Origin of the sequence: Chryseobacterium sp., assembly GCF_019236175.1 — a bacterium.
Taxonomy (GTDB): Bacteria; Bacteroidota; Bacteroidia; order Flavobacteriales; family Weeksellaceae; genus Chryseobacterium.
The window spans coordinates 1-57,671 of sequence record NZ_JAFAJM010000018.1 but is presented as its reverse complement, the minus strand read 5'-3'; the positions used below and the strand labels follow the sequence as shown (position 1 = coordinate 57,671).

The window sequence follows — 57,671 nt, the reverse complement described above, 5'->3', positions numbered from 1 at the left end:
ACTTCTTAGAACGCATCCCTGTGACATATCTCTGACAATATGAAACATATAACCATCCAAAGGATCACCATTTATGTCTACAGGAGTATTTTCACCAAAACCGATTCTGGCATAAATAACAGCACTTACGTCTCCGTTGGCATAAGCCTGATGCAGAATAACGGAATCAAAAATGTCTGCGGGATCATGGAATTTAATGGTAGCTGATACCGGAGGTATATTTCCTAATGATTCTGTTGCATGAATGGTAGCTCCTATATAGTTTTCATTTTTAATCCATTGGCTGTCCCATCCTCCGTGTGCAACGTGATCCAGCGGATGCCACAACTTTAAATCTGCTGTAGTTTCAAAATAGGTAAACCACCAGTCCAGCATTTTACCTTTACAGTCGTGCAGCACATTTCTCATCGCCACATGAAGCATTCCGTTTTCAAGTCTCTGGATACCTGCTTCCATACGTACAGGCTTCGGAGATAGAAGAGCATTAATATTCTCCCGTACTAATTTTTCTGTTTCTATTGTCAATTCCATAATGAATAAGTTTTATGTATATGATTATTTTTCGATTAAAAATTCATGATAGAAGAAGGGATAAAATGCTGCTAAAAAATACATTCTTCTTTTATTCATAGAAATCTTTTAACCGCCAGACAAAGTTAGGCCGGGGCTGAATCAGTTGAGCTGTACTATTTTCTAATCCATTGGTACAATCCGGAAATGTTTATCGGAACTTAATATACATTGAAAGAATTTCAGGTGAGATGATGTTTTTTAAAATCCTCAGGAGTTCTGCCGGTGTGCTTTTTATAAAACCGGGAAAAATAGGCAGGATCTTCAAAATTCAGATCAAATGCAATTTCTTTGATGGTAAACTCTCCGCCAATCAACATCCTGTTTGCCTCTACCACTAGTCTTTCATGAAGGAGCTGAGTTAAGGTTCTATTCATTTTTTCTTTCAGGATCTGATTAATTCTTTTTTCGCTGATTCCCATTTTAGAGGAATAAAAATCTGCCTTACGTTCTGTCTTGTAATTTTCATCCATCAGAAGGATAAACTGATAGACGCGTTTCTGATTTAATTCCTGATTTAAAAAGTAGTCTTGATTCATCCGGATAAGATTCAGCAGAAATACTTTTAATAATGCCTTTATGATCAGATATGTTCCCATCGGATGGGTATATTCCTTCTCCAGTAGTCTTCTGATATTTTGAAGTGTTTCTCTCATACCAGGGCTCACACGAAACCCTGTATACTGTCCGTTCATATTAAAAAGGTTGAAAACATCCAATGCATATTCCTTATCATCTTCTTCCAGGTAATCTCTTTTAAAGGCAATCAGACAGCCTTTTTTATTCTCAAGATTGAGCTTTGAAAGACGATACAGCGGGATCAGGTACATATAATCCTCAGTTTCCGCTTCAGTATTTATAAGCCAAACTATTTCGAAAAACCCAGCACGCATAGGGTTTTCCTGATAATCTTCTGGAATATTGCCCAGTTCAAAAAAAATAAACTGTAAGGGATCAATCGGGTGAACAGATTTCATAGGTACAGTCGAATTTAATACGACTATACAAATATCTGCAATACTGTTGAATAAAAGGACCTGAAAGTGTTTTCCGGAATCAGGATTTCAGGAAAAATAATTGTAAAGTCTCCGGAAATCACGTAAGGAACTCCAAAGAATGTTTTTAGTGACTTTATCAGTCCGCCACTCAAATTCTGTATCGGAAGGCCTGCGACAAATGTGATGCTCTTATTTATTCATCGGATGCTATGAATTCTAAGGCTTTCTCTAATTCCGTTTCTTCAAAATATTTCTCTTTCAGGGCCGGATTGAACAAGTGCAAAACTTCATTTTCAATAGTAACCACCAATTTCATGAAATCCGAATGTGATACCACAGCGCAGCGTCCTATTTTTCCAAAGTGTTTAATTCCCCATAGTTCACCCTCAAAAAAACCTTTTAGCTTCATCTCTTTAAGCACCGACATGTCTTTGACTTTAATAAGTATATTAACATGCTGATATCCATTATTCAGTTTTTCCTCAAAAAGCTGCTCTATAAGCAATGCGTCAGCTTCTGTAAATGCGCCCAATATCTCCAGCGCAATTGCGTTATTCTTAAATTCTTTTATCTGATTTAACATAGTCTACTTATTTTTAATTGTTTATTTTCCACAGTACTTCTATAACAAAATTAAACAAATATCTGCATCTTAAAAAATTACGACCAGTATGGTTTATCATTTCGGGTAAAAACCATAATAACTATAGTCCTGTTGTCTGAGATGCATAGAAAAGCTGTTAAAAACTGATCTCTGGTGATAAAACTTGTCCGGAAGAAGCTCATAAACTTTAGAAACCCGACTGATTTTAATAATTCAGTTTTCATTCAGATTTTAATCCTATTTTTGAATAAAACTATTGTATGAAAATACTCGTTATCGAAGATGAAGCTGCACTGAGTAAAAGTATTATCACCTATTTAAAACAGGAGAACTATCTCTGTGAAGTAGCCACTAATTTCAATACCGCCATTGAGAAAGTAGATTCTTATGATTACGACTGTATTCTTCTCGACATTTCCCTTCCGGATGGTAATGGGCTCAACATTTTGAAAGCTTTAAAAGAAAATAATAAAACAGACGGAGTCATCATTATTTCAGCCAAAGATTCCATAGATGATAAAATAACCGGATTGCAGCTGGGAGCAGATGATTATATTCCCAAACCTTTTCATTTATCAGAATTAAGTGCCCGTATCGCTGCTGTTATCCGCCGTCGTAGATTTAACGGGGGAAATGTGCTGGTCTTTCACGAAATCACCATTGATACCCTTGCCAAAACAGTTACGGTTCATAACCAATTTGTTGATCTTACCCGAAAAGAATATGATCTGCTGCTCTATTTTACCATCAATAAAAACAGAGTGCTTTCCAAAACAGCCATTGCAGAGCATCTGTCCGGGGAAAATGCAGAAGTCTATGATAACTACGATTTTATCTATGCACATATTAAAAACCTGAAGAAAAAACTTAGCGCTGCCCAATGCAATGATTATTTAAAATCTCAGTACGGAATGGGGTATAAATTTGAATATTAAATGAAATTAATCAATTACATATCACGCCGTTATATTGTTTATGCCATCCTTATTTTATTGATAGCAATTCCTGTTTTTTACTTTTCTCTGCAGTATCTGATGCTGAAGAGTCTGGATGAAAGCATGAATCACCAGAAAGTATGGATAGAAAAACAACTCAGAACGACAATTCCCGATAATTTTATTTCCTTTGAAAACAGTATCATTGTACGTCCTTCCAGCAATCCTAAGATTTTTGATTCTATTTATAATAAGCCTGTTTTTATTCCTGATGATAATGAAACGGTAATGCACCGGATTCTGCTTTCCAATACCTTTGTCAATGGGAAACCTTATGAAATAAGAATCCAAAAATCCATGATCGAGGATGAAGATCTGCTTAATAGCATATTAATATTACAATTCATATTGGTAGCTGCTCTGCTGATTGGTTTGATGATTATTAATTTCCAGCTTTCCAAAAAATTATGGAAACCCTTTAATGATATCGTGAACAAGCTGAACTTATATCGTGTAGACAACGATGACAGTTACCGTTTTATGCCTACCCATATTGAAGAGTTCAACAATTTAGGAAATTCCATAAAAGATCTTACCAAACGGAATCAGAGACTCTATAAAACACAAAAAGAATTTACAGAAAATGCTTCCCACGAACTGCAAACGCCTATTGCAGTAATGCAAAGCAAACTCGAGTTACTGATGCAAACCAACCCTATCTCAAAGGATCAGGCTGAACTCATAGAAGAAATTGCCATCGCCGGAAATAAAATGCAACGTCTCAACCGTACTTTACTGCTTCTTACTAAAATTGAAAACAACCAGTTTCCGGCTACCGAAAAAATAGGAATTCAAACAATTATACAAAAACTGCTGGACCAATATGAGGAACCGGCACAACAAAAAGAACTTCAATGGAATCTCTCACTGGATCACGAAATTGAAATCACTGCCAATCCCATTCTCATTGACATTCTCATTGGAAATATACTGTCAAATGCCATAAGACATTCGGAAAACGGGCAGACTCTTTCTGTAAAAACAGAACAACGAAACCTCATCATTTCCAATCCCGCAAAAAAGGAATTAAATCATGAGGAACTATTCCAACGATTTAAAAAGCAATCCGAAAATACCCATAGTATAGGGCTCGGGCTGGAAATGAGTAAGAAAATCTGTGATCTGTATCAGTATGAAATTCAATACCATTTCACCAATCAACAGCATATGTTCAGTATTCATTTTCATTAATTTTTACGGATACTAAAAAAATTCAGTATCTCTACAGAATGTCTGCTGAATTTTACATCACTGATTAAAAATAATGTAAAATGAGAATAATAATTTTAACAATGCTGTTCACCACAGGATTAAGCAGCCTGACATTCGCACAACAGAAAAAAGAAAATCTGAAAGTTCCGCCCGCCGTGGAAAAAGCTTTTCAGAAAAGCCACCCAAACGTTAAAGCTAAATGGGAGAAAGAAGCTGATAAATATGAAGCCGGGTTTAAACAAAACGGCCATAAAATGAGTGAATTATATACTCCGGCAGGTACTTTGGAAGAAACAGAAGTTGAAATTGCAGCAAAGCAGCTTCCTGCATCCGTTTCAAAATACATTGTACAGCAAAAGTTAGGTAATATCAAAGAAGCGGCTAAGATCACAAAAGCTGACGGTTCGGTTCTATACGAAGCTGAAGTAAAATCAGGAGATGCTCTTTTCGATGCTAAAGGTAATTTTATCAAACTACAAAAGGATTAGAAGCATAGAATATAAATATTGATAAGAAACCGATTTTTTAATCGGTTTTTTTTGTTGAAAATAATCGGATCTAAAAAATTCAGAATCTCAACAGAATTGTTTTTCATCTTTGAACTAAGAATTTGAAATAGTCTGTATGAACACTTTCTGTACATATCCGGCTCGATGGCTTTTAGTTCTCATGGCCTCAGCACTTTGTTTTTCCGTAACAGTAAAAGCACAAACGGAACATAACCTGTCCTATTTCATCCAAACTGCTCAAAATAACAGCCCGTTACTCAATGATTACAATAATCAGATAGCCTCCAGCAAAATTGACAGTTTAAAATTAAAAGCAGCCTATGGCTTTATTGTCACCGGAGAAGCCAATGCAGGATATTCACCCAATATTAAAGGATGGGGATATGATAATGCATTAACCAACGGGCAGTCGCTATTCGCGGGACTAAGAGTGGCTAAAGAATTTATCAGCCGAAATAATCTGAATACAAGACTAAAAGCCTATAATGTAAGTATTGCACAGATTCTTGCCCAGAAAAATCTTAATATCCAGACTTTAAATAAACAGATTACAGATCAGTATATTGCAACCTATGCCAGCCAGCAGCGTTATGAGCTGAGCAGGGAAATTATCGGTTTACTTAATCAGGAAGATGTCATCTTAAAAAAACTGACCCAATCTTCTGTTTTCAAACAAACAGACTACCTGACCTTCAAAGTTACTTTACAACAAAACGAACTCACATTAGAGCAGCAGCAGGCAGACTGGCAGAGTAATTATGCACTACTCAATTATCTATGCGGTATTGTAGACATCCGGTTTCCGCGTCTGGATGCACCCAATATAGATACAGAACCTTCTCCTGTGGATTTTAAAGAAAGTGTATATGCACAAGCCTATAAAGCAGACAGTCTTAAGATAGCCAATGACAGTGAAATTATAAAATACAATTATAAGCCCAAGGTGACTGCGTTTTCTGACGGCGGATATCAGTCTTCATTTGCGCAGACTCCTTATAAAAATTTCGGATTAGGTCTTGGCCTCGGAGTTTCTATTCCCATTTATGATGGCCATCAAAAGAAAATGATGCTGCAGCAAAATCAGCTGGCTTTACAAACCCGCCAAAAGTATTTGGAGCAAACTCAAAGACAGTATCAGCAGCAGATTTTTCAGATCCGGAATCAAATGGAGCAATACCATACCATGCTAAAAACGGCCAATCAACAAATTGACTACGCCAAAACTCTGGTAGAAGCCAATGCAAAACAATTGCCGACGGGAGATGTAAGAATGGTAGATTTCATTTTATCCATCAATAATCTGCTTAATCTCAAAGGCAATATTATACAGTACAATGCTACTCTATTCAATTTACGAAACCAAATGCAATATTTAATCCTCCAATAGCCATGCAAAAATTATTTTTTCTGATCGTAATAAGTATTTCCCTACTGAGTTGTAAAAAAAATAATACAGCGGGTACGGAAGAAGCTAAACCGGAGGCAAAGCCTAAAACGGAAGTCAGTATTGCTTATCCTTCTGACACTATTCAACTGAATAATGAGATTACCTTAAATGCTACAGCAAGTTATCTGCTGAAATCAGATGCAAAAGCCAATAGTACAGGTTATATTACCAATATGACCGTGCGGCTTGGAGACCGGGTAAACCGGGGCGCTGTCCTTTTCGGATTACAGACCAAAGAAGCACGGGCATTGGGTAATACCATTAATAAACTGGATCAATCCTTCAGATTTAGCGGAACAACATCTGTGGTAAGTCCGGCAACAGGATATGTTGTGATGCTGAATCACCAAATCGGAGATTATGTACAGGACGGAGAAATTTTGGCCACAATTACGGATGCTTCCAGTTTCGGTTTTGTGGTAGATGTTCCTTATGAATATCTACAGCTGATAAAAAGCCAAAGCTCATTAACCGTGAAACTGCCTGACGGAAACAACCTGGCCGCACGAATAGCCAAGATAATGCCTTCCGTAGACCCCGTATCACAAACCGTAAAAGTTTTGCTTCAGGTACCTAACAACAATATTCCTGAAAATCTAATCGGCACGGTTACGTTTTCAAAATCCACCGCTTATGGTCTGACAGTTCCTAAAATGGCCATCTTAAGTGATGAAACCCAATCGTCCTTTTGGGTGATGAAAATGACCAATGATACGACAGCAGTAAAAGTTCCCATTGTAAAAGGAGCCGAAACTGATCAATATATCCAAATAAAATCCGGTAATCTTACCACCAAAGACAAGGTAATTACGTCCGGAAACTTTGGACTGAGCGATACCGCATTCGTGAAAATTAAAAAATCCTGATCCGATGAAAAAGTCATTTTTTGTAACCTACAGAAGTCCTTTGCTGATTCTGGTTGTACTGATACTTACGGGGGGGATTTATTCTTATACGAAAATACAGTCTGCGCTGTTTCCTCAGGTCACTTTTCCGAAAATAAAAATCATTGCAGATGTAGGACAACAGCCTATCAGCCAAATGACTGTAGGTGTCACTAAAGTCCTGGAAAATGCAGTAAAGAAAGTACCCGACCTGCAGCTTCTCAGAAGTACCACCAACCGGGGAAGTTGTGAGATTTCGGCATTTATGTCCTGGAATGTGAATGTTGACTTAGCAAAACAGCAGGTAGAAAGCAGTATTAATGAAGTAAGAAATCAGCTTCCACCTGAAACCAATATCACGGTAGAAAAGATGAATCCTTCTATTCTTCCGGTCATAGGATATTCCTTAAATTCTGACAGTAAAGACCCTATAGCTCTTAAACAGCTTGCTCTGTATACCATTAAACCATTTCTCTCCCAGGTTCCGGGCGTCAGTGAAATAAGGGTCATCGGCGGACAGGATAAAGAGTTCCGGGTACTGATGAATCAACAGACGATGGCTCGTTTAGGCATTACTTCTACAAGTGTTGAACAGGCCATTAACAGTACCAATTTCATTAAATCGAACGGATATTCCTCTGATTTCAGATATCTGTATCTTACCCTTACCGATGCGCAAATCCGTAATGAAGAACAGCTGAAAAATCTGGTGGTAAGCAATAATGGTAAACGTATTGTTTTACTACGTGATATTGCCGAAATTACTATTCACAATGCCAAACAATACATTAAAGTAAATGCCAACGGAAAAGAAAGTATCCTGATAGCGATTATCCAGCAGCCTAATGCTAATGTGGTGGATCTTACCAAAGCAATGAATGCTAAGATTAATGATCTTCAGAAAACACTGACAAAAGATGTGGTCTTAAAACCTTACTATGTGCAGGCAGATTTTGTCAATGACTCTATAAAAAGTGTAACGGATGCACTATGGATAGGACTTTTATTAGCCATAATCGTTGCTGTGATCTTCCTCCGTTCATGGAAAGCAAGTGCCGTGATACTGATTACAATCCCTATCACATTAAGCCTTACCATGCTGGTTTTATATGCAATAGGCCAAACATTCAATATCATGACCCTTGGAGCAATAGCAGCTGCCATCGGATTAATTATAGATGACGCTATTGTTGTCGTAGAGCAAATACACCGTACCCATGAAGAACACCCTGAAGAATCATCCAGAACTTTAGTACAAAAAGCCATCAACTATCTGCTGAAAGCAATGGTAGGTTCTTCCCTCAGTACCATAGTTATCTTTTTACCCTTCATATTGATGAGCGGTGTTGCCGGGGCTTATTTTAAAGTAATGACCAACACGATGATCATTACTTTAGTCTGTTCATTTTTTGCGACCTGGGTCTTATTGCCTGTGGTATATTTACTTCTTTCTTCAGGAAAAACAAAAGAAAAAAACCTTCAGCATCATGACGTAAAGGAGAGAAAATGGGTAGGCTTTTTTATCAGAAAACCGATCTTCAGTTATCTCTTTATTGCATTCCTCATCATCATTACAGCAATTATTTTACCTAACATCAGCACAGGTTTTTTGCCGGAAATGGATGAAGGAAGTATTGTTCTGGATTATAAATCACCTCCGGGAACCTCTTTGGAAGAAACGGACCGGGAGCTAAAAATAGTGGAAAAGATCATTGTTGCAAATCCGAATGTTTCCGCATACAGCAGAAGAACAGGTACCCAAATGGGTTTCTTTATCACGGAACCCAACACAGGAGATTATCTGATCCAGCTTAAAAAGGACCGAAATAAAACGACCAATGAGGTAACTGATGAAATTCGCTCCAAAATAGAAATTTCAGGACTTCCTTTAACCGTTGACTTCGGACAAGTGATTTCAGATATGCTGGGAGACCTTATGAGCAGTGTACAGCCTATTGAAATTAAGATTTTCGGTACGGATCAGAAAATGATTCAAGGCTACTCTAAAAAAATAGCGGATATTGTAGGAAAAGTGAATGGTACCGCCGATGTATTCGATGGAATCGTTATTGCAGGCCCCTCCATCATCGTTACCCCAAAGCTTCCTGTTTTAGCTCAATATCAAATTCCTTTACCTGATTTTCAGAGCCAGCTTCAGGCTAACCTGGATGGGAATGTCGCCGGAAATATTTTTGATCAGGTTCAGTTTACTCCTATCAGATTGTTGTATAACAGCAGAACCAACCAGTCTTTAACTGATATCAACAACAGTATGATTTCTCTGCCCAACGGAACCTTGAAGCCTTTAAGTGAGTTTGCAACTGTTGACATCACCAGTGGCTCCGCAGAGGTCAACAGGGAAGATCTCCAAACGCTGGGCATTGTAACGGCAAGACTGGACAATGGTGACTTAGGAGGAACAATCAAAGAAATTCAAAAACAGATTGATCAAAAAGTCAAGCTTCCGGCAGGTTATTCTATTGTATACGGTGGCGCATATGCAGAACAGCAGAGATCTTTCAGAGAGCTTTTGATTATCCTTGGAATTTCCAGCTTACTGGTTTTTTCCGTTATGCTTTTTTTATTCCGAAATCTAACCGTGGCCTCTCTTATTTTAGGAATTTCTGTTTTGGGAATTTCAGGGGGAGTTCTCCTTCTGTATCTCACCCATACTCCCTTGAATGTAGGAAGTTATACCGGACTGATTATGATGGTAGGAATCATTGGAGAAAATGCCATTTTCACTTATTTACAATTTCACGAAAGCCTTAGTAACAAAACAAAAGAACAGGCTGTTATATATGCTATCAGCACAAGACTTCGTCCCAAACTGATGACTGCATTAGGAGCTATCATCGCTTTAATGCCTCTTGCATTGGGCATTGGTACGGGTGCGCAAATGCATCAGCCTTTAGCCATTGCTGTAATCGGAGGTTTTCTGGTTGCTCTGCCGCTCCTGCTTATCGTATTTCCAACTTTATTAAACAAAATTCAATTAAAATCTACTGAAGAATGAAGCTCTTAATCTTTCTGTTACTGCCTACAGTACTATTTGCTCAAAAAGACAGCATCAATATTATAAAAGGAGACAGCATCGCTGCCACTACCGCGGCTCATTATATCGCCAAAGACAGCATCTTGACACCAACTCCTTTTAAATTAAAGCCTAAACAATTTATCATCCCGGGTGCACTCATTACCTATGGCATACTGGCTACAACAACCCATTCATTTAAAAAGATCAATTTTGATACCCGCGACGAAATCATGGAAGACCACCCCACTTTCCGGACCACGATTGATAATTACTCCCAATTTGCTCCCGGAGCTGCTGTTTTCGCTCTTCAGGCTTTTGGAATAAAAGGGGAAAGTTCCATCAAAAAAGAACTGATTGTATACGCCATGTCGATAGGTATTTCCACTGCCATTGTAGTTCCTACCAAAAGATTAACCCGTCAGGAAAGACCGGACCTCAGCAATGATCAGTCTTTTCCTTCGGGACATACTGCTATTGCATTTGCTTCTGCCGAATTTCTTCGCAGAGAATATTGGAATACCTCTCCATGGATCGGGGTAGCCGGATATGCCGTAGCGGCAGGAACAGGAATTCTCAGAATGTATAATAATAAGCACTGGCTGGGAGATGTTGCTGCAGGTGCAGGTGTCGGAATTATATCCACCACTCTGTCATATTGGCTTTATGATAAGATTCACATAGGCAGAAAAAATAAAAATAATCAGGCTTTTCTGTTTCCGGGGTATGTCAATAAACAGTTTTCTATTGGTCTTGTTAAACAATTTTAACAGAGAATCTGCTTCAATTTTTTGAAGATATCTTACTTATAAACAATAATAAATCCAGTACAACCCTCAAAAATAAACAAATTTAACCACTGATTATTAATCATTTACGTACCTTTATAAAAAAACTGATCTATGATACCCCAAAGAATTCTGTGCTCATTTATTCTTGTAACTCTTTCATTATTCAGTTCAGGAATGTATTCTCAGCGTATAAAACATCTTGATGGTTCTTCTATTCAGCCTCATCAGCTGGATCTTGTCATCAAAAAATTAATGGATACGGCAAAAGTTACCGGATTATCCATAGCTGTCTTTAATCATAATAAACCTGTTTATATTCGTAGTTTCGGATATGCCGATCTCTCGAAACAGCAAAAAACGGACACGGCCACCATTTACTGGAGCTGCTCTTTAAGCAAGACCGTATTCTCCTATATTGTTTTAAAAATGAGGGATAAAGGAATGATCAATTTAGATACTCCCTTGGTTAAATATCTGAAAAAGCCTCTCTACGACTATACATTTACCAAAAAAACCCGTGGATATCAGGATATAAAAGGAGATAGAAGATTTGAGAAGATCACGGCAAGAATGTGTCTGGATCATACCACGGGATTTCCTAATTACCGCGGGTTTGAGCCTGATGGAAAATTGGTTATTAAATATGACCCGGGAACCCGGTACAGTTATTCGGGAGAAGGGATGTATCTTTTACAGTTTGTGCTGGAACAGATTACCGGAAAAGACTTTGAAACGATAGCCCAGGAAGAAGTTTTTCGCCCTTTACATATGAAAAACACCAGCTATGTATGGCAGGAAGCTTTTAACAAAAATCATAATATAGGCTATGATTCTTTACAAAAACCTTATGAATTTGATGAAAGAACTTCACCTCATGCAGCCGGATCCATGTATACCACCATTAATGACTTTTCAGCTTTTTATACTGCCTTATTGCAGAAAAAGGAAATTTCAAAAAAAAGCATCCGGGAAATGTTCACTCCGCAGATTCCTGTACTTTCCAGGCAACAGTTTGGTCCTAATGCGTTAATAGATGATAAAACACGATCTGACACGCCTCTCTTTTACGGTTTGGGAGTAGGTCTTTTAAAAACGCCCTATGGATATGCTTTTTTTAAGGAGGGACACAGCGAAGGATGGGGACATTATTCGATTGGATTTCCGGACAAAGGTATTGCCGCCATTGTCATGACCAACAGTGATAACGGAGAAAGTATTTTTAAATCTCTGCTTGAAAAAGCTATTGGCAACATCTATACTCCCTGGTATTGGGAAAATATTATACCGTTTGATCAAAAACAAAAACTTTACAAAAAGTAAGTTTACCCCTGTTTTTTATATGAATTGATAATAATTCTCTTTTATGACTCATCCCAGATAATACATGTGGTATTTTTTGATAAAAAAAATCAATAATTTGGTTTACTCTTTGCTGTCTCAGATTAAAATAAGCAAAAACTATCATTACTAACCTGTAAAATTTTGAGACATGATAATAAGTGAAGATTTATTATTAGCCTATGGAGCAAATTATGAAACCTTTAATACCCATGATACCATATTTTTAGAAGGAAATTTGCCCAAGTATTATTTTCAGATTACACATGGAATTGTTGAACTTAACAATTATCACGAAGACGGAAAAGAATTTATTCAGAACATTCTGTCAGACGGGCAAAGTTTTGGTGAATCTTTTTTATTTGATGACAAAGCATATCCTACAAATGCAACCGCTAAAACACCCTGTACGATCATTAAGTTAGCTAAATCAGATTTTTTTAATTTGCTCAACCAAAATTCAGAGGTTTCGTCCCGGATGTTTAAATGTCTTGCTGACCGGTTATATTATAAATATGTCATGTTGTTTAATGTTTCATCACCGGATCCCATGCTTAAAATTAAAACAGTAATGGACTGCCTTAAAGGAAATGATGACAACAGCAAATATTCATTTCAGGTACCGCTTACCAGACAACAATTGGCAAACCTGACAGGGTTACGCGTAGAGACCGTCATCAGAACCATCAAAAAAATGCATAACAGCAACCTGCTTAAACTTGAAAAAAGAAAGATATTTTATTGATAGAACTAAACAAAAATCAGGGAAGGAGTAGTTTATGAACCATTTTTATTTCCATTATGATTCAGATCATGATAACGATATCAGTGAATACATATATTTGAGAATACTAAAATTTCCATCTTTACTTTTTACCCGAGACTTTATAAACCTTCCATGATGTGGAAGGTTTATTGTTTCCATGCAGCAATATGAGCCAAATCATAAGAAGGTACTTGATCTTGGATTATTTTTGTAACACATGTAATCATGTAAGAGCGATTACAGACGTGTTTAAAAAGTTTATTTTGGAATGGCCTCTCCTATTAGCGGGAGGTTTTCTTTTTGATCCTGTGAAAAGGGCTTTCTCAGGAGATCAGACGATTCTACTTTGGGAACATCCTGTATTTGGAAAAAGCATCAGCCAGATTTGTGAAAACACCGTCCAATAGGGATTTATTTTCAACAGCTACCCAATATACACAGATCATATAAATTGTGACCTATTTTGATTTTTTTGTTTTAGTTTCTCAACTGGCGGAGGGAAAAATACCTTTTTTATTAAATAAACTGTATTTTTCGATTAAAAACACTATCCCTGCAAAGAATCTTTGCAGGGATAGTGTTTACTCACCCCAACGATTAAATCCGGGGTTTCCCGTATCTTCCAGGGGACAAGTATCGTTCGTTAACCTTGCTTTCCGGGCCACAACACAGCCACAGCTTTTGCAAGTCTGTTTATCTTCATTTTTCTTTAAACTGATTTTGTATACCAATTGATCGGGGGCTTCTTCTAATTGGTCGCACGAAGCACAAGCCGCCAGTCGTTTGTTATACACCTCTTCCGTTACGGTAGAAAAACCAACCAAACCCCATTTCCACATCGATTTTCCTAGCTTTTCAATCAATTGCAGGTTGGTATAGCCGCTTTGCTTTTTTTCTTGCGGTACAACTGTTTTCGGACGGTAATAGGCCCGTTGGGCTAATAGCATATTTATCAATTCAGGACTTCTACGAGCCAGTAATAAATTCCGTGCATAATCTTCATCTTCAAGTGCGGCATATAACACCCCTTCCGGAACAGGTTTCGACGATCCCAAAATTTCGCTAAAACGCATACAAGCCTCATTAATATCAGTCATTTCTTTTAGTTCATTCAGTTCCATAGATTCAATTTTTTAGTTAAAAATCGCGGTCGGCGAGATTACCGGCCGCGATAGTAATCGTCTCTTTTAGATTTTAAAAGAAATAGATCGTTGTTGTAAATCAATTGTTGATCCGTTATACGAACGAACATTCGTCGATGTGGTCAACGTATATTCAACACCACGTTTAATTTCGGCGGCAATTTCCACCACAGGAATATTGGTTTTGGCCACAACACTATCGATACGGGCATCCGGATCGAGTGTAAAATCGTGGTAGCTGGAAGCCGAAGCCGGATTAACAAGATCGTTAAATTCCAACTGAATAAGTCCCATCGCGTGAATCAGACTACTGCGAACCTGTTCGGTCATCATGTCTCGTTGATTTTTATCCGAAACATCAGGGAATAAAAAGTTCAGGTCGGTATTCACGGTAAAGTCCGGAGAAACCTCGCCATCAACAGTCACCTCTTTGTTTTGTATCAACAAACGGAATGCGTTTTCCGATGCTGCTTCGTCAATATCCTGACTCACAAAGCTAAATGCCCCTACCATTGGCGGGAATGCTTTAACATCTACAACTTTCAATCCACCGGCTGTTGGACCTCCTATTCCATCAGGTGGGAAATCCATTGCTTTACCCGCATCCAGTGCGTCGAAACGTGTATCTACTGTAGGCTTATACGGATCGTTTGTATACTCCTGATTTTCGGGCGAAATATATTTAAACAACGAAGTATCCAATTGTTTAATTCCAGGATTGTACATGGTTCCGAAATTTTTCCCGAAATAAATATCCATTAGGAAACCGATACTGTAATAATCGGCCATAGCCACTGAAGTCCAGCCATTAGCCCCGGTCGGATTCGATTTTTGAAGCGTCGAAATCATATGCGCCAATATAAACGATAATCCTTCCTGATCCATTCCTTTTAAACGCGTTAAACCACCCGTTAATACCACATATTGCATGTCCATCAGTACAAAAGCATATGCATTAGGCGTTACGTTTGACTGATCGTAATAGAAATTGATTTCCGGGAAAAACCCTTTAAACAAACGCAATACATATTTTATTAGCGAGCTGTTCATTCCAATATCTTCAAAACTCCAACGCGGTGCATTATTGTACACATCCGCTGCCTGAGCATCGTCCAGATATGCTGCTGCTGTATTCGGAACAGTAATCGAACGTTCGCCATGCAGATAGAATTTTTGTGGACGCTGTACTTTTTCTCTTCTTCCGTCGCTTAATGCCGTAATATGCATTACACCATAGTATTCTTTCGATAATTGCGAATACTTTTTCTCGTATTCTTCCGAACCGATTTTAGGCAGTTCTTTATGGTCTTCCATTGCCCCCATATCGATAAGTTGACCCGAATTGGCCTGTAAGGTAAAATCGCCCGAGACAACCCCTTCCGACAATAACAAGTGTCCGTCTATAACGCCATCGAAAGCAGCAGCAGTAGAAATATGATGCACTCCACCTATATATTCTCCGATACTGATTTCGTGAATCGGCACCGCGTCGCCCCACTCATTTACCAATTCGTCCACACCCGGAACCAACCGATCACTACGTTTTAATTTTCCGGTACTCATTAAAAACAACTGATCCGGAGTTACAATAATCTGACGATCGTCGTCGCCAAAGTGCATATATACCATGGCCGACTGATGTCCGTCTGGCCCGGTACCCATACTATATGCCACTTTTCCGGTATTCCATTTCAATGATCCTGTTGCCAGTGATGCCGTTAATACCTCATCTCCCGTTTGAAAATACTCAATCGTTTTGAATCCTGTCGGAATAGCAATTTTGGTACCGTTCGCATAACACGAACAACAACAGAAACACGTTAATGCATAATAGCTATCGCCTTGCTTAGTACAAGCCCGTCCCCGTTTGGTACTATAATCCGATGGATTGTCGATGTTCAAACAAACACCACTCGGATAAGGATATAATACATTTTTAGGAACACAATCCGGAATTGGGTTTCCATTCACGTCTTTACAGTTACATAAAGCGTGTGCCTGAGGCGAAAAATCGCCGTAATCCTGACAGTGACGGTCTGGACAAATCAAGGCAAACGGCTTACTCGCCGAAAAGCTATCGGTTTCCAGATTGTCTTCTGTAACCTGTTTGTTTGGCCCTGTCCAGATTACCTGATTTACTTCTTTTGCGTTAGGGTCAAGGTTCGCCCTAATTGATGTTACGCATTCTTCCCATGCCATAATTTAAAGTTTAAAGGTTAATATTTATTTGATGATGAATTTTATTGTTTTGCAAATACGTTGGACGTATAGTTAATAATAATGAGCAGTCCGCTTAATCTGTTCGGATCCAGTTGTTTCTTATCAGCCGTAAGCAATTCATCCGGTGTACTGGCGATCGTAAATAGAAGTTCTGCCGTTTCTGCCTCAAAAGGCCCGCTAAGAGCAACCGTTCCTACATTATTCATTATCGGAATACTCAGATCGCTTTTACCCGTTTGTTTTAAGGTTAAGAAGCTACCCGCTTGTTTATCGGAAACCGTTGTGTTATTTTGAGTTTGCACCACCACTGTTACCGATTGTAATGCTACCTTTTTAAGGTTTGGCAGCACAATAGCATCGGTTAAACTAAACACCATTGATTGCGTTACCGGATTCGGCTGCGGATGCATAAACTGATACCAGTTAGCACTAAAAGCCTGTTGCAATACAATTTGCTTGGCTACCTGATACGGATACGGTGGATTCTGGGATTGCAACTGATTTTTTACATCGGTGGCAAACTGCCCCATATCTTCGTAAGCCGTATAGCTGATTTTTACGATAATGTCTGATATTGAATTAAAATCGAAATGATTGGTTTCCGGCGGCAGGTTTAATTCCCATTCCGAAACAGCACCGGTTCCTTCAAACGGCAGGTACATGCTATCGTTAAAATTGAGCACAAACAAACCATTATCGTCCATACCTTTGGAAAGTGCGATTTTCTGGTTGGGAATCCAGTCTACGCGTACATTACCCGGATCGGGATTATTAACCGGATCCATAACATATTTAACTGCATTGATTTTAGGTTCCATCACGGTATAATTTTTGGTTTGCCGCAATACCGCATTAATATTCTGGTAAGGCCCTACCACGGCAGGAATCGACACCGAAATCGTTTTGATTTTACGCAGATACTGCCCTGGGAAATCAAAATCGAACAACTGTTCCGAAAGTTTAAAACGAAGCGTTCCTTTTACTCCCGAGTGAAGTCCTGTTTTAAATTCCATAAACTGTAACGGATCCAGTTGCAGCAAGGAAATTGTCTTTTCAATTTCGAAAGTACGCGTGTTTTTCAGCACATAACTGCGTTCCATTTGTTGTAACGATAATAATAAAGCTTCGCCCGACAATAATCCTTTGTGAAGCGTATCCCAGTAATCGAACTGAATAAACTGTTCGGTACTGTTCATCTCATTCTGATAAGCTGATTGTGCTACCAGCGCCATTCCCAGCGTAAGCTGATACGATTGGAAATAAATGGTCGATAATCGGCTGATCATCCACGAATAGAAATCCATATTCGTAAAACGGGTAGTCAGGAATTGTTCGTAGGCATTCTCCTGATCAATTGTTTTTTTATGAATCACCAGGTTTTGCTGGTTGATCAGTAATTGCGCATTAGCCGAATTAATCTGATCCTGAATTTGAGCCGCATCATAAGCCGCCGTTTGCTGTTGCAACTTCCAGTCGTCACGTCGTCTGTTATACTGAGCAGTCGTCGCAATAATTCCGGCACTCTGGTTTAAAATAGACGAAGTCGTTTGTGCCATCTGAGCGCCCGCAGTAATGGCATCTCCAAACTTCATCCCTCCATCGGCAAAACCAAAGATATTCGGCGCCAGATAACCGGCAACTGAAATTCCGTTAATTCCAATTGAAACCGATTCCGGATAAATGGCCGCGCCTTGTAACGACAGGCTGGCGATTTCCAGAGCACTCAGGTTTTCGTCGTACTGCTGTTGGTAAAACTGTTCACGATTTTGAGCACTTAACAGATTTTGTTGCAAACCGGCAATGTTTTGTTTGGCCTCTTCGATCTCCTGTTCTTTAATCATTGTGTTAAGATTAAGCAGCACATTTTGCTGTGTGGCCTGTAATTTGGCCAGTGCCGAATCGTCTTTACGTTCCAGTGCGTTTAATAAACCGGATCCCAACTGACTTAATGTAGCAGCGATATTTTTTACCCGATCGATAAGATACTCAAAGCGATAAGCCGGAATAGCCGCATTCTGCGTCATAATACTTAACGGATTACCACCGCTTGCCGCAGCACGTGCCAATAAACCAGGATCGATAGGCGGTTCGAATAATTGCAATGGTTGCGGTATCCCATTAATATTTAAGCTATTGTTTATTTTATAAAGTCGATCGATAACCGTGTCCCAGTATTGTTCGAGTTTGTCGTTTTCGGGTACACAGAAATAGGCATCAATATCGTTATACGGTTGGAAATTTAATCCGCTGGAACCACTTCCAACATGATCTTCGAGGGTAATTTTAAACTGCGGTATATTGTCGCCATATTGGGCTACAATGTCGTTAAAATTCGCAGGATCCTCGGCCTGACATGGTCCAAGGTCCTCCGGTTTTGGCCCCAGTAAACTATAAGCGTAGATGTACAACATATTCGCCGTGGTATTACTCTCCCAGGTGTACTGCGAAAAATACCAGTCGCCCCATTTAATCAGGTTATCGATATATTGCATTACCATCGCTTTTTCGTAGGCGCCAATACGCAAACGGGCAATAGCATGCGGATCGAACGGATACTGATTGTAAGCTGCAATTTGTTTGGCGTTCGTAATGTTTTCGAGCAACGAAGCTACCGTATGGTTCCGGAAAGGATTAAACTGCCATACGCGGCAAATATCACGCGCTACCTGATGGTTGAGCAATACATTTTTTACCGATTGAATTTGTACCGGCTGAAGGAAAGAAAGAATCGAATTCAGATTTGTTTTGGCTGTAAATTTACTGCTCACATAGCCTTCGCTATCAATCCATTTGTTGTCCAGTAAAACGCGGTAAATACGGCTCGAATCGGTAACTCCTATCGTGGCACACTCAAAAGAATCTGCCTCTACCAGATACGGAGCCGCCGTTGGATCGTACATATATTTGTACCATTTTTCGGCCTGATCAAATACCTGATTTGTCTTTAGTAAATTGGCAATATACATGGGCGCATGGAAAAACAATTCCCAATAATACAATTCATACGCCCCGTTAAAATCGACCTGTCCGCCATCGGGAGCTTCAGGAGCGATAACATACGGTTCTTCAAAACCAAATCTGTTAAAAGGCAATTCCGGATCCACCGGGATCAATTGACTTTCGAGCGACAACAGTTTGTCGACACCACCGGAAAAGATACGGGCACTAAGGTTATGAATTGCTCCTGTGGTAAGACGTATCGCTTTAAAATTATATTCGCACGCATAAGGAGTGGTGTTCAAACTTCGGAAGAATCCGATAGACGACGGGTATTCTGCCTGATATAACACCTGTACCACAAAACGTACTTTTTTATCAATATCCGGTTGCCCTTCCAGAATATCATAAAGCACACCAGTTAACTCGTTAAAATCAATATCCGTCATTAAACGGCCGTTTTTATCCAGATAGCCGGCCTGCATAAGCTGATCAAAAATATTTTTAGAACCATTGGCATTAATCCCGGCACTGTCAGAGATAAAATCAGAATTATAAAACAGCGGTTGATTGGTTAATATATCCAGAACCGAATCGACCTTATCGTTTTTATCCGGCTGTCCTTCCAGCATCTCATTGAGCGCCTTAGTCAAGTCGTCAATTGTTGTACCGCGTTCCAGTTGTCCGTCGGCTGTAAAATACCCGTAATCAATCAGATTATTATAAATCTGGCTGGATCCGGTGGCATCGATACCTGCGCCCGACGAAAGGAACGACGATTCCAAAAACATGGTGTCGGCATTAAACAACAAATCGGAAATAAATACCGGATCTTTATCCGGATCTTCCATTAAAAACGCTTCTTTGTCGCCATAAAAAACAAAGGTTCCTACGGCGTTTTTAATCGTAAACAATCCGTAATTTTTATTCCGAACGTTTTGGGATAACCAGCGGGAACCACTGGCCTTGTTTACGACTCCCATTACAAACTGCGTCTTTTTAAGCTGACCAGGATCGCCTTCAAAAATGCTCATCACGTCGGTGCGCATTTCCGCATAATCAGAACGTCCCAGCATACCGCTACTATCGATATAACCATAGTCTACCAACGTATTATAAACCGTTTTGGAACCTGCCGCATTAATACCGGCATCGTTCGAAATAAAAGAACTGTCCGTTAAGGAAGTTTGTGGTGTTGGAATGGCCGGAGTAATAATCTGTCCCGCAATATCATTATCGTAAATCGTACGGGAAGTACTAATCAGGTTCATTTGTCCCGATGTCGCGTCGATTTGCGGAGTAAACAGATCGTTACTCTTATCGCTGTCTTTTTCGAAAAACAGGATTTCGTCGGGGTTTACCAAATAACTGATATCCAGGCTATCGTTTAAAACAATCGGCTTAAACAACGGCAACTGCCCTTTATAACCCAGGTTATAGACATAATTATAGTTTTGTCCTGTTTCAAACAATTGATTTTCAAAAATCTGAACCGCCGGATTGGAGGCATTCGGTGGATTATTGGCAGGTTGCGGATATTGCACCGTAGTATCAATCATTGGACCAAAGGCAATCACTAATTGTTCAAATCGATTGCCGCCATTGGTAATTTCCCAGAAACTATCCTGTTGTATTTTGAGCGGATATACTTTATTCCACCAAAGACTATTGGGGTCGAAGAAATTGTCTGGAAAAAGTTTATTGTTCGCAGTTCTATAGGCACTTGGACTAACATCGATAATATAGTCTTTTACCAGTGATTGCGCCGGTACCCATTGATTCTGGAAATTATAAAACGTATAGTTTATCGAGGCCTTCACAATGTTTTCTGTAGTGGTATTCGGTGTTTTATCGATCGCGACACTTTGTTCTACCCAAAACAGGAACAACTTATTAAAGGCATAAACCGGTGTAATTTGTACGGCATTAATGGCCAGATCAATTTTAATCCATTGCGACCAGGTACCTTCGCTTTCCCTTGTGATATAGTAATAGGTATACGGATTGGTAGCGGTGCGTGCAAACAGAAACAAAGTCGGCTGATTATCGCGGGTATCGTCGGAAACTCTACAATAATAGGCATCTACATACACCAGTTTTGCCAGTTCTGCAAAGCCTTCCAGGTATTTCATATAGGCCGATGTTACATTGCCTTCGGTAATGTCGTTTTGTTTCAGGTCATTTTCCAGTTGTTTAAACAAATCGGTTTTGGAGCTACGGAAAGCCGGATCGAGATAATTTTCAGGATAGAGGAAAATTTCGCGGTTGGCTTCCCATATCCGATAATTCATCATCCATTCCCACCAAACTTCAGGGATCGGTAAAAGTACCACACCGGCTTCCAGTTTCGAACGACAGCGGTTCATATACAACTGAATCGCATTAAGCGCTTCTTTGATATAGGAAATTTGTGCTACATCCGACATATCCACATCAATAAGCAAATAGTCGTGTAAATCGCGTGTATTCTGGATGTAGGCAGTGGCATCGGCTGAGCGCAGGGCAAAGATAGTCGCTCCAATCAGAGCGTCTCTTTGGGCCGATGCGGTTTTACCGCCAATTTGTACGGCCAGCTGATTCCAGTCGCTTCCTACATTATATCGTGCCTGAATTGCGGTTAATAATTTGTTTTCCTCTGCTACCAATGTATCCCAGTCGGCAACACCTTTTCCGGCCAGGCTAAGTAGCCCCTGGAAAGCATCCAGATTTAAACCTGTTTTATTAAGCAACGTAATAACGGCCTGCATGCTGTACAGGCGGTCGACCTGATTGGTATATTTTAAAGCATATAATGCTGTGATTATCGATTTATCCCATCCGGTTGCTTCCGACAAAATGGCTGCGGCAACATCATTTTTATTACCGGTAATCGCCGTCATATAGTCTGAAAACCGATTGTTTACATCATTATAAATACCGGTAAAAAACTGGAACTGAAGTAATACAATGCTATTTGCAAACGTTAGTTTTGTGGTATCGGTAATGCCATAAGCCGCTTTACTGACAGCAATGTTATCGAGTAAATCCTGACTGACTCCCGTTTTTTGTACCCATACCAACCAACGTGAAATTAGACTTAATGTTTTTATAGCGTTGGTCGTATCGGGATTCAGGAATACCGAAAGTGGATTGGTAACAGTAAGTGTCAAAATCGATTGCGCCAATGACGACGGAATATCGAAGAACGCGCCGACCTGTCCGTAAAGTTTGATCAATTGATCGTCTTCAGAATCGGATGCCGGAATAAGTATCGGCAGTGTTTTAAGCCATGCTTCACTTTTATCGGGATAGTATAAAATGTTAACGGTTGGCGATACAACCGCATTTACCGTATAATTGAGATCCTCTAACGTTAATCGGGTCACTGTAGCCAGTGTTTCTTTGTAGTCAATGAGTGCCGTCAACTCATCAATTGTAAAAACCAGTTGTACTTTTCCGGATACACTCAAAAAGCTCAGATAATCTTTGATGCTTAATTTAAAATATCCTGCCAGGCGTACATGGCGCGACAAGGCCGAAATGGCAGGTACATTTAACACAATGGTTGGTGTACTCGTATATAAAGCCGAAACCAGCAACTGCAAATCGTTTTGCGAAACGCCCAAAGCCGAAGCGACACGAACCGCATTGGCCGGGTTGTTTCCGCTATTGGAAGCATATTCCCAACTTAGCGGCGTATCCAGATAGGTTTTATTAAGCGGATAGGCTACCGTTGCGCTATTTTTAGGGTGGTATAAAGTGGTTTGTCCGGTATTAAATACAACATCAAACGGTGCTGCCGACTGTGCCGGATCGTTCCCCATTCCGTAAGTTTTCAAATCAAACAAATAGGTACTTACCGTAGCGACATCGCTATTCATTCGGGTAACCAGTTGTTGTAATTTTGGTACCAGTTGTAATATGTTTTCATTAATTTCCGGTGTTCCGTTATTCAAAGCATGTAAAGCCCAGTCCAGATCATCAAACGACCATTCGCTAAGTAACGTAAGGCGTAAATAGCGATTCATCTGATCCAGAGCCGCCGGCGTCAGGTTATCGATGGTATTTACCGAATCGGTATTCCCAACTACAACCGGTTTGGTTAACCCCTTATTGATAAAGAACTGGGCATTCAGCCCGGCTGTAATTTCGGTCCCGGATAAATTTTGGTATAGTAAATCCTGGACTTGCGTTACCAGTAAATCGGTTTGTTTAGAAAAGACTTTAAAACTATTCAGATCGTCCAGTTTCGCCACCCCAAAATAGGTTTGTAATTTCGCGGTATCTACCGTTGCCGTTTTAAGTAAATTCCAACCTTCGAGGGTTGTTTGCAATTGTTCGGCAGCCAATTGCGGGCCGGTTAGCTGTTGGCAGGCAAATACCTCGGCCAGTGTTGTTTTTAGTTCCTCAAGATAAATCCGTATGCTGCTTAACGGTTGCAGGAATGGTAAGTTAAACGGATAATACGTTGCGGCAAGTTGCTTGTACAAATCGGTCGTACTCGCAATTTTCCAACTGGTCGACAGACTTTGTTCCAAACGTTCAATGATGATTTGTAAATACGGGACGATTGTATTTGTTTTTTCGCAGGTTAGCGGTATCGTTCCCAAATCGGGACGTCTTACAGCCAATGTACTTGCATGTGGTATGGTAGCGGTATTGGGCTCGGTAATATATTTTTGTACAATACGCATCAGATCAACAAAATAGGCTGCTGGTCCCAGTACCGATTTACATTCCGGGCAATCGCAATAATTGAGACTTCCAAACAGTTCCTGATAGCCTACCAATCCAGTAAAATACTCGGTTACCTCTTCACTGACAGATGAAGTCGATATCGCTTTAGAAAGCGGCGTCGACATATTTAAAATTGCATTGGTAAGATTCGCCACATTATTGGTTACTTCCGTCGCTCTCTTGTATACCTCTGATGCTACTTTGGGGCTGCCAAAAGCATCGGTATATTGTTTTACAAACACTTCTCCGCTTTGTCGGGTAATGTCGTGAGCAGAGTTTAATCCATCGAATTTCTCGTATAGAATACCAATCGCATCAGCCGTTAGTTTTTTGCCCGTTTGTGCTTCCGGATGTAACCGTACCACCCGAGCCACTTGTTTGAGCTGTTCCACCATGTTGGTTGCGGCGGCACGCGCCTTGGTTTTGGGTAGCTTTATAGAGGCTAAGGTATCTTCCAGGTGAAAATTGGTCGTTAGCAAATCTACGTCCGGATTTGCTTCATAAAAGTTATGAATCAGTTGTTTTGTTTCCATGAATAGTAGTTTTACTGTTTTTTAATATCATTATTCACTATCGGTATCGTAATCGTGTACATGACTGGCCGATACTCCGAAATTTTTATAAAATATCCCTGCATAGGTTGTCATACTGAGGTGTTCCTGATAAGGACTCAATGAAAGAAGTGCCGCTACAGAATCCCAATAACCACCAGGGTGCTGACCATAGGATGTGGTAGCAATACTATGAATTTGGAAAAACAAGCTACAAGCCAGACAAGGTCGGCGTGTACCGCCGATATAATTGAATTGTTTTCCGGCTTCCACAATTTTGGTTTCGGCATGTTGCTCTTCGTGTCCTTTAACAAATTCCAGTTTATAATCTTGATACGCTCCGCTGATCTCGGTTTCCAGTTTACCCAGATGCCGGGCTACACGTCCTGAATAGTTTTTTTTATCCGGAACGGTAAAATTTTTAAGGGTATCTGACAATAATGCACTGAGTTCATTTTGCTTTTTGTTACTGGCTACATAAATCGTTTTTTCAGTATGATTGATTGCTGCCTGTACTTCGGTAAACTCCTCGTTCTGAGCCAACAGAGCCGTCGATAAATGGCGAACGAGTAATCGTTCGGGACTCATGCCTTTATTAGGAGCCACAATCTCCTCGGTTACTCCGGTATATAACTTGGACTGATGGACACGTTTGGCTAATTTCATTTTGCTCCCATGCTGGGAAGCTATTTCTTCTTTCAGCATTTTACTTTTTTCTTTACGAATCTTTTTGGAGACATTCAGTAATTTGGCTTTTTTAGGTGACTTTTCACCATCCGATTCATCATCTGCATCGGTTCCCGAGGTGTCGCTTGATACAGGAGCCTTTTTTCTTTTTATTTTTTTTGCGGCTTCTCCCTTACCTCTCGCACTTAGTCCATCGGCATCTTTCATGCTAACCGGATTACCGATACAAAAAGCATATAAATTGAGTCCATCGACGCCACCGGCCGGATCGGGTTTATTCCAGCGCATCAGCCAGGGAACATAGTAGCGGTGCCCGTAGTAATATAATCCGGTAGTATCATCCCGTTCTTTTCCGGAATACCGGTAATTTTTAAGCCTCACTTCCTGCTGATTCGGACCTGCAATAATAGACGTTCCGCCATATGGGAAATATTCTTCGTAACTAATCAGCAGCGCCTGATCGTCGACTTCAACCGCCACAGAATCCAGTTTGGTACAAAGCTGCCATCGGAATGAGCGGTCGCCGGTTTGCTTTTCCTTTTTATTGTCATCGAGCTTCCAGTAATGCATAATCAATAAACAGGTTTCACCATCCATAATGCGTAAGGTTTCGCGTTCTAAGGTGGTGGTCGTTGTATTATCGGTAACCGTTTGCTGTTGTTTTAAGACGTAGTTGCCAAAGTACACCGTACTTTCCATCAAATTTACGGTACCGCCGTTTGCCATTCTTTCGCTCACTTTTCGGGTGCGTTGTTCTGCACTGTCGTATACATAATAATCGGCATCATCCTCTTCTTCCGGGCGGGTAATAATAGCGGCGCGCACCAGATTTTCGCAACAGTTATAATCCAGCGCCACGGGTTTATTGATCATAACCTGACGCAAATTCCCGGAGTCGTCGTACGTAATACCGGTTAAACGATTGGAATTCACCTCAACCGGTAAATCGCGGGTCCACGAGGCCGATTTGGCGCTATGTTGTAACTGAGTTAGGTTTCCGGAATTATCGTAGGTATAGCTTTCACGATAGTTTTCCAGTTTGTCATAATCAGAGGGTGCAACCGAAAATTTACTTTGTTTAAAATCGTTGTTCACCACATTATTCTGATAGGTGTTGGCTAATATTCCGGGATGCTGATAGCCGTTTGCCGCCAACAAACGGTATAAAATATCGTAGGTATAATCCGATAGCGGCACCACCTTCTGATTGTTATAAAAAATGGTATCCCTACTTAAATCCCGTAATCTTATAATATTACCCACCGGATCGTATACATAGGTTATGTTTTGCAACATTGGATTTTCGCCCGACGTTACCAATCGGGTATTTTTAAGGGTAATCAATCGCTGTGTGGTCGCTTCGTAAGTACAAACCGTCGATGAATTGTTGGCAAAAACAATCCGGTTTCGTTGATTTGAAGCGTTATATTCAATTCGGAGGATAACCGGTTTTGATTTTCCGTCCGGTAATTTCAGATCGATTGTTGCCAATAAGCCCGATTTTGAATAACTGCGTTGTGTTACAGTACCGTCGGCAGTTGTTTCGGTTAGTAAATCGCCTACAGCATTATAGATTTGTTCAAGTGATAAAGTGTTTGGATCTAACGGAACCTTTGCCGGATCGTTCCAATCGATGGCATCTTTGTAAACGGTAGTCATCTGGCGGCTTTTCGAAATCGATTGTCCGGTAAGTGCATACCTGTTAAACGTTACAATTCCTGATAAATCTTTTTGTTCGTACAATTTTCCCCGGAGGTTCAACGAAGCGGCATCCTGAATTTCTTCGCCATAAGTACATACCTCTACTAAAGGATATTGATCGACCGGAACAATCGGATCGCCATCAACATATCGCCTAACCCGTAGCGTTTTCTGGCGTTGTAAACGATCGTAAGTAATGCGCTGGTTATACATTCTTGGTGTCCATGACCAACATAACAACCCCATGATATTGTTAAAATGAAACTCCATTCCGGCATCTGCACTTTCGGTGATCAGCGCACTCGTTTCGTTCATCTGATAGGTATTGCGCTGATTAATATAACCGGTACCCGTAGTGGCATTCGTGTAATACAAACGTGGATCTATTTGCAGCAGCACCCGGCTTTGTATGTCGGTTTCCGAATAAGATGTTAATACGCCTTGCAACAAGATTAGGGTTATCTGTTCTTTTATACCGTCAAATTTCGGAGCCAGCTGCAATTCAAATCCGGGTTGATACGGCGTAAAAATCGGGGTAAGCCATCCTTCGGCAGTAATATAACCGGCGGTCACCAAAGCCTGTAAAATTTCGGCACCCGTACTGCCGGATCCGTTAGCAATAGCGTCGAATGTAGCCGCAGTAACTTTTCCCAGATTGTTTGTCTGAAGCAAAAACTGCGTTCCGGTATTGTCGAAAACCTCGGTTGTGGGTGTATTATAACATTTTGCCGCCTTATCTAAAGCATTTTTTTCATCCTGCTGCTCCTGAGTGGGATTGGCAGGATAATTAGCCATAAACGTTTTATAGTAATCCGAATCCAATACCGTATCGTTTGCATCGTAAGTTTTTTGTTCCCAGGCGGTAAAAGTGATTTGTGAAAAGAACCCTTTCGGATCGTCGGTACGGATTAACCTGCCGAGAGGGTCATAATGCATTACCGAAGGGGGCGGCATATTCCCTTCATCAATTAATGTCTGCTGATTTTCGTAATCGGATATTGCACTAAAAAAAGGCAGGTATTGTTGTGCTACCAGTCCTTTGTTATTGTATACGGTGCGTCCGGACGTATTCCAGCGTTCTTCGGCCTCCGTCAGTTTATTGTCGACATAAGCCAATCCCTGATCCACTAATTCTTTTTGTTCGATAATCCGGCCCAAACCATCTGAAAACTCAATCCGGATGCGGCACTCAGAATTTCCGGCGCCTTTATGAACAAAATTGGTTGCCGATAAAGATATAGCTGCCAACGGTTGTTTACGATCGGTCCAGTTATACTCGTCATAGAAAAAGTACGTCAAAGCACCTTGCATATAGTAGTCCTGTTGGTCTAAAACCGATTGTATCGTGATCGGTGTTCCATCCGGTGCTGTTGTTCGCGTTTGATATGCTGCCGGAAAACCACCATATGGATACAGGAGCATACTTCCTTCCAAATCTCCATTTTTAATTCCGAATAGAGATGACACACGCACCTGTCCTAACGGATCGTAAAGTACCTGCGACACATTACCATTAATATCCACCAACTGTTTGGGTGTACAGGTATGATAATCCAGGGTAAGTAGTTGTGTGTTTTTGATGTCTTTATCGGGATCAATATATTCTATTAATTCCACCACCTGAATGTTATACGGTGCATCGTAGCCCATCTTCCCGCAAACCGACAATTCTGAATCGGCCGCAACAAAAGGATTGATCACTTCATCAGGCAAGAAAAACAACTCCGGTGTATCGGCTTTAAAATAAGTTTGTACCGTTCCCTTGTTCCACCAGTAGCCCGTTTCTTTATCGAAAATAAATCCGGCATTGGTAACAACATCGTTTGTTAATTTCCCTTTATAGGCCGAATCGATATAATTTTGGGTAAACTGTGCTGTGGCGGTATACGCCTGTAATCCCCGTGAGGCAATTGTAAGTAATGGTAAAAAATTATCTTGAGTTTCATTCCAGAAATAATTGCGGGTCCAGGAAAACTGCAGGGCCGCGACCGTTTCTCCGGATGATATTCCATAAGGAATGATATTTTGCAGCGCCTCTTCTATGAGGTCATTACAGTAATCGAAATCCATGTATTCTTTACCCGCCTCCAGGGTAAAGCCTGACAATTGAAACGCCTGCTCCTGGCCTACGATTCCCTTCCAATATATTTCGTTTTCGTCGGTATTGATCACATCGGTTGTTGTAAAAGTCGCCAAAAGTTGTTGCTGTTCTGGATATAAGGAAACGTCGTTAGTTGATGGTACACGGCGCGGCAGATAAACGGTACAGGAGCGTTTTACTGTACCGCTTTCAGGATCTACTTCGAGTGTAAATTGTTGTTCTACCCGCGGATCGTTTGCGTTACGTTCGTAATGATAAGCAATATGTTCCCGTGGATCAACGCGGAAAACAGCATGCTCTTCATCGGATGCCGGCTGGATCAAAACCACGGCATAATTAGCTTGTTCTACCGCATAAGGCACACTCGATCCGGGTTGATCATCTAATCCGTAAACTTCCGTCCTGATACTGCTTCCGTTTAAGGCTACAAAAGCTTCCCGAAACGTTTTGCCGTTGGCGGTATAAATATCGGCAGCAAACACATTGTCCGGAAAATCGTAGGCATTAGTATCGCTCTTAAAGAAATCGGCCCGGTATTGCTCCTGTAATGCATCATAACTTTCAAACACTCCGGTATTAAACCATTTTTTGATGTATACCGGAGGGACGAACAATTCTTTATTGATCTCGTTTACCGGGAACTCCTGATTCTGGATGGTCGTGGTAAACGCTTCGTAGGTTTGTGTATCCCATGTTTCTACAAAACCAAATCCGCAGAAACTTCTTTCCACAGGATCATAGTATCCGTCGTGATAACCAAACTCCTGAACGTAGCACGATTGCGAAACAGCATCCGTCTGCGTAATGCGGTCAATAACCTGAACCGGGAAAAACAAACGGGTTTTCCAGGGTTTTCCGGCTTGTTCGTCTTCCAGATAAAAGCGCACCGAACTGGAATAATGCAAAGCCGTTCGGCTTCCGGTATTATTATTGGTTTCGGTAAGCAAATAGGGTTTTAGCGTTACCGTAGCGATGTCCTGCGGATCGACTCCCGAAAAATTCAGGTAATAATGCCTTGGCGTATCGGTTAGTTTCGAAAAAACCAGGCAGCTCGTTCCGGTTCCCAGTATATCGGCAAAATGAAGGCTATCTAACGGATCGAACGATTCCGGCAAAGTAATAGTAATGGCGTCCGAAAAACTATTTCCGCTTTTATTGAGAAATAGCTGAACCGTATTGTCTAATGCATATACAATATCCATAGTACCGGTTCCATTCAGATCGGCAAAATAGAATCGGGAAGCATCAAAACCGGCTTCAAAATATGGCGCATTTATTAATTGGATACGTTGTCCAAACCGGCCGTATCCTAAGTTAGGCCAACAATAAACCGTTCCGTTTGTCACGGCAACCCGATGCTGTAATCCGTCACCAAACAAATCGGCAAAAGAGACCGATGTTTTTCCGGAATTCTGACTTTGTAACGGGAAATTTTCCGGCGCCGGTACTTGTTGCGGCTCGCCATATCCAAAGTTTCCCAATCCGGGATAAACCGTCAGATAATCGTCCGAAGCCACTAATAAATCCGATTTACCATTCCCATTCAAATCCACCGATTCCGTTCCGGCCAATACACTTGGATATTGTTCAAACGGTTGGAACGGTTCCCAGCCTTGTCCGGTATTGGTATAATATCCGGGGGGACTGCTTAGCATCAGGTCTTTAATTCCATTACCCTGTAAATCGGCAATGACACCTGAATCTCCCACGGCAAAATCCGGTACGGTTTCCGGTTCGGCATAATGGCCGCTTCCTTTCGGATTGTAATAAAAGGATCCGCTATCGCGGGTATATAAAATGCCCGGTAAACCGGCGCCATTTAAATCAACCGGAAGGAAATCGCCTGTATCGAGTTTTCCGGGAATAGTCCCATTATCTGCAACAGTTAACGTACTAAACGTTGCAGTTGGTGCCACATCAAACATCGAAAAAGTAAGCTCCAGATCAGGTTTTGCTAATAATTCGTAACTGCCGTCACTTTGAATTCTACATCCGGTAATGGTTACCTTTTTCAGGCAGGAAATCACTGCGGTCTGATCCGGTACTTTGCTATAATCCGCTGTATCATAATAGGCAAGTTGCAAACGGTTTACCAGAAAAGGATTTCCGTGGTTTTCGTTTTCAAAATGATGAAACAGCAGTATATTTTGACACCTGCGATAAGTGCGCAATTCGAAGCCACTCCTAAACGAAGAAAACGGATCCGGTCGGCATGCCCACGAACGTACCTCAGCATAGGGGTCGGCCGCGGTTGTTGTTAAATTATCCAGTTCATGCGATCCGTAGTCAAAAATAACTTCGAAGGCAAATTTTTCTTCTTTGGAAGTATTGTAATAATTGCCGTAAAAAATACGGTCAATATAATTTCGTGTAAAGGCGCCCCGGTTTAAAATTCCGGTTTCCTGATCGTTTTCCCGTTGGTACCGAAACTGAACTTTATTTCCTTTGGGATCGGTTATCGAAACGATTTGCCAGCTAAAAATCCGGGCTGCATCATCGGGATCGGCAACACGCGCTTCGGGAACCGATCCATATTCCGATACCGTATTATTAGTTGCGAATGTACGCCAGAAGCTCTCACCGGTGTTTTGGTTTTTATGATATTCGATACGGGAATAATCATCCTGGACCCGTGGAAAATAAATACGAATACTCCATATATCACCTTGTTGATCGGTTTCGGTACGGGTCGTATTTTCTTTAGGTACCAGTTCTTTTCCGGAAAAGAGAAAAATATCGGTTCCGTCATATTTGGGGATTCCCTTTTCGGTTCGAATTGTAAATTCCGGGATTTTGACATCCCAGCCTACACCAAAGATACTGTTACCCAATCCGGAATTGTAGGCCAACGAAAGGGACGGCGCTAAGCCGCGGCCAGTCGTTATGGGAACCGGGATTGTATAGGCTGCAGTTCCTGAAAATGAATTGGGTTGAAATGTTTCGCCTATTCCTTTTATTGCTCCTCCTCCACCGGGCAGGGAAGCACCAGAGATCGATACTTTTTCCATAGCTATCATTTTGACTGATTTCAATTAAAATATCTTTAAATGCAGAATGATTTAAAACCAATAAAATCCAAACAAAAAGTTTACTTTCTTCCTTGCAATCTAGTCAACTAGATCAGTAGATAGGGTTGCCAACAAAATAATTTCATAAACAATTATACCACTGCAAGGTATGCACAAAAAAAGGCATTAAATAGCGTATAAACACCTAATTTACAATTGAGTATAAATACTCATTTGTGAAAAAATCTCTGTAGCAACTAAGAATTAAAATAGAAAAACAATAGATACTTTCGGCAATAAAGGAACATTCGTATCTGAATTGGGTTGGGGTTGGGGCATAATCCATGGTTCACTATCAACTCCATTTTTTGGATATTGAAGCTTTACATTAAAAGAATCCGTGTAGGCCAACAACAAATTAAAGAGCAAAAAAAATGGGACAAATCTAAAAAAGTTAGATTTGTCCCATCAAGTGACCCGGCTGGGATTCGAACCCAGGACCCATACATTAAAAGTGTATTGCTCTACCAGCTGAGCTACCGAGTCGGCCTTACTTATCCATGTTGCCATTTTTAAGTAAATCCCTTTGTTTAAGGGACTGCAAAGATAGTAATTCCCTCTTTAATTCCAAGTTTTCCCACCTCTTTTTATAAGTTTTTTTTCACCTTAACAGGCAAACACCTGTTTATAAACCGGTTACGTTTTTGCTTTTTTTACGAAAACACAAAGGGTTATTTATTCAGGGATTATTTAGGAAAAAAGGAGAAACCGGAGTCAGTCAAAAGCTTTATTCCCGAAGATCAATTCCCATATCTTCCCTATTATTCTTTAAAACAGTACTGATATAATTTCCTTTTTTCCTTGGAATAGAAGCTGTTGCAAAAGTTCGTGGAGCTTTATATATTTCACCTTGATAATCAGGACTTGTAAGAACAGGCATCATGTAATACGCATGATCCTGATCTTCAATATCCATCACCCATTTACCGCCAATATGTTTTCTAAACGTCTCTCCAATATAAATGGTAAGAAGGTCTAACATTGAAGGATATTCCTTTAAATTATTGATCGATAGATAGTTATTGATAATCCATTGTTCCAAATCATCCAGTGATTTGATACTATAATCCAGATTAAGATGATTTCTTTTTGCAAAGTCTTCTGTAAATGAATCCATCTTTTCTCCGATGAAAAAAATCCACTCTTGAAAGTTTTCCTGTGTATGATACATATCAATGATATCTTATAATCAACCTGTGTTCGGGATTACACCTAGAAATTTTCCATGTGTGTAATTTCAAAACTATTTTGATATTCTAAATAATTATTCATTATAAAAAGAATTTATAAAATCGGTAAACGATTCAGAAACCAAAATGAAATTTTTATCATTTAAAAATTCAGCTTCGATAATATATATTTTCCCGTCTTCACATATAAAAAAAACATTTCCACCATTATCGTATGCAAAAGGAACTTTTTTTTCAAAAATAATTCCGCTTAATTTATAATCTTCAATAATTTTTTCTATTGGTAATCTTCCGTATTTTATTGGATTGAAACCATTGATAGTGAAAATATTTTTTATTCCTTTTACATATTCATATGGTGGATATCCGCCATATGAATATGTAAAAGATAATGATTTTTGAAATCCTCTGGCAATATTATCTTTGAACTTTCTTCAAAGTTTTTAATATCTAAACCAGTAAGTTGTTGCTCTGTTTGTTCAAATTCCATAATACTTATTTTTTACTATGTTTTAAATGTATATGAATTACCTGTTGCCTCTTTATATTGGCTACAACCTCCCATATGTGAAACTCCACTATGTGCTTCCTGTTTAACCAATTGCATTGTGCCTCTATTCGTTCCAGCATTATAATCATCTAAATGATGCCATACATAACCCTTAGGTGTGCTTTTTTGACCTAATGCAGCCATACTTGCGTTTTGAAAGTCTGTAGTATAATCCCCTGAATAATCAATTTCAATTATATTTCTTTGCCCAGGTTTCACTGGATAAAGAGCATCACTATTTGCATAATTTAGACCTCCATTTGGAGTTGCTTGAACACCTGAAAATCCTCTATCTTCTATTTTTTGTAATTCAGCAGCACTTGCATACCCATTATGCACCAGAATCCCATCTTCGGTTACATAATAATTTTCATTGGCCTGGATATCAAAATTATAAACTTTTTCATAATGGAGGCCAAAGTTTCGATACTGTTAACTACGGTTAAATTAAACCATTAAAAAAACCACCTTTTGGTGGTTTAGATATTTTTTTTGATAATGGGAAATCATCAACTTTAAAAATTTCTTTTTCTCCCAACATAACTAACTAAAAAAATAAAAAGATTGTCATAAGACGATCTTTTTATTTTTTATGACATTAAAATTTATTCCCAGTCAAAACCCTCTGCATTTGTCCAAAATACAATACTTGCTTTTGTTTAGGATTTTCAAAAAACTCATTGATAATATTTACGGTCTTTTCCATATTTACAAAAGAATTTTCAGGAACATAATTTTCATCTCCTGCATCCACTATTTCTGAATCATCACTACCGTTTGAGGAATACCATGACTGACCGTTTCTTATATTTGGAATGTTTTCATCATATCAGAATGAAATATTTTCTTTATCTATAGCAGAAAACTTCAAGATAATATTGCTTTCATCAGAAATTTCAAATTGAAAATATCCTGTATTGGAATACTCTAGATCTGTATCATTTAGATTTTTAAACAAGTTTACAACATCACTTTTACTAAGGTTTTCATTGTTTACCTTATCTAAAAAAGTTATTTTAATTTCACTCATAAATAAAACAAGATCTATCCCTCAATAATTTATTCATTAATAGGAATTCCCATATCTTCCATATTATTCTTTAAAATAGTACTGATATAATTTCCTTTTTTCCTTGGAATAGAAGCTGTTGCAAAAGTTCGTGGAGCTTTATATACTTCACCTTGATAATCAGGACTTGTAAGAACAGGCATCATGTAATACGCATTATCCTGATCTTCAGTATCCATCACCCATTTACCACCAATATGTTTTCTAAACGTCTCTCCGATGTAAATGGTAAGAAGGTCTAACATTGAAGGGTCTTCTTTTAAATTATTGATCGATGGACAGTTATTGATAATCCATTGTTCCAAATCATCCAGTGATTTGATACTATAATCCAGATTAAGATGATTTCTTTTTGCAAAGTCTTCTGTAAATGAATCCATCTTTTCTCCGATGAAAAAAATCCAGTCTTGAAAGTTTTCCTGGGTGTATGACATGTTATTATTAGAAATTTATATCTATTTTTTTTGGATTGACATTGCTTTCTATTATCCTTTCTAAAGTATTGGAATACTCTAGATCTGTATCATTTAGATTTTTAAACAAGTTTACAACATCACTTTTACTAAGGTTTTCGTTGTTTACCTTATCTAAAAAAGTTATTTTAATTTCACTCATAGTTTATTCTCAAAAGCCGCCTTAAAAATATTAATATATTTATATTAGTCTGGTTTTGTTATTTCAAGCAGTTTCAAAAACTCTGTAAAGGTTCCACAGATGTAATACGTATTTAAATCATCCGAAGATTCATCAAAAAAATAAGTATGGTCATAATACCTGATCCCATTATTATCACCATCATTAACTAACAATAAAAAACCACTACCAGCGTCACTTCCAATGAGTAAAGATTTTTCAGGAATATCATCATCATACTCATCATTTATTTTTACGATATCTGCAAATCCTTTTTCAATCTCAATTCCAAAAAAATTGCCCATTATCATGTATTCATTTAAATCCTTAATGTACAGATACGCATTCTCAACGAGTCCTCCATTACATTCTACAAGAAATTTTTGATAATCATCTGGTAATTTTATCTTAAAGTTTTTTTCAAGTTGTTTAACTTTTTCTGAATCACCATTTTGGTATGCCTTAATTTTCATAGTCTTAGGGTTCCAATAATTTTATTCAAACTCGAGGATTTATAAAAAAAGCTTCATTAAACGCAACTCTTTATTCATTCCCATCAAAATCTTCAGCATTATTCCACTCTACGATATTTGGTTTTTGCAAAGGATTCTGAAAAAATTCATTGATAATATTTACAGTCTTTTCCATATTTAAAAAAGAATTTTCAGGAACATAATTTTCATCTCCTGCATCCAATATTTCTGCATATTCACTACCGTTTGAGGAATACCATGACTGTAATGGGTTAAAAAAACATACTGTCTGTGAGAGTCTGTTTTTTATAATATTTTCTCTTTTTCTATAGGAGTATTAGGTTGTATTAAATTACCTGTTTCATCATAAAAATTATAACGTTCAAACTGACAATCTTCTAATTTATATTTTTCTCCATTAAGTACAGAAAAATATTTTCCATCTTTAATTTCTCCAATATTTAGATTAAGTATTGCTGAGCCTTTTTCGATCTGTTGCCTCCATCCGGCTAAATCTTTCGAATAAGACAATCCATAAAAATGTCTGTTATCCGGAGTAATTATAATAAAATTTTCACTTAAAACGCCGCCATTTTTAGGAATTAAAGGTGTATGAGCAGAAGAAACTATATTAACAAAATTATTTTTTGTAATTTTTCCATTACCACTTTGGATATAAATGTATCTGTATTCTCTAAAATCAAATTCTTCTTTTCCTGGAAGAAGCACTTTTTCTATTTTCATAATAATTAAGGTGTTATTTCAAATCTTACATTAGTAATACCATTTTGGCTAAAAACCTGTGAATAATGATCCGCTAATTCTTGGCTATTTGTGTGATATATAACTTCATCAAAAGCATTGGAGTATTTTTTTGCTTGATCAAGCATTTTGTTTTGTTCAGCTATTGCCCAAGGTTTAGTATCCAGAGGATTTCTTAAAGACTTGTTCCAATCTTCTACAAATTTAGCTTCAATAGCAACATTTCTCCCATTAATAACAGCAACATTATCAGCAACACCATTTACTAGTTGTCCATCAACTATCGCAGTATATTGTCTTGAATTAAAATTTGCAGCTCCTCCATATAAATTTTGAATATCATCTTCATATTGCTGTGCTTTATCTATTGCTCTATATCTACCATTATGCACCAGAATCCCATCCTCAGTAACATAATAATTTTCATTGGCCTGGATATCAAAATTATAAACTTTTTCGTAATGTGGCAATGTTTCTACACTAATAACAGTAGTATAATCGCCACCTTTTAAATGTAGAAGATCTCCGGCTTTTAAGTTACCAGCTTCAATCCATTCATCATTACAGAAAAAACGGTGTTCAGGAGTCACACGTACAAATTCTCCAGTAGGTAACTCCAAAGAGAGCATTTGCTGGGTAAATCTTTCGTACTTTGTAAGGATAGGCTGATATTCCTGGTCTTTGGTAAGTTCGTTATAGGTAAGAACGAGGTCGCCTTCTGACAGGTCTTCTATGTTGGCCAGTCCCTCCGGAGTGTGCACTTTGGTTCCTTCCGGAAAACAAACCAATGTAGCTCCTTTTGCTGCAAAAATTCCCAATACAAGGCTTACGCCACTGTCTTTCAGTTTTTCAAGAACATCTTTATCACTGCTCCAGATATTGTACTGGTCGTAATAGGCTCCGCCAATCCCAAGCCCGCGCATGGTTTTACAGAATAGCGATGCATTTTTAAACCCTTTAAAGGTAAACTGCTCTATTAATTCTTTTCGTGCCGTATTGGCAAACTGGCGTGCAAATTCACGGCCGAAAGTTGCGGCAGTCTGTCGCATTCCTGTGGCTCCCGCTGCTGCAGTGGCTCCGGCAGCTCCACTCACCATACCTACTGCTCCGCGACCGGCCAGAAACCCAAAGGCAAAGTTGGCGACATGGCCCAGATTGGTAAGGGCAGCACTACCCCACGCTTCCCAAACAGTTTCTTTGGCGGTAATGGTTCCGCCTTCTGCCGGACAAACCATAATGGATGAAAGGGTAAGCGTTTTATGATCCTGTATGGAGAATTTTTGGGACGTATTGGTCCAGATTCTCTGGGAAGCGGCAGCTTTACATTTGATCAGCCCGATAGCTACCGCAGCCAAAATAGCAGCGGCGATAATGGCTGCAACCAGCCAGCCAGGTCCCGGGATCATGGCACATATCCCCACGGCGATTCCTGCGGCAGCTCCGGCCATAAAAGCCACACTGCCAAGGCAGACGAAGTTGTTCCCTTTCAGGGTATCCAGCTCTGTAGCGGCTTTATCTCCACTGAAGGTTACAAAATCCTGACTGGTGACCTTCATTTGTTTCGGAGCCACTCCTTTGTCGCAGACCAGATAATGTTTTTCGGTAAGATACTGTTCATCTTCCATGGTGTTACAATTCTAATTGGGTATCCATAAAACAGTGATAATAGAAAAACTCACCCAGCTTCTCGGTAATGATAAAATCAGATTTTAACAATATCCGGTCGTCATACAGGTATTTTCCTTTTACTAGATATTCGGGATGCATAAAATTATCTTTTGCAAATTCCCGTAGCCTTCGGATCATTTTTTCATCACGGATCATCTTTCCTTCCACCTTCCATTCATCAGTTCCGTGTTCCGTATTTTTTTCGGATACGGAAAGATTCACGGGAATCACGATACCGGCTCCGAACCTGTCCATATCTTCTCTCCTGAGATAGCTTCTGGAACCTTCGTCCATCGGTTCTTTTCCGAAAATATAGAAGAACTGGTAGAGGAAATGAATATACCGGATGCTTTTTATTTCCATCTCTTCATTGGTGAGTTCATATTCTTTAGCCCTGATTATTTCATAAGCTTCGATAGGATGGGCATTGGTAAGCCATTCTTTTACCCCTTTCCATTTATCGCGGATCATATCTCCGTTGTAGATTCTGGCAATTTCTCCTTTTTTATTGATCCCCACTTCCAGTGTGCTGTAAATGCTGCATACTTTGTTGGTCATTTCAGTGATCTGGACAATCAGAGGATCTTCATACATTTCGAGATGATAGTCTGTTTCGGTAATTTCAAAAATGTGATAATCCAGATCGGGATCTTTTCCTTTATAGGTGACTGAAGTTTTAATGTTTATTTTATAATTGCTGTCTAAGCTATGTACTTTGGTTTTTCCAATAATATCCGTATTATAACGGTAGTCTTTACCAATCTCCATATATGATTACTTATTAATATTGACTTTACTTCCGTTCACCTGAACTTCCGAACTTCCGGTCACGGTTACATTTTTGCCCCCCAGTTTCGTATCGTTGGTTGCTGAAAAATCAATGCTTTCTTTTGCATCAATCTTGATTTCTTTTCCGTTGATCGTAATTTTTCCTTCTTTATCAATGATAACGGTACTGGCTCCGACCACGATTTTAAATTCGGTATTGGCCGTAAGGGAAACTTTTCCTGTTTTATCCATCTGAAGGACAGATGCATCACCTACATTGATCATATTGGTATTTCCGGCTCTTACGGTGTTATCATTACCTACGTTGACTTCCTTGTTTTTATTGGCATTGGTAACCGCATTTCCGGCCCCGTCGAATTTCATATTGGCCCCGCCCTGATCGGTAAGCAATACGGAACCTTCACCGTCATTCAGCTCCAGTTTGTTTCCGCTCCGGCTGCTTAAACTTTTTACGTTGTTTCCGGCTCCGCCTCCTGCTCCGATACCACCATGAAACATTCCGCCCATCACAAAAGGACGGTCAGGATGCTGGTGTACGAAATTGACAATCACCTGGTCGCCGACTTCCGGAACAGCCATGAATCCACGGTTTGTACTTACCTTATCACTGCTTCCCGCATCGGGAGTCATCACCCTGATAAATTCCGTTGTATTGGGACCTTTCTGCCAGTCAAACTGTACCTGTACCCTTCCCTGATTTAAAGGATCGGTATTGGAAATCACTTTGGCAAACTGGGCTTCTGCTCTCGGAGAATCAAATTCAGGTCTCGGAATATATCCGGTATCTGCAGCAATGGCTTCAAAACTCCCGTTATAATATCCTCTGGCATCCACTTCATGAGTGACTTCTGTAATCATCAGCTTGGTAAAATAAGAGGTTTCATTGCTGTCCGTTTTCCTCATTTCAATATCTGCCGTACATCCGGGATACAGAAAGGGTACCGTGGTTGTTCCCGAAGTCACAAAAACCTGGGAAGCTTTACTTCCTGCCGTTCCTTTCTGGGAAGCATCCACATCCATAAATGAGGAAGCCTTAATGGGAGCAACCCTGAGCGAAGGTGTTTTAAAAACCTTCTCGGAAATCTCATAGGCTCTTTTGGCAATATCTGAAGTATGGTTTATTTTAGAACTTCCTGTGATCAGTTTTTCATTTTTGCTGCTGTTGTATCCATAGAATGTAGGATTCACATGCTGGGCTTTCATTTTGATCTTGATATCGTGAACACTGCTTCCGTAAGTAAGCGTCAGTGGTTTTTCCTGTGGCGGTAGCTTTCCGAAATGCAGAACTTCTCCGTCATAGAAAAACTGTTCCCCGTAAGCTTCAGCCATTCTCGCCAGATAATTATAATGGGTTTCTTCGTATTGGGAACTGTAAGAAACATTTCCATGTTGTGCATCTACCCTGAAATCAAATTTACTGGATCCCAGTCCTTCTTTAATGACTTCACTGGCAATACTGTTGAGACTTATCGGCTGGCCTCCGCCAAAGCTCTGGATATGGGGTGCTGCATCGAGCAGAACTGTCGGACTGGAGCCGGTAAGGACAACATTTCCAAGACTGCCTTTTTCCTGGCTGAACCCTACTTCTGTAATTACACCTACAAAACTTCTTTCAGGCCCGTCTTCAACATCTTTATATTTGGAAATGACTGTGATTCTTTTTCCTAAAAAATTCTGAACTTCACCCAGATTATGGTTTTCCGGACTGCCTAAGGTATCGTAAGCAAGGGTAAGCTCAAATTCATGGTGCTTTACCGCAGACTGGTGTAATCTGAAATGTTTGAAATGTTTGATTATTTTACCTTCTACTACAATATCCAGTTTTACCACACGATTGATTCCCTGAATCTGATTGGAAGGAATGGACGCAGCATTATGAATACGCGAAGTAGGCTGATTGGTCCAGATTTTATCATTCACCACCGAGGTCTGGTTGGGAGCCAGGGTATTATTCATAAACATAACGCCGTCTTTTACAGACTGAGCTTTGGACAGGGTACTTAAAGGATCTGCTCCCATCGCTTTTATTTCTTCTGAATTTACAGGAACCTGAGCCCTTCCCCCACCCTTAGGCAACTTTCCATCGGATGATTCTTTAAACATAACCTATTGTTTTGTTGATGTATACAGGAGTTTTCCGGAATAAATCCGGACTAAAAGTATGGCCGTAATTTCAGCGGGCAACCGGATAATCTGTTTACTGGCCCCTAAACAGATTAACCATGATAAGCTGCTGTCTGTAGATCGGAGATAAGAAATTGGAAGAGATAAGCCTATATCTCTTCCCGATCAGCTTTCAGATATTTAGTTTTCTTCATTTAATTATATTGTGACTTGGTCATACCAATTTATCACTATAAAAATTCACAACAAAATGAATTTTCACTTAATTGAAAAATTGTAGTAGTTCTACGACTCTTTATCTTGTGCAGCAATACAAGAAATCCTTAAAAGCCATTATTTCAACGACTTTTCAATCTATTTTTTTGTATTTCTTATCAGGAAATTCTATTTTTGGCGGAATGAGTATAAAACGTTCACCGGTTTATGCTTTCAGTAACTCAACCGACATTCATCAGTTTCTATTTTTAACAATCTGGTATTTATGAAATTAATAACTCCAAAAGGTTTGGCACCCGGCGATAAAGTAGCCACTATATCCATGTCATGGGGAGGTGCCGGTGATTTATCACATCGGTATTTAAAAGGCAAAGAACGCTTGCAGGAAATTTTTAATCTTGAAGTGACTGAAACCCCTAATGCACTGAAACCCTCATCATGGATCTATGATCATCCGGAAGCCAGAGCTAAGGATTTAATGGAAGCTTTCTCAGATCCGTCTGTTAAAGCAGTTATTTCAAATATCGGCGGAGACGACAGCATCCGGATGTTGAAATATATTAATATTGATGTCATTAAAAATAATCCAAAGATATTTTTGGGTTTTTCAGACAGTACTGTTACTCATTTCATCTGTCTGAAAGCCGGTCTGAGCTCTTTTTACGGAACTTCTGTTCTGGTAGGATTTGCAGAAAATGCAGCAATGCATGACTATCAGATTCACGATATTAAGAAAACGTTGTTTTCGAATTCTGTGATCGGACAGATCTCCCCTAATAGAGAGGGATGGACTACGGAATTTCTCGATTGGTTTGATATTTCTTTACAGGACACTAAAAGAAAGCTGAACCCTTCATCGGGCTGGCATTTTATCAGAGGGAATTCTGTTGTACAGGGACCGTTGATCGGCGGATGTCTGGAAGTCCTTGAAATGCTTAAAGGCACAGATTACTGGCCGGATCCTGAAATATGGAAAGACTGTATCCTCTTTTTTGAAACTTCGGAAGGGAAACCTCATCCTGATTATGTCAGATATTGGTTGCGAAATTATGCAGCCACCGGAATTCTGAAAAATGCCAAAGGAATTATTTTCGGAAGGCCATACGATGACCTGTATGCTGAGGAGTACGAAGCAGAATTACTGAAAATACTGGATGAAGAAGGGCTTTACGATCTACCTGTCGTTACTCAGATGGACTTTGGACATACCTGCCCTACTTTCACATTGCCTTATGGCAGGCTGGCAGAAATCAACTGCATTGATCAGACCTTTTCAATTCTGGAAAGCGGAGTACAATAGTAATGTCTTAAAAGTATAAGTTTTGGCTAAAGCCGATAAAAAGTTTCATTTTTTTATTGAACGGGCTTTAGCCCGTTCCTATTCACTATTCCAACAAATTAATTGTGAACATATCATAACATATGAAACCAGAATTTTTGAATAAAAAAGAGACTGTCTTTGAAAGACAGTCTCAACCACTCTAACTATAAAACGAGCTGAACCAGCTATCCTATTTTTTTACAACTTGAACATACGAGCTTTCATATTTTCTGTCAAACTAAACTCCTTATGCAGGAGATAATCTGCGGGATTTCAGATAAAGTGCTGTACGGTTTACATAAGGCAATACAATAATCAGTAATAAAGATGCAGAAAGCAGCCACACCATCATTTCATAATAATCCATTGCAAAGCGTACATGATCCTGCATATTGATTTTTCCGATCATCAGTTTATGGGCAGCTTTTGCGGCATGATCTTCAAGCATTCCTTTACCCGTAAGTCTGACAGTCTGTTTATGAAGGAAATCTTTGACTGCCGGATCTACAGCAGTAAGGTGATCCTGAAAGGCATTGTAATGTCGGCTTTTTTCAAAAAGTTCAAAATAATTGATCAGGGCGATACTGGCGCAAAAACCAAAATACCGGACCGCCAGTGCTGTAGCTGCTGCTGAAGGACCAATAGATGCCGGAACCGATGATATAATAAAAATAATCGTCGGAACCATAATCAGCCCTACTCCCAGTCCCTGAAGAAATAACGGAATATAATAATTGAATTCATCTGCCTGAACATCAAAGGAATAATACATCAGCCCATGAAACAAAAGCAGCATTAAAAAACCGGGTATCCAGATATACCGTATTCCTTTCTTTTGCAATACCATGCAACAGGCAATAATCACTCCGGCTACCAGTCCGGCAAGATTAAAAATATTGATATACGAAATGTAGAACGGGTCAAAATGCAGTTCCGAAATAAAATAATTATTGGTAATTCCGGAAGCAAAACGGCAGATATACATAATAAAAAGAAGCAGCAATCCCACTTTAAAATTTCTGAATCTGAAAACCCTCAGATCAATATAAGGCCTTTTGATGGCTCGCTGACGAATCACTGACATTATAGATAAAAGAAGGATTCCTATGATACTGATGAGAATCCGGGGGTCTTCCAGCCAGTAATATTCCTGTCCGTAAATCGTGATATAGCCAATCAGGACCAATATCGTGCTGTACACTATAAAACTCTGCCAGTCCAGTTTATACAGATGGAACCTTGTATCAGTTCTGTAATTCGTCATCGCAAAAGTGAGAAAAAAAAGACCCGGCACATAGGAAAAAATAGCGGTTTTATAAATGATATTAAAATTATAGGAATCGATAAGATCTGCGGTTATCAGATTATTAAAAGGCATGGCACAGATCAGGATTCCGAAGAATACTGAAAAACTGATTTCTCTCGCCCTTTCACTGCTTAACCTTGTAAAAATCAAAGTAAGCGAAAGATTGACATTTCCGGCAAACAGCATTCCCTGAATAAAACGTACCGGAAAAAGAATATACACTTCATGGGTATAATAACAGATCAGGCTGGCCAGAATCTGTAAGGTAGTAAATAAAAGAAAATATTCCTTGGCGGCAAGAAAACTGAAAAACCTTCTTTCGAGGCAGTAAAACCCTACATATCCTGCATAGAATAGCGCTACCGAAAACTGAATATCGGCCGGCTCACATCCATAATACCCTGCTGCTGCATTCACATTGGACAGCGGCAGGAAAAATATAATAATCCCCGGCAATGTCATGGCAAAGAGGATAATCTTAACAAGCCATTCGGGTACCCAGTTTTTAAAAAACGGAATCTTCCTAGCCATGAGAGTGCTTTTTAGCAGCATATACATTTACATTCATTCCCAGTTTGAGAACATCAATATCTTTTCTTTTTCCGTCTATTCTGATACGAACCGGAATACGCTGTACAATTTTCACATAATTCCCGGTGGAATTATCCGGTGGCAGCAATGAAAAACTGGAACCCGTAGCAGGAGAAAGCGAAATAATGGTTCCCTGAAATTCCTGATCAGGATAAGAATCGGCTACAATTTTAACATGATCCCCGATATGCATATCTTTAATCTGGGTTTCTTTATAATTGGCCACGACCCATTTATCGGTTTCATTATTGACGATAAAGGCCAGTGTTTCTCCGGCATCAATCATTTGCCCTACCTCAACAGTTCTTCGCCCCATTCTTCCGTCATAGGAAGCGGTAACAACGGTATAACTTACATCCAGCTTATGACGGTCCAGCAATGCCTGCAATCTCGAAATTTCTGCCTGTACCACTGTTTTTTCTGCCTGAATATCACCAATCTTCGACACAGAAGCTGCATATGCATCTTTTGAAGACCTGTAATTACTTTCATTAACATCCAGTGTGGCTTTTACATCTTCAAGACGTTGTTTTGTTGCCGATTCTTCATTATACAATTTTTCATATCTGTCGTAATCCAGTTTTTGTTTCCATACTTTTGCTTCATCCGCTGATACCTGTGCCCGTGCTGAAGCAGCTTCTTTTTCCGTAGTATGGGTATTGCTTTCAAGAACTTTAAGCTGGGCTCTCGCCTTTTGAAGAGCAGCCTGAGTCTGTTCCTGCTGAAGGACATATTCACGGCTATCGATCACCAGAAGCGTATCCCCTTTTTTCACTTCCTGATTTTCTTCAAACTTTACTGCCACGATGAATCCGCCTGCTCTTGAGATCACAGGATTGACATATTCCTGAACCTGAGCATCATTGGTTTGTTCATACTTATAAAAACGGGTAAGAGTAAGACCGCCCCAGACAGCAAGTCCGGCCACGATAAAAACGGAGATCCATCCTGTGATTTTTGTAATCAGTCTGTCGGTTGGGGTATATTTTTTTTTCATTGTATTATAAAGTGCCTGTAATATTTTGTAGTAGATAATAATTGTTTTGTGCCATGATCTTAGCGGCTTCCAGTTCAAACTTGGTCTGAAGAAGCTGAATATCCGCATCCAGCAAATCGGTAAGCAGAGAAGCCTGATTGAAATAGGTATTTTTGGTAATTCTTGCATTTTCCTTAGCCTGGGTCACATTGGTTTCAGCTACCCTGATCTGTTCTAGAGCCTCCTGATAGCGCAGATAAGCTTCTTTTACCTGCTGTCTGATTTTATCTTCCGTATTTTTATGTCCTTCTTCTTCTTTTTCAAATTCCAGTGCCGCAGCTTTTACCTTATGGGTATTATGATAAAGAGAAGAAATGGAGAATGAAGCCTTCAGACCTACGATTCCCAGAGAATACCAGTTGGGATTATACGGATAAAGAAAGATCTGAGGATTGGCATAATAAAACTCACCATAGAGCCCTATTTTAGGACTTACATTCGCTTTAACCTGCTTAAGTCTGATTTTACTTAACTCTGTCTGCTCTTCGGAAACGTGATAATCAAAAGAATGATCCATTGCCTGTTTCAAATATTCTCCATAGGCAGCACTCTCGTTCCACTGATCCAGCGGAGCATCAGGAATTACAGTCTTCTCATCGGGAATTCCGAGAATAATATTCAGTTTCTGAGTGGCAATCAGGATATCATTTTCTATGGTTACCAATGCCATTTTACGTCTGGAAAGTTCAAGTTCTATTCTGAGAACATCGTTTTTCAGCACTACTCCATTCTTATATAAAGCCTGAATTTCTTTTAATTGTGTTTTCTGATCTTCAATATCCTGTCTGATAAGATTTCTGAAGATAAAGGTTTTCTGAAGATCAAGATAAAGGGCAGCTGTTTTATAATGAATATCGGAAACAGCCTGTTCCTTCTGAATATTCTTAATTTTCTGAAGAGTCTGATTTTCTTTGATTTTAAGATTCAGTTTGTTTCCTTCATAAATATTAAGATAAAAATCAGCACCGGCTCTGTAAAGAGTATGAATTACCTCATGCTGTACAGGTCTGGAAAAAATTCCGTTTTCATAAATGGGAATATTGGAGGCTTTTTCAATGGAACCTTTTACTGCGATTTCAGGAAGACGTTCCCGTTTTGTGTCTTTTACTTCTGCTTCTGCAATGTCTGCATCCAGGGTGTTGATTTTAATATGACGGCTGTTTTCTTCAGCTCTTTGCCATGCGTCTTTCAGGGAGAGTCGGATGGTATCATTTCGGAGACTGCCTGTCTGGGCTGATATTGCATAGGAAGTTCCCAGCATCAGCAGTCCGGTAAGATAAATTTTCATCTGAATTTTTCGAATTATTGCACTGCAAATTTATTGGCAATCCGGAGAATATTTTTACCTAAAATAGTCAAGTTTTACATGATTCCGGCCAAATGATTATATTTGCATTTTCAACCTATTTCAATTCTTTTATGGGATTAATTGCGACGCTTCCACATATTGATCAGTATGACAAAAGTGTATTTGTAATGCATGAAAAATCAGAGAAACTGATTCCTTTTCATAAGCACACGAAAGGCCAGCTAAGCTATGTAGAGGGCGGTATTGCCTATATTACAATAGACAACCGTACTTATGTGGTTCCGGCAAGACATTTCTTCTGGATTCCTCAGGGAATGGAACATATTTTAGAGATCGGGCACAGTGCTACCGTTCTCCGTTCTCTGTATTTTTACGCTCATGACGATGTATCGGATCCTTTCTATAGCAGACTGGGAATTTATCCGGCCTCAGAACTTCTGATCCAAATGATCAAATACACGGAAATATGGGACGAGAAACATGTAACTGCTCAGGATGAAAATTTTGAATTCCTGATTGCACTGAAGAAAATCCTGCCTAAAACCCACCAACAGCCCTTACCTATTATTCTTCCCGCCACCCATAATAAACAGATGCTGAGAATTGTTTCCTACCTGGAATGGAATATCGGGGAAAAACATACGCTGGCCAATGTAAGTGCAAGGTTCGGATTGAGTGAACGTACCCTGTCCCGTCTTTTTAAAGCTGATATGGATATTTCCTTTCTTCAGTATTTAAAAACACTGAGAATTATCAAAGCGATTGAACTGCTTTTAAATACGGATAAATCGATCAATGAAATTGCTGATGATGTAGGCTACAGTTCGATCAGTGCTTTCAGTGATACTTTCAGTGAATTTACTCAGTCCAGGCCTTCAGATCTCAGAAAAAACAGCAAGGCATTCCGCAGTCACGTCTCATGATCTTAATCAGGCTTTCCGGAAAATAAAAGAGTTTTTTATCTTCTATTTAAAATAAGTTTATATCTTTGTCATATAAAATTCATAGAAAATGTTTTCCAAAACCTGCGAATATGCTTTAAGAGCCTTAATTTATATCGCCCAGCAATCTAAAAACGACAGCCGGGTCGGAATTAAAGATATTGCCAAAAGCATCCATTCGCCTGAACATTTCATTGCGAAGATTTTACAGGATTTAAGCAGAAAAGGATTTGTACAATCAGCAAAAGGACCTAACGGAGGATTTTATATGGATCAGAAAAATCTGGATCTTACAATTGCAGATATTGTAAGAGAAATTGATGGTGACAAACTCTTCTCAGGCTGCGGATTAGGCCTTGAACAATGTTCGGAGACCCATCCCTGCCCTCTTCACGATCAGTTTAAAAGTATCAGAAATAATCTTCGGACCATGCTGGAAAACTCTAAAATACAGATGTTTGTTGATAATCTTGATTTAAAACTCACCTATCTTAAAACATAAAAAAATTTGCCCAAATAAAAGATAAAAAGATCTTTATATATTAATTTTAAAAAATGAAAATATATCTTAAAAATCCATTTGTTTCAATACTTCTTTCTTTAATGGCGGGAATGTTTATGACGATCAGTTTTTTAGAAACTCCGATGAAATTTCAGGTGGAAGGAGTCACGCTTCCTGTTGCGTTAGGGCTGGGAAAACTGATGTTTGGACTCTCAGCAAAACTACAATGGGTATTCATGATTCTCATCCTGTCTTTCCTGTTTATCAACAGAAAAAACCATACGAAAGTGGACTTTTTCATCATACTCATTTTGATCCTGATTCTCAGCTTAGAACAGTTCTGGATGCTTCCGGAACTCGATGCCAGAGTGGATATTCTTTCATCAGGAGGATCATTACCGCCTACTCCGCTGCACAATTACTTTATCTATTCAGAAACAGCAAAAGCAATACTCCTGATAACTGCCATTATTTTACAATTCAAAACTCAACCCAATAGATTATGAAAAGTCAATTTTTATCTGCCATTATCCTTCCCGTTTTATTCATACTATGCTACTCATGTTCCGGCAAGGATACCACGCCGATTCCGCAGCCGGATCTCCATACCGAACAGCCGTTATCGCCATCTGCCGAAACTCCTGCTCCTCCTGTTTCAGTAAGTACTTCCAGTGATCCCGGATGGAAACTGATCGAAGGAGCCGACTGCCTTGCCTGTCATAAAACAGATGCAAAATTAATAGGGCCTTCTTATCAGGAGGTCGCTGACAAATATACTGAAGCCGATTTGGAAAGGCTTGCCCGGAAAATCATTGACGGCGGTAAAGGAAACTGGGGCGATATCCCGATGACTCCTCACCAGGGAATAACTCAGGACCATGCAAAACAAATGGTGAAATATATCCTTTCACTCAAAAAGTAATAAAAAAATTTAAAATAATAAAAGACAAAAAAGTATTATATTATGAACACAAAAACAGACTTTATAGGAAACATCGTGGCTGAAGATTTCAGAACAGCCGCTATTTTTAAAAAACACGGAATTGATTTCTGCTGTAAAGGCGGAAGAACCATAGAAGATGCCTGCAGCAACAAAAAAATAAATCCGGAACACCTCTATCAAGAACTGGAATCTCTTCCTAGAAACGATGGATCTACCATTGATTTCAGCAGCTGGCCACCGGATCTTCTGGCTGATTATATTGAGAAAACACATCACCGCTATGTGGAAGAAAAAACTCCGGTTTTGCAGGCTTTTCTTGATAAATTATGTAAAGTACATGGAAGCAGGCATCCTGAACTGTTTGAAATCAATACCTTATTCAATGAATCTGCTCATGACCTGGCCGCGCATATGAAAAAAGAGGAACTTATCCTGTTTCCTTTTGTAAGAAACATGATGAAAGCCAAACTATCGGGTGGAGCACTTTCTCTCCCTATTTTCGGAACGGTAGAAAATCCGGTTGCTATGATGCAGCATGAACATACGGTGGAAGGTGACCGTTTCAGAAGAATAGCAGAAATCACGAATGAATACACTCCTCCTGCAGACGCCTGTAATACCTATAAAGTAGCTTTTGCCATGCTTCAGGATTTTGAAAATGATCTCCATAAACATATCCATCTGGAAAATAATATCCTTTTCCCAAAAGCCATCCGACTGGAGAAAGAATTTAGTGTTGAATCTTAAAAACGGATGCGGAATGACACCTAAAAAACTTTGGAGATGGCTTGCTGCCGTAATGATTGCCTCATTTGCCGTTCTCATATTCTACGGAACTGAAATCTACAGAAAAGTGCCACCGATTCCTGATAAAGTAGTAAGCAGAGACGGAACCTTGATCGCTACCGGACAGGATATTAAAGACGGGCAGAATGTCTGGCAGTCTATCGGCGGACAAACAGTAGGAAGCATATGGGGACACGGTGCTTATATTGCACCGGACTGGACTGCAGATTACCTGCATCGTGAATCGCTTTTACTCCTTGATGAACTGGCAAAAAAAGAAGGAAAAGTCTATAGAGAACTTCCTGATGACGAACAGGCCAGATATCAGGTCTTGTTAAAAAAAGAACTTCGCACCAATACTTTTAATGCCCACAACAATGAAATCGTTTTCTCTCCTGAGCGGGCTGAAGTACAAAGACAGCTGTCGCAGTATTATTCAAAATTATTTATGAATGATTCTTCCATGACCACCCTGCGTGATCAGTATGCTATTCCTGAAAACACCATCAAAGACCCGGCAAGAATGGCTAAAATGAATGCCTTTTTTGCATGGAGCTCCTGGGTCTGTATTACGGAACGTCCCGGAGATGAGGTCACTTATACCAACAACTGGCCTCATGATGAGTTGGCAGGAAATGTTCCGCCACCCTCATTGCACTTATGGTCGGGCTTCAGTGTCTTATTGTTATTAGCCTGTGTGGGACTTCTGGTATTTTATCATGCCAGAAACAAAGAAGAAGAAATCAGTGAAGTACTTCCTCTTGAAGATCCTTTACGGAATATGAAGCCCACTCCTTCCATGAAAGCTACTTTGAAATATATCTGGATTGTGGCGCTGCTCATTCTGGTTCAGATGCTTGCCGGAGTTATCACTGCACATTACGGCGTGGAAGGAAGTGGTTTCTACGGAATTCCTATGGATCAGTTTCTGCCCCAGTCAGTATCAAGAAGCTGGCATGTACAGCTGGCTATATTCTGGATCGCCACTTCCTGGCTGGCTACCGGACTTTATATTGCTCCTGCTGTTTCAGGATATGAACCCAAATATCAGAAACTGGGAGTCAATATATTATTCGGAGCCTTACTGATCGTCGTCTTAGGATCTCTCACCGGACAATGGCTTGGCGTGATGCAGAAACTCGGGCTGGTAGATAATTTCCTTTGGGGCCATCAGGGATATGAATATGTGGAGCTTGGAAGAATATGGCAGATTTTATTGCTCATTGGGTTGATTCTGTGGCTGGTATTGATGGTAAGAGCATTACTTCCGGCTTTAAGACGGAAAGACGGAGACAGACATTTATTAACCTTATTTACCCTTTCATCCGTAGCGATTGCTATGTTTTACGGGGCAGGATTAATGTACGGAAGACAAACGCATATGGCCATAGCGGAATATTGGCGATGGTGGGTAGTTCATCTTTGGGTAGAAGGATTCTTTGAAGTTTTTGCGACAGTGGTTGCAGCATTCCTGTTTACCAGATTAGGACTGCTAAGGCTAAAATCGGCCACTCATGCAGTATTATTCTCAACCATAATATTCCTTGCCGGAGGAATACTGGGAACATTCCACCACCTTTATTTCAGTGCCACACCAACGGCTGTACTGGCTTTGGGGGCAACTTTCAGCGCACTGGAAATCGTACCGCTGGTACTGATTGGCTATGAAGCATATCAGAATTATCAGCTCAGCAAATCAACATCGTGGATTCAGGCCTATAAATGGCCGATTTACTGTTTTATTGCCATGTGTTTCTGGAATTTTCTGGGCGCCGGAATCTTCGGATTTGCCATCAATCCTCCTATTGCCCTCTATTATATTCAGGGATTAAATACAACTGCTGTACATGGACATGCCGCCCTGTTTGGAGTGTATGGAATTTTAGGAATCGGATTAATGCTGTTTGTTTTAAGAGGATTGTATCCTGAAAGGCAATGGAATGACAAACTTATAGGCTGGGCCTTCTGGCTGACAAATATCGGCTTACTGGTAATGGTAACGATCAGTCTTCTGCCTATAGGCATCATGCAGTCCGTAGCTTCTATTAAGGAGGGATACTGGTATGCCCGATCCGCAGAATTTATGCAGACCGACATCATGCATTTCCTGAGATGGATGCGTGTTCCCGGAGATATTTTACTGGCCGCGGGAGAATTGCTGCTTGTCATTTTTATTCTGGGACTGAAATTCGGCTGGTCACTGAAAGAAAAACGCTAGCCTATTATTCACTAAACCTTGCAGATCTCTTATACCTGTAAGGTTTAGTATTTCTTCTTTTAAATTTTCACAAACAATATGAAACGTAATGAAAACATAATCCTTCTTTCACGGGACCATCATTCCGGCCTGCTTTGCAGCTGGAAAATAAGGCAGGGATTGAAAAAAACGGTTGAAACCAAAAGAATTCAAAAGTACATCCTTTACTTCTGGAAATACCACCTGAAACACCATTTCAGGGAAGAGGAACAGATTCTCTTTCCTTATCTTGAGGATAAATACGCTGCCCGGGTACAATCTGAACATCAACAGATAAAATCTCTGATCTCACAGATAAAAAATTCTGAAAACCGTGATTTGTTTTCAGATTTTGCAGGTCTGCTCGAACAGCACATCCGCTTTGAAGAACGCCAGTGGTTTCCTCATTTAGAAGAGAAACTGAATAACACCGTCCTGGATAAGATCGGAAAAGAGCTTAATCATATCCACTCTGAAGAAAAAGATGATGATCCTGATGAGTTCTGGAAATAACTTTCATTTAATAGTGTATCTTTAAATTATGATTCCGGAAGAAATTTTAAAACAATATCACGCCTGCATCTGCGATTATGAAACCGGGGACTTTATCTATGAAGAAAATATGGAAAGTTCCTGTTATTTTCAGATTCTGTCCGGAAAAGTAAAGCTTAATAATTTCAGTGAGGACGGAAGAGAATTTATTCAAAATATTTTCGAAGCTCCGCAATCTTTTGGGGATGCTCTACTTTTTATTGATAAGGCTTATCCTACTAATGCAATTGCTTTAACACAATGCAGGGTTTACCAGCTGCCTTCTGATCTTTTTTTTACTTTACTGAAAGAACACCCTCAATATTATGTGATCATTACTGAAAATCTTTCCAAAAGATTATACTATAAAATGCTTATGTCAAAGCATATATTCTCCAAAGATCCTCATATCAGACTGACTGCTTTAATGAAGTATTTTAAAGAAACGCACTGTATCAAAGAAAATAACGAGGAATATCTCATCCCGCTGACACGTCAGCAGATGGCTGATCTTACGGGTCTTCGTGTTGAAACCGTAATCCGGACAATTAAAACTATGGAAAGAAATAAACTACTCAAAATCAGGAATCGCCAAATTTATTATTAAATTCAGTAATCCTTTGTGATTCAGATCATAATAAAGAACAGCCGCTCATTGTAACTTTAAGGAACAGAATTCTTTAAAACGTATGCAATGGAAGAGTTTCTTAATGAACCCGGTTTACAAATCACTATTCTTCTTCTTTCACTTCCGATTATTTTTGCGCTCATTCTGATTCTGATAAAAGTCAACGGAATGATCTCCACCCTTCTCAAGAAAAAGGAATTGAAAAGAATTTACAGACATCTGAAAAACATGCCTCCGCAAGAGGTTTCTGCACTGGAGGCACGTAAGAAAGAACTTGAATTTCAGCTTTCCGGAGATGAACTTTCGTCTCATAAAGAGGTGAAAGATCCCCGGGGACTGGTCAATCAGGCCGCTGAAGTACATGATCTCCGTTTTCTTCAAAGCAAAAGAAAAGAGGGCGGAAAAATTATCGTCCCGGAAGATGAAAAAAAGCTCATTCTCTGGTTCCTTGGATGCAGTGTTTTCTGGCTTCTGATGGGAACAACCGTGGGAGAATATCTTGGGATTAAATTTGTTGCTCCCGATTCAGACCACCTCAGCTGGTTAAGCTTCGGAAGACTTCGTCCCGTTCATACCAATATGGTTTTCTGGGGATGGTCTTCGATGGCCATGATTGGCTTTTCTTATTATGTAGTTCCAAGAGTCGGCAATACTCAGGTTTTTAACCTCAAACTGGGATACTATACTCTATTTCTGATGAATGCATCTGTCATTATCGGGAGCCTTTTTCTGATGGCCGGAATCAACAACAGCGGCGGTGAATACCGTGAATATATCTGGCCCGTCATGCTTCTTTTTGCTGCCGGAATTCTGATCAGCATTTATAATCATTTTAAAACAATTGCTTTCAGGAAAACCGAAGAGATCTACGTCTCAAACTGGTATATCATTTCTGCGATGATGTTTGTGGTCGTAATTCTTCTCGTGGCTTATCTTCCATTCTGGCAGGACGGGCTGGGAGAAACCATTACACAGGGGTATTATATGCATCAGGGGGTTGGAATGTGGTTTATGTTGTTTAACCTTGGATTAATGTATTATTTTCTGCCTCAGGAACTCAACAGTCCTGTTTATTCTTACAGTCTGAGTATTCTGGCATTTTGGATGCAGATCCTCTTCTATACCCTGATTGGAACCCATCATTTTATTTTCAGTGCTATTCCATGGTGGCTACAGACTGTAGCGATTGTGGCCAGTGTGGGAATGATTATTCCTGTAGCAGCAGGAAGTGTCAATTTTATGATGACGATACGCGGTTCATGGCACAGGCTAAAACTAAGCTATGTTCTTCCGTTTTATGTGGTTTCCGTCATTTTTTATTTTACAGGATCCATGCAGGGAACAGCTGAGGCTTTCCGGACGTCTAATCTTTTATGGCATTTCACAGATTTTACAGTGGCACACTCCCATCTTACCATGTATGGCATAATCACATTCATGTTGTGGTCTTTCACTTATACTTTGGTTCCAAGACTTACCTCTCATGAACCCCCTAGCCTTACCGTGGGGCTGCATTTCTGGATGGCCCTGATCGGAGTGCTGGTGTATACCATTTCCCTCATGATCGGAGCTACAGAAAAAGGAATATTATGGATGGACAAGAAACCTTTTATTCAGGGAATTGTAACCATGATGCCTTTCTGGCTCTGGCGGGCTATCGGAGGTAGCATGATGTGGATTTCTCATATTATTTTTGCTTATAATTTTTACCGGATGATCCGGCCTAAAAAAGAAATCATCATTCCGGAATCTCCATCTGAAATTTTAGAAATCATACACACTCAAAAAAAGATATCATAATGGACTTCTTTAATGATCATAAAAAACTGTTCTCCACAGCATTGGCTTTTTTTCTTTTTCTGACACTGATAATCTGCATTTTCCCTGCATTAAACAATCAGAAAGTGTATAAACCTTTATCGGGAAGTAAACCGCTCACCGAGGAAGAAAGCCGTGGAAAAGACATTTTTATCCGTGAGGGGTGTGTTGCCTGTCATACACAACAGGTCCGGAATGTAGATATGGATCAGGTTTTCGGAACCCGCCCCAGTCTCGCAGTAGATTATGCCCGAAATAAAAGGCTCAATTTTTTCCAAAATACCGCTACGCTGATGGGTACTGAAAGAACCGGCCCCGACCTTACCAATATCGGTTCAAGACAACCTAGTACAGACTGGCAGTATTCTCACCTGTTCAATCCAAGGTCTGTGGTTCCCGAATCGATAATGCCTTCCTACAAATGGCTTTTTCTGATCAAAGAACAACCCGGTCCCGGAGATAAGGAAATCAATGTTCCTGATGCATTTAAAAAGGGAATTAAAGGTAAAATTATTCCTTCTGCAGATGCCAGAGATCTGGTAGCCTATCTTCTGAGCCTGAAACAGGCAGACCTTCCTAAAAGTATTCCGTCACGGGAATTTTTATACAAAAAAGAAGAAAAAAAGACAGCAGGTTCTACAGGAGGTGACAGCTTGCCGGATGGAGAAGCTTTATTCGCAACCAACTGCGCTACCTGTCATCAGGCCAGCGGAGAAGGTATTCCCGGCTCATTTCCTCCATTGAAAGGTGATAAAGTGGTTTTAGGAGATCATCTTGAATTATACGTCACCATTATCATGAAAGGTTATAACGGTCTGGCACCGCAATATGGAGAAATGCCCGCCGTAGGAACGAATGCCAATTTTAAACCGGAAGATGTGGCTGCCCTGATCAACCATGAAAGAACCAGCTGGGGTAACAATGGAAAAAAAGTAACTGCTGAAGAAGTAAAAGCTATAATGGATAAAATAAAATGACATGAAAAAGATATCACTTACCCTCCTCCTCTTATGGACAGGTTATTTGCAGGCCTGTGATGCCTGTAAACTGCAACAGCCCAAAATTACCAGAAACCTCACTCACGGGACCGGGCCTGATTCAAACTGGGACTGGATTATCGTAGGTATTGTTACTGCAATCACATTGGCGACACTGGTTTATTCATTCAAATTTCTGATTAAACCGGGAGAAAAAAACAAAACACATATCAAAAATAATATTCTTAATTTTTAAAACTGAAATAATGGGAAAGCATAATGCCGCTGTTTTTCTTTATATCGATGAAGAGCCTGATCCGGTCGCTGAACTTCAGACTCCTGTTGTTTTCAATCTGGATACCACAAAACTTACAGATGGGGAACATACTTTAAAGATCGTCAGCAAATTTGGGAATAAAGAGGGATTAAAATTTGTACGTTTTACCGTTCGTAATGGTCCTATCATCCATCTTGAAGGGCTTACGGATGAGGAAACGGTAAACGGCATTTTGCCGTTGATGCTGAATGCTTATGATACCGGAAAAAATCAGAGTTTCATTATCAAAGGAAGTGAAAATCCCCGGACAATTCCCGTCTGGATCTGGATTATTGCTTTAATTTTTGTGGCATGGGGGGCATTTTATCTGGTATCCAATTTTAGGTTACAATAAAAAGCCCTCTCAACTGGTGTGGAAAGGGCTATTTTTGAACCGTCAGGGTCTGTGATTATGCTTAAACCTCAGAGCAGTTATTGTGTTGCTTTGATAATGGCAGAGGTAATCTGATTTTCTTTTTCTTTTGAATATGTAGAGTCAAAAGGTTCCATGATATCAAATAAATACTGATAGAATGGTGTGATCTGCTGCACATTTTCAGATTCCTTCATGGCTTTATCTTTCCCCATCTGCTGAAGTTCTTTTACAAAAACATTGAACTTCTTATCAATCGGCTCTATGGATTTCACCAGATAAGCATAGGCTTTTTCTTTCTGTCCGATTCTG

Annotated in this window: 44 protein-coding genes and 1 tRNA gene (1 of these 45 running past the window's edge); 23 read left to right on the top strand and 22 right to left on the bottom strand. The window is 39.7% G+C overall.

Annotated elements, in window-relative coordinates; translation table 11 throughout:
* The 3 genes from JO178_RS15870 to JO178_RS15860 form a co-directional block, all read right to left on the bottom strand.
* Window positions 1-531, bottom strand: the 5' portion of a protein-coding gene (locus tag JO178_RS15870) for a hypothetical protein (RefSeq protein ID WP_291938016.1). It extends 171 nt beyond the left edge of the window; only the first 531 of its 702 coding nucleotides appear in the window; it begins with the start codon at window positions 529-531; the stop codon falls past the left edge of the window.
* A 221-nt stretch (window positions 532-752) separates the two neighbouring features.
* On the bottom strand, window positions 753-1,547 hold the full coding sequence (locus JO178_RS15865; protein WP_291938015.1) for a helix-turn-helix domain-containing protein: 795 nt from the start codon (window positions 1,545-1,547) through the stop codon (window positions 753-755).
* A 214-nt stretch (window positions 1,548-1,761) separates the two neighbouring features.
* On the bottom strand, window positions 1,762-2,151 hold the full coding sequence (locus tag JO178_RS15860; protein WP_291938013.1) for an STAS/SEC14 domain-containing protein: 390 nt from the start codon (window positions 2,149-2,151) through the stop codon (window positions 1,762-1,764).
* 281 nt (window positions 2,152-2,432) lie between these two features.
* Here JO178_RS15860 and JO178_RS15855 point away from each other — a divergent pair, with 281 nt between their 5' ends.
* The 10 genes from JO178_RS15855 (at window position 2,433) to JO178_RS15810 (ending at window position 13,555) form a co-directional block, all read left to right on the top strand.
* Window positions 2,433-3,107: a response regulator transcription factor gene (locus JO178_RS15855; protein WP_291938010.1), complete on the top strand. Its 675-nt coding sequence runs from the start codon at window positions 2,433-2,435 to the stop codon at window positions 3,105-3,107.
* A complete protein-coding gene (locus tag JO178_RS15850) occupies window positions 3,108-4,358 on the top strand; it encodes a HAMP domain-containing sensor histidine kinase (protein WP_291938008.1) in 1,251 nt (416 codons plus the stop codon). It abuts the gene before it with no gap.
* An 80-nt stretch (window positions 4,359-4,438) separates the two neighbouring features.
* Window positions 4,439-4,867, top strand: coding sequence for a hypothetical protein (locus JO178_RS15845; protein WP_291938006.1), 429 nt, complete (start codon window positions 4,439-4,441; stop codon window positions 4,865-4,867).
* 136 nt (window positions 4,868-5,003) lie between these two features.
* Window positions 5,004-6,275, top strand: coding sequence for a TolC family protein (locus JO178_RS15840; RefSeq protein WP_291938003.1), 1,272 nt, complete (start codon window positions 5,004-5,006; stop codon window positions 6,273-6,275).
* A gap of 2 nt (window positions 6,276-6,277) precedes the next feature.
* Window positions 6,278-7,201 (top strand): efflux RND transporter periplasmic adaptor subunit, encoded by a 924-nt coding sequence (locus JO178_RS15835; RefSeq protein ID WP_291938001.1) that lies wholly within the window; start codon window positions 6,278-6,280, stop codon window positions 7,199-7,201.
* A gap of 4 nt (window positions 7,202-7,205) precedes the next feature.
* Window positions 7,206-10,235: an efflux RND transporter permease subunit gene (locus JO178_RS15830; RefSeq protein ID WP_291937999.1), complete on the top strand. Its 3,030-nt coding sequence runs from the start codon at window positions 7,206-7,208 to the stop codon at window positions 10,233-10,235.
* Window positions 10,232-11,023 (top strand): phosphatase PAP2 family protein, encoded by a 792-nt coding sequence (locus JO178_RS15825; protein ID WP_291937997.1) that lies wholly within the window; start codon window positions 10,232-10,234, stop codon window positions 11,021-11,023. The genes JO178_RS15830 and JO178_RS15825 overlap by 4 nt, the downstream gene beginning before the upstream one ends.
* A 132-nt stretch (window positions 11,024-11,155) precedes the next feature.
* The gene (locus JO178_RS15820) at window positions 11,156-12,364 is read left to right on the top strand and encodes a serine hydrolase domain-containing protein (RefSeq protein ID WP_291937995.1); all 1,209 of its coding nucleotides are present in this window, start codon (window positions 11,156-11,158) and stop codon (window positions 12,362-12,364) included.
* Between the two features lie 169 nt (window positions 12,365-12,533).
* Window positions 12,534-13,127, top strand: coding sequence for a Crp/Fnr family transcriptional regulator (locus JO178_RS15815; protein WP_291937993.1), 594 nt, complete (start codon window positions 12,534-12,536; stop codon window positions 13,125-13,127).
* Window positions 13,128-13,411: 284 nt separating this feature from the next.
* A complete protein-coding gene (locus JO178_RS15810; protein ID WP_291937991.1) occupies window positions 13,412-13,555 on the top strand; it encodes a hypothetical protein in 144 nt (47 codons plus the stop codon).
* A gap of 174 nt (window positions 13,556-13,729) precedes the next feature.
* Here the strand turns inward: JO178_RS15810 and JO178_RS15805 are convergent, their stop codons facing one another.
* From JO178_RS15805 to JO178_RS15740, 15 genes are all read right to left on the bottom strand, one after another.
* A complete protein-coding gene (locus JO178_RS15805; RefSeq protein WP_291937989.1) occupies window positions 13,730-14,269 on the bottom strand; it encodes a hypothetical protein in 540 nt (179 codons plus the stop codon).
* A gap of 66 nt (window positions 14,270-14,335) precedes the next feature.
* A complete protein-coding gene (locus JO178_RS15800; RefSeq protein ID WP_291937987.1) occupies window positions 14,336-16,339 on the bottom strand; it encodes a Hint domain-containing protein in 2,004 nt (667 codons plus the stop codon).
* A gap of 191 nt (window positions 16,340-16,530) precedes the next feature.
* On the bottom strand, window positions 16,531-24,558 hold the full coding sequence (locus JO178_RS15795; RefSeq protein WP_291938146.1) for a neuraminidase-like domain-containing protein: 8,028 nt from the start codon (window positions 24,556-24,558) through the stop codon (window positions 16,531-16,533).
* Window positions 24,559-24,726: 168 nt separating this feature from the next.
* Window positions 24,727-32,211 (bottom strand): SpvB/TcaC N-terminal domain-containing protein, encoded by a 7,485-nt coding sequence (locus JO178_RS15790; protein WP_291937985.1) that lies wholly within the window; start codon window positions 32,209-32,211, stop codon window positions 24,727-24,729.
* 473 nt (window positions 32,212-32,684) lie between these two features.
* Window positions 32,685-32,757: transfer RNA gene (locus tag JO178_RS15785), tRNA-Lys, on the bottom strand.
* A 241-nt stretch (window positions 32,758-32,998) separates the two neighbouring features.
* Window positions 32,999-33,388: a hypothetical protein gene (locus JO178_RS15780; RefSeq protein ID WP_291937983.1), complete on the bottom strand. Its 390-nt coding sequence runs from the start codon at window positions 33,386-33,388 to the stop codon at window positions 32,999-33,001.
* Window positions 33,389-33,535: 147 nt separating this feature from the next.
* Window positions 33,536-33,781, bottom strand: a complete 246-nt coding sequence (locus JO178_RS21535) for an SMI1/KNR4 family protein (protein WP_365866966.1) — start codon at window positions 33,779-33,781, stop codon at window positions 33,536-33,538.
* A gap of 23 nt (window positions 33,782-33,804) precedes the next feature.
* Window positions 33,805-33,951: a hypothetical protein gene (locus JO178_RS15775; protein ID WP_291937981.1), complete on the bottom strand. Its 147-nt coding sequence runs from the start codon at window positions 33,949-33,951 to the stop codon at window positions 33,805-33,807.
* A 15-nt stretch (window positions 33,952-33,966) separates the two neighbouring features.
* Window positions 33,967-34,350, bottom strand: a complete 384-nt coding sequence (locus JO178_RS15770) for an HNH endonuclease (RefSeq protein WP_291937979.1) — start codon at window positions 34,348-34,350, stop codon at window positions 33,967-33,969.
* A 720-nt stretch (window positions 34,351-35,070) separates the two neighbouring features.
* A complete protein-coding gene (locus tag JO178_RS15765) occupies window positions 35,071-35,514 on the bottom strand; it encodes a hypothetical protein (protein WP_291937977.1) in 444 nt (147 codons plus the stop codon).
* A 225-nt stretch (window positions 35,515-35,739) separates the two neighbouring features.
* Entirely contained in the window at window positions 35,740-36,186 is a 447-nt protein-coding gene (locus JO178_RS15760; protein WP_291937975.1) for an SMI1/KNR4 family protein, read from the bottom strand.
* Between the two features lie 306 nt (window positions 36,187-36,492).
* Window positions 36,493-36,930 (bottom strand): hypothetical protein, encoded by a 438-nt coding sequence (locus tag JO178_RS15755; protein WP_291937973.1) that lies wholly within the window; start codon window positions 36,928-36,930, stop codon window positions 36,493-36,495.
* Window positions 36,931-36,935: 5 nt separating this feature from the next.
* Complete coding sequence (locus JO178_RS15750; RefSeq protein ID WP_291937971.1) at window positions 36,936-38,573, bottom strand: Hint domain-containing protein; 1,638 nt, start codon at window positions 38,571-38,573, stop codon at window positions 36,936-36,938.
* 4 nt (window positions 38,574-38,577) lie between these two features.
* Window positions 38,578-39,384, bottom strand: coding sequence for a hypothetical protein (locus JO178_RS15745; RefSeq protein WP_291937969.1), 807 nt, complete (start codon window positions 39,382-39,384; stop codon window positions 38,578-38,580).
* A gap of 6 nt (window positions 39,385-39,390) precedes the next feature.
* Complete coding sequence (locus tag JO178_RS15740; RefSeq protein WP_291938145.1) at window positions 39,391-41,361, bottom strand: phage baseplate assembly protein V; 1,971 nt, start codon at window positions 41,359-41,361, stop codon at window positions 39,391-39,393.
* Between the two features lie 649 nt (window positions 41,362-42,010).
* Here JO178_RS15740 and JO178_RS15735 point away from each other — a divergent pair.
* The gene (locus JO178_RS15735; RefSeq protein WP_291937967.1) at window positions 42,011-43,045 is read left to right on the top strand and encodes an LD-carboxypeptidase; all 1,035 of its coding nucleotides are present in this window, start codon (window positions 42,011-42,013) and stop codon (window positions 43,043-43,045) included.
* Window positions 43,046-43,313: 268 nt separating this feature from the next.
* Here JO178_RS15735 and JO178_RS15730 read toward each other — a convergent pair whose 3' ends face one another.
* The 3 genes from JO178_RS15730 to JO178_RS15720 are packed head-to-tail and all read right to left on the bottom strand — an operon-like array spanning window position 43,314 to window position 47,287.
* Complete coding sequence (locus tag JO178_RS15730) at window positions 43,314-44,903, bottom strand: beta-carotene 15,15'-monooxygenase (protein ID WP_291937965.1); 1,590 nt, start codon at window positions 44,901-44,903, stop codon at window positions 43,314-43,316.
* Window positions 44,896-45,960: an HlyD family secretion protein gene (locus tag JO178_RS15725; protein ID WP_291937963.1), complete on the bottom strand. Its 1,065-nt coding sequence runs from the start codon at window positions 45,958-45,960 to the stop codon at window positions 44,896-44,898. Before JO178_RS15725 ends, JO178_RS15730 begins: the two co-directional genes overlap by 8 nt.
* Before the next feature lie 4 nt (window positions 45,961-45,964).
* On the bottom strand, window positions 45,965-47,287 hold the full coding sequence (locus JO178_RS15720) for a TolC family protein (RefSeq protein ID WP_291937961.1): 1,323 nt from the start codon (window positions 47,285-47,287) through the stop codon (window positions 45,965-45,967).
* Window positions 47,288-47,418: 131 nt separating this feature from the next.
* Between JO178_RS15720 and JO178_RS15715 the strand changes: the two genes are divergently transcribed.
* The 12 genes from JO178_RS15715 to JO178_RS15660 all read left to right on the top strand — a co-directional run bounded on the left by JO178_RS15715 (window position 47,419) and on the right by JO178_RS15660 (window position 57,341).
* A complete protein-coding gene (locus JO178_RS15715; RefSeq protein WP_365866962.1) occupies window positions 47,419-48,231 on the top strand; it encodes an AraC family transcriptional regulator in 813 nt (270 codons plus the stop codon).
* 88 nt (window positions 48,232-48,319) lie between these two features.
* Window positions 48,320-48,751, top strand: coding sequence for an Rrf2 family transcriptional regulator (locus tag JO178_RS15710; RefSeq protein WP_291937957.1), 432 nt, complete (start codon window positions 48,320-48,322; stop codon window positions 48,749-48,751).
* Between the two features lie 53 nt (window positions 48,752-48,804).
* Window positions 48,805-49,257, top strand: coding sequence for a hypothetical protein (locus JO178_RS15705; RefSeq protein ID WP_291937955.1), 453 nt, complete (start codon window positions 48,805-48,807; stop codon window positions 49,255-49,257).
* Entirely contained in the window at window positions 49,254-49,673 is a 420-nt protein-coding gene (locus JO178_RS15700) for a c-type cytochrome (RefSeq protein WP_291937953.1), read from the top strand. Before JO178_RS15705 ends, JO178_RS15700 begins: the two co-directional genes overlap by 4 nt.
* A 42-nt stretch (window positions 49,674-49,715) precedes the next feature.
* Window positions 49,716-50,441 carry an iron-sulfur cluster repair di-iron protein gene (gene ric / locus JO178_RS15695; RefSeq protein ID WP_291937951.1) on the top strand — a complete coding sequence of 242 codons (726 nt, stop codon included), beginning with the start codon at window positions 49,716-49,718 and terminating at the stop codon, window positions 50,439-50,441.
* Window positions 50,442-50,454: 13 nt separating this feature from the next.
* Window positions 50,455-52,698: a nitric-oxide reductase large subunit gene (locus tag JO178_RS15690; protein ID WP_291937949.1), complete on the top strand. Its 2,244-nt coding sequence runs from the start codon at window positions 50,455-50,457 to the stop codon at window positions 52,696-52,698.
* A 78-nt stretch (window positions 52,699-52,776) separates the two neighbouring features.
* Complete coding sequence (locus JO178_RS15685; RefSeq protein ID WP_291937947.1) at window positions 52,777-53,229, top strand: hemerythrin domain-containing protein; 453 nt, start codon at window positions 52,777-52,779, stop codon at window positions 53,227-53,229.
* 28 nt (window positions 53,230-53,257) lie between these two features.
* Window positions 53,258-53,854 (top strand): Crp/Fnr family transcriptional regulator, encoded by a 597-nt coding sequence (locus JO178_RS15680; RefSeq protein ID WP_291937945.1) that lies wholly within the window; start codon window positions 53,258-53,260, stop codon window positions 53,852-53,854.
* 87 nt (window positions 53,855-53,941) lie between these two features.
* Window positions 53,942-55,675: a cbb3-type cytochrome c oxidase subunit I gene (locus tag JO178_RS15675; protein ID WP_291937943.1), complete on the top strand. Its 1,734-nt coding sequence runs from the start codon at window positions 53,942-53,944 to the stop codon at window positions 55,673-55,675.
* Window positions 55,675-56,670 (top strand): cbb3-type cytochrome c oxidase subunit II, encoded by a 996-nt coding sequence (locus JO178_RS15670; RefSeq protein WP_291937941.1) that lies wholly within the window; start codon window positions 55,675-55,677, stop codon window positions 56,668-56,670. Before JO178_RS15675 ends, JO178_RS15670 begins: the two co-directional genes overlap by 1 nt.
* A 1-nt stretch (window position 56,671) precedes the next feature.
* A complete protein-coding gene (locus JO178_RS15665; protein WP_291937939.1) occupies window positions 56,672-56,926 on the top strand; it encodes a hypothetical protein in 255 nt (84 codons plus the stop codon).
* 10 nt (window positions 56,927-56,936) lie between these two features.
* Complete coding sequence (locus tag JO178_RS15660) at window positions 56,937-57,341, top strand: cytochrome C (protein WP_291937937.1); 405 nt, start codon at window positions 56,937-56,939, stop codon at window positions 57,339-57,341.
* A 77-nt stretch (window positions 57,342-57,418) separates the two neighbouring features.
* Here JO178_RS15660 and JO178_RS15655 read toward each other — a convergent pair.
* A partial coding sequence (locus tag JO178_RS15655) for a hypothetical protein (RefSeq protein ID WP_291934621.1) occupies window positions 57,419-57,671 on the bottom strand: 253 nt, incomplete at its 5' end.

What these genes read in the sequence shown, in the direction of transcription:
- JO178_RS15865 (WP_291938015.1), bottom strand. Translation starts at nt 1,547, where the DNA reads ATGAAATCTGTTCACCCGATTGATCCCTTACAGTTTATTTTTTTTGAA.
- JO178_RS15860 (WP_291938013.1), bottom strand. Translation starts at nt 2,151, where the DNA reads ATGTTAAATCAGATAAAAGAATTTAAGAATAACGCAATTGCGCTGGAG.
- JO178_RS15855 (WP_291938010.1), top strand. Translation starts at nt 2,433, where the DNA reads ATGAAAATACTCGTTATCGAAGATGAAGCTGCACTGAGTAAAAGTATT.
- JO178_RS15850 (WP_291938008.1), top strand. Translation starts at nt 3,108, where the DNA reads ATGAAATTAATCAATTACATATCACGCCGTTATATTGTTTATGCCATC.
- JO178_RS15845 (WP_291938006.1), top strand. Translation starts at nt 4,439, where the DNA reads ATGAGAATAATAATTTTAACAATGCTGTTCACCACAGGATTAAGCAGC.
- JO178_RS15840 (WP_291938003.1), top strand. Translation starts at nt 5,004, where the DNA reads ATGAACACTTTCTGTACATATCCGGCTCGATGGCTTTTAGTTCTCATG.
- JO178_RS15835 (WP_291938001.1), top strand. Translation starts at nt 6,278, where the DNA reads ATGCAAAAATTATTTTTTCTGATCGTAATAAGTATTTCCCTACTGAGT.
- JO178_RS15830 (WP_291937999.1), top strand. Translation starts at nt 7,206, where the DNA reads ATGAAAAAGTCATTTTTTGTAACCTACAGAAGTCCTTTGCTGATTCTG.
- JO178_RS15825 (WP_291937997.1), top strand. Translation starts at nt 10,232, where the DNA reads ATGAAGCTCTTAATCTTTCTGTTACTGCCTACAGTACTATTTGCTCAA.
- JO178_RS15820 (WP_291937995.1), top strand. Translation starts at nt 11,156, where the DNA reads ATGATACCCCAAAGAATTCTGTGCTCATTTATTCTTGTAACTCTTTCA.
- JO178_RS15815 (WP_291937993.1), top strand. Translation starts at nt 12,534, where the DNA reads ATGATAATAAGTGAAGATTTATTATTAGCCTATGGAGCAAATTATGAA.
- JO178_RS15805 (WP_291937989.1), bottom strand. Translation starts at nt 14,269, where the DNA reads ATGGAACTGAATGAACTAAAAGAAATGACTGATATTAATGAGGCTTGT.
- JO178_RS15795 (WP_291938146.1), bottom strand. Translation starts at nt 24,558, where the DNA reads ATGGTGGAACAGCTCAAACAAGTGGCTCGGGTGGTACGGTTACATCCG.
- JO178_RS15790 (WP_291937985.1), bottom strand. Translation starts at nt 32,211, where the DNA reads ATGGAAAAAGTATCGATCTCTGGTGCTTCCCTGCCCGGTGGAGGAGGA.
- JO178_RS15780 (WP_291937983.1), bottom strand. Translation starts at nt 33,388, where the DNA reads ATGGATTCATTTACAGAAGACTTTGCAAAAAGAAATCATCTTAATCTG.
- JO178_RS15775 (WP_291937981.1), bottom strand. Translation starts at nt 33,951, where the DNA reads ATGGAATTTGAACAAACAGAGCAACAACTTACTGGTTTAGATATTAAA.
- JO178_RS15765 (WP_291937977.1), bottom strand. Translation starts at nt 35,514, where the DNA reads ATGTCATACACCCAGGAAAACTTTCAAGACTGGATTTTTTTCATCGGA.
- JO178_RS15760 (WP_291937975.1), bottom strand. Translation starts at nt 36,186, where the DNA reads ATGAAAATTAAGGCATACCAAAATGGTGATTCAGAAAAAGTTAAACAA.
- JO178_RS15755 (WP_291937973.1), bottom strand. Translation starts at nt 36,930, where the DNA reads ATGAAAATAGAAAAAGTGCTTCTTCCAGGAAAAGAAGAATTTGATTTT.
- JO178_RS15750 (WP_291937971.1), bottom strand. Translation starts at nt 38,573, where the DNA reads ATGGAAGATGAACAGTATCTTACCGAAAAACATTATCTGGTCTGCGAC.
- JO178_RS15745 (WP_291937969.1), bottom strand. Translation starts at nt 39,384, where the DNA reads ATGGAGATTGGTAAAGACTACCGTTATAATACGGATATTATTGGAAAA.
- JO178_RS15740 (WP_291938145.1), bottom strand. Translation starts at nt 41,361, where the DNA reads ATGAATAATACCCTGGCTCCCAACCAGACCTCGGTGGTGAATGATAAA.
- JO178_RS15735 (WP_291937967.1), top strand. Translation starts at nt 42,011, where the DNA reads ATGAAATTAATAACTCCAAAAGGTTTGGCACCCGGCGATAAAGTAGCC.
- JO178_RS15730 (WP_291937965.1), bottom strand. Translation starts at nt 44,903, where the DNA reads ATGGCTAGGAAGATTCCGTTTTTTAAAAACTGGGTACCCGAATGGCTT.
- JO178_RS15725 (WP_291937963.1), bottom strand. Translation starts at nt 45,960, where the DNA reads ATGAAAAAAAAATATACCCCAACCGACAGACTGATTACAAAAATCACA.
- JO178_RS15720 (WP_291937961.1), bottom strand. Translation starts at nt 47,287, where the DNA reads ATGAAAATTTATCTTACCGGACTGCTGATGCTGGGAACTTCCTATGCA.
- JO178_RS15715 (WP_365866962.1), top strand. Translation starts at nt 47,419, where the DNA reads ATGGGATTAATTGCGACGCTTCCACATATTGATCAGTATGACAAAAGT.
- JO178_RS15710 (WP_291937957.1), top strand. Translation starts at nt 48,320, where the DNA reads ATGTTTTCCAAAACCTGCGAATATGCTTTAAGAGCCTTAATTTATATC.
- JO178_RS15705 (WP_291937955.1), top strand. Translation starts at nt 48,805, where the DNA reads ATGAAAATATATCTTAAAAATCCATTTGTTTCAATACTTCTTTCTTTA.
- JO178_RS15700 (WP_291937953.1), top strand. Translation starts at nt 49,254, where the DNA reads ATGAAAAGTCAATTTTTATCTGCCATTATCCTTCCCGTTTTATTCATA.
- ric (WP_291937951.1), top strand. Translation starts at nt 49,716, where the DNA reads ATGAACACAAAAACAGACTTTATAGGAAACATCGTGGCTGAAGATTTC.
- JO178_RS15690 (WP_291937949.1), top strand. Translation starts at nt 50,455, where the DNA reads ATGACACCTAAAAAACTTTGGAGATGGCTTGCTGCCGTAATGATTGCC.
- JO178_RS15685 (WP_291937947.1), top strand. Translation starts at nt 52,777, where the DNA reads ATGAAACGTAATGAAAACATAATCCTTCTTTCACGGGACCATCATTCC.
- JO178_RS15680 (WP_291937945.1), top strand. Translation starts at nt 53,258, where the DNA reads ATGATTCCGGAAGAAATTTTAAAACAATATCACGCCTGCATCTGCGAT.
- JO178_RS15675 (WP_291937943.1), top strand. Translation starts at nt 53,942, where the DNA reads ATGGAAGAGTTTCTTAATGAACCCGGTTTACAAATCACTATTCTTCTT.
- JO178_RS15670 (WP_291937941.1), top strand. Translation starts at nt 55,675, where the DNA reads ATGGACTTCTTTAATGATCATAAAAAACTGTTCTCCACAGCATTGGCT.
- JO178_RS15665 (WP_291937939.1), top strand. Translation starts at nt 56,672, where the DNA reads ATGAAAAAGATATCACTTACCCTCCTCCTCTTATGGACAGGTTATTTG.
- JO178_RS15660 (WP_291937937.1), top strand. Translation starts at nt 56,937, where the DNA reads ATGGGAAAGCATAATGCCGCTGTTTTTCTTTATATCGATGAAGAGCCT.